A 49,978-nucleotide genomic window follows, 5' to 3' on the forward strand; every position below is an offset into this window, starting at 1 on the left:
GGGTTGCAGAAGATCTCGAAGCCGTCCTCGCCGGTGTAGCCGGTGCGGGCGAGCAGCACGTCGCGGCCGGCGACCTGGGCCGGGAGGATCGCGTAGTACTTCAGGCCGGGCAGGTCGGCCTCGGTGGTCTTCGCCAGGATCGCGGTGGACTCCGGGCCCTGGACGGCGATCAGCGCGTAGGTGTCGCGGTCGTCGGTGACGACGGCGTCGAAGCCCTTGGCGCGGGCGATCAGCTCGTCCAGCACCAGCTGGGCGTTGGAGGCGTTGGCGACGACCAGGAAGGCGTCCTCGCGCAGGCGGTAGACGATCAGGTCGTCCAGGATGCCGCCGTCCTCGGCGCAGATCATGGTGTAGCGGGCGCGCAGCACGCCCAGCGCGGAGACGAAGCCGACCAGCGCGTGGTCCAGCATCTCGCCGGCCTGCGGGCCGGTGACGGTGATCTCGCCCATGTGGGAGAGGTCGAACAGACCGGCGCGGTTGCGGACGGCGAGGTGCTCCTCGCGCTCGCTGCCGTAGCGCAGCGGCATGTCCCAGCCGGCGAAGTCGGTCATGGTCGCGCCGAGGGCGCGGTGCAGCGCGTCGAGCGCGGTCAGGCGGAGGGACGACATGGCCAGGAACTCCTCGGTCGGGGCACTCAGGGGTGCACGCGCCGGAACCGTGCCCGCTCGGGGACCGACCCCTGCGCGCGGGCATGCGGCGGCGTGGGTCTCCCCATCTGTCGTCGAACCTGAGAGCTTCACCGCCCACCTGCCCGCAGCTGTTTCCAGCATCCAGGACAGCATGGCGGCTTGCACCGTGGGTGGGCGCGCGACAGGGCCGTGCGCCGCTTTCCAGATGTGCCTAACCCGTGCGGTAGGGGGGCCTGAGAGATTCCGGGGAGGACTTGCTCCTTCGGCGCCGGCTGTACCACCTGAGGGGGTACTCCGGGCTCTCCCGCGCGGGTTCGAGCGGCCGGTATGGAGTTGTGGGGCCCGGCGGCCCACTGCGCCGTCGAACGCGCACATCATGGCACGTCCGGGCCGCGGGCGGGAGAGGGGCCCCGGTCACGCCGCGTGATACCGAACACGGGCCCTAAACTGCTCCGCGTCGGCGTAGCACAGGGCGGCCGAGCGGCAGAGGGCGGATCAGGCGCGCATGGGGTACCCGGTGGAGCAGCAGCAGGGGTGGGGCGGGCCGGAGTCGGCGCCGCCGGGCGGCGGGTGGCCGGCCAACGAGCTGGAGCAGGTGCTGACCGCCGCGCTGGGCGACCCGGGTGCGACGCCCCGGGTGATCGAGGTGCTGGCCCGCAGCCAGGTGTGGATCCCGCTGCCGGCCGGCGGCGACCCGCAGGGGCAGTCGCTGGACCTGCCGACCGTCGAGCTGGCCGGTGACCCGTACGTCCCGGTCTTCTCCTCGCAGGAGGTGTTCCTGCAGCAGGCGCCGGGGATGGCGTTCGCGGTGGCACCGGCCTGGGAGTTCGCCCGCGGCCTGCCGCTGGGCGTCGGCATCGCCGTCAACCCGGAGGCCGCGGTGGGCATCCCGGTGCCGCCGCAGGGCGTGGCGGAGCTGCGCCGCGGTCCGCGGGAGGACCGCTGGGACGCCGCCGGCGAGGCCCTGGCCCCCACCGGCGGCCGGGTGGCGCTGCGCGAGCCGGTGCCGGGCGAGGACCCGGAGCACTTCCTGGCCGCCTGCCGCGCGGAACTGTCGCTCCTCCCCGGAGTGTTGACCGCCCGCCGGGCGCTGGCCAGCATCGAGGGCGAACCGACCGTGATGTTCGTGGGCGTCCAGTTGGATCCGGCGGCCCCGGCCGACCCGGCCGCGGTCAACGAGGCGCTCGGCCGGGCCCTGGGAACCGCACCGCTGCCGGGGGGCGTCCACCTCGTACTGCTCGATCTCGCCGACGATCCGGTGGTCGAGTGGCTGCTCGCCCGGGTACTGCCTTTCTACGCGCGGGTGTGAGCGGCGTTCGTTCGTAGGCACGTCGCCGTGGCGGTGGCCGGTGCCGCGCCATAGGGTGCGTGCAGACGGCCGACGGGCCGGCTGGGTTGAGGAAAGAGGCGCGGCGAGGTGGGCGCATGAGTGCGGGAGCGGTAGCGGGCGGTGCACCGGGGCCCTGGGGCCAGGCGTCCGCCGGGCGCCCCGGGGCGGATCCGGGCGCGCTGGAGCGTGCCCTGCGCGAGGTCGTGCCGGAGCGCTACGACGCGTACGAGCAGCTGCTGCACGCGCTGGCCGACGGGCAGGTGTGGATGCTGCTCTGGCACGGCACGCCGGGCAGCCCGGACGCCCAGTACGGGAACATGGAGATCAGCGGCCACGGCTACGCGCCGGCCGTCACCTCGCCCGAGCAGCTGGCGGCCTCCGGCTGGGCCCGGGCCCACGAGGTCATCTCCGGGCGGGAGATCGCGGCCTCGCTGTACCGGACGCGCTGGGGTCTGTGGCTGAACCCGCACGCGCCCGGCGGCGGGGTGGGCGTGCCGTGGGCGGACCTGCGCCGGATCGCGGCGGGCCTGGACCGGCTGCCGGCCGGTCCGCTGAAGCTGAGCGAGCCGCAGGTGAACGCCCAGCCGTTCTTCGCGCTGCTGGAGCGCCAGGCGGGTGAGGTGCGCGCGGTGCGCGCGCTGCGCCGGGCCTGGGTGCAGCCGGCGGTGGGGGAGCCGTACCTGGCGATCGGTCTGGACCTGTACGAGAGTTCGCCGCCGGCGGTGGAGGCGGTGCGCGCGCTGATGCAGCGGGCGATCGCGGTGGCCCCGGAGGGGCTGGCGGTGTCCACCGTGGCGATGGCGGACGAGTACGACCCGGTGGCGCTCTGGATGCGGGCCAACGCCCGCCCGTTCTACGACCGCGAAGGCGGCCGGCCGCCGGCGGCGACCGGGCCGTACCCGCCGGTGCCGCCCCCGGCGTACCACTCGCAGCAGGCGCCGGGCTACGGCTACGGCACCCAGCCGCCCGGGCCGGGCTGGCACGGGCAGCCGCAGCAGCCGTGGCCGGGCTACCCCGGGCGCTGATTGCCGGAGCGACTGCGGTCCGCGACTCCGGTCGAAGTCATTTCCGCGAAGCCGACTTGATTGTCCGTCAAGTCGGCTTCGATGCTTTCCGGACGAATTTCCGATTCGGCCGTCCGGTCATCTTGACATGCCTGCTGCAGTCGTGTGAAGAGCGATATGCCGCAGATCGATGACGTGCATGCCAGCAGATCACAGTTGGGCATCTGTCGGTTGTCAGGTCTGGCGTAAGCCAAGTCGCATGGCAGAGAGTTCTGCGCAACGCACCGCGCATTGGAACCCCACAAAGGTGAGCGCGTACGCCGACCCGCTCGTCCACGCGAAGCCCATCCCGCGTGGTGGCAGTGCCTGTGCACGACGCACTGCCGCGAACACCCGCTCCTGCTAGCACCTTTCGCACGTCCGCAGCCGCACCGCCGAAGCCGGCGACCGGCACCCGTGGGCCGGCCACCGTCGGCGAGGGGACCAACTGACCATGACCGCATCCGTGACCACCGCCGGGAACGAACCGGAGGCAGCAGCCCCCGCCGGCCCGGCCAAGAAGATCGAGGGCCGCTCCCTCGGTCAGATCGCCTGGACCCGCTTCAAGCGGGACAAGGCCGCCGTCGTCGGCGGCGTCGTGGTGATCCTGCTCATCCTCCTCGCCGTACTGGCCAAGCCGATCGAGTCGCTGTTCGGGCTCGACCCGGACGCCCTCCACCAGGACCTCCTGGACGCCGACCTCGGCGGTCTGCCGTTCGGCGACTGGGGCGGCATGAGCTGGGACCACCCGCTCGGCGTCGACCCCCTGCAGGGCCGTGACCTGCTCACCCGCGTCATCGAGGGCTCCTGGGTCTCCCTGCTGGTCGCCTTCGGCGCGACCGTGCTGTCCAACACCATCGGCACCGTGCTCGGCATCATGGCCGGCTACTACGGCGGCTGGGTGGACACGCTGATCAGCCGCGTCATGGACGTCTTCCTCGCCTTCCCGCTGCTGCTGTTCGCCATCGCGATCTCGACCTCGCTCCAGGGCGGCGCGTTCGGCCTGCACGGCCTGCCGCTGCACATCCTGGTGCTGATCTTCGTGATCGGCTTCTTCAACTGGCCCTACATGGGCCGGATCGTGCGCGGACAGACGCTCTCGCTGCGCGAGCGGGAGTTCGTCCACGCGGCCCGCAGCCTCGGCGCCCGCGGCCCGTTCATCCTGTTCAAGGAGCTGCTGCCGAACCTGGTCGGTCCGATCCTGGTCTACTCGACCCTGCTGATCCCGACCAACATCCTCTTCGAGGCGGGGCTGAGCTTCCTCGGTGTCGGCATCCAGCCCCCGCAAGCCTCCTGGGGCGGGATGCTCCAGGACGCGATCCGGTACTACCAGGTGGACCCCCAGTACATGGTGGTCCCCGGTCTGGCGATCTTCATCACCGTGCTCGCCTTCAACCTGCTCGGCGACGGGCTGCGCGACGCCCTCGATCCCAAGAGCAACTGACGTTGCGTCAGGACCCTCCCTCCTCCACATCCTCAAGGGGTTGATCTCACCCATGCGTAGGTCCCGTACCGTCGCCCTGACCGCGGCGGCCGCCGCCGCGGTCCTGGTGGTCACCGGTTGCTCCAGCTCCTCCAAGAGCGGCGACTCCTCCTCCTCGTCCTCCTCCTCCGGTGGCGGCGGAGCCAACGCGGCCACCAAGAACATCGTCAACGCCTCGGACAAGAAGGGCGGGACGGTCACCTTCGAGATGAAGGGCACCCCGGACTCGCTCGACCCGGGCAACACGTACTACGCGTACATCTACAACTTCTCGCGCCTGTACGCCCGTCCGCTCACCACCTTCAACCCGGCCGCCGGCGAGGAGGGCAACAAGCTCGTCCCGGACCTCGCCGAGTCGCTCGGCGCGCCCAGCGCGGACGGCCTGAGCTGGACGTACAAGATCCGCAAGGGTCTGAAGTACGACGACGGCACCCCGATCACCTCGAAGGACGTCAAGTACGCCGTCGAGCGCTCCAACTTCGCGCCGGACGTGAACTCCAACGGCCCGACGTACTTCCACGACCTGCTGGTCGACAACGACACGCCGTACGCCGGCCCGTACAAGGACAAGACCGGCGACCTGAAGTCGATCGAGACGCCGGACGACACCACCATCGTCTTCCACCTGAAGCACCCGTTCGCGGACTTCGACTACCTGGTGAGCGCCCCGCAGACCGCTCCGGTCCCGCAGGCCAAGGACACCGGTGCCGACTACGTCAAGCACATCGTGTCCTCGGGCTCCTTCAAGTTCGAGTCCTACGAGGACGGCAAGCAGGCCGTCCTGGTCCCGAACACCAACTGGGACAAGAGCACGGACCCGATCCGGAAGCAGCTGCCGGACAAGATCCAGCTCAAGATGAACATCGACCAGGCCACCATCGACAAGGACCTGCTGGCCGGCAACGCCCAGGTCGACCTGGTGGGCGGCGGCGTCGACCCGCAGACCCAGGCGCAGATCCTGCAGAACCCGAAGCTGAAGGCCAGCACCGACAACGCCTACGGCGGCCGTCTGGTCTACCTGGCGATCAACTCCAAGGTCGCGCCGTTCGACAACGTCGACTGCCGCAAGGCCGTCCAGTTCGCGATCGACAAGGTCTCGGTCCAGACCGCCGAGGGCGGCCCGATCCGCGGCCAGATCGCCAACACGGTGCTCCCGCCGGACATCCCGGGCCACCAGGACTTCAACCTGTACGAGACCAAGGACAACAAGGGTGACGAGGCCAAGGCCAAGGACGCCCTGAAGGCCTGCGGCAAGGACGGCATCAACACCGTCATCTCGGCCCGCACCGAGCGCGCCACCGAGGTCGCCGCCGCCACCTCGATCCAGGCCGCGCTGAAGAAGGTCGGCATCAACGCCGAGATCCAGCAGTACCCGCAGGGCAAGTACCTCACCGACAGCGCCGGTGCCCCGCAGTTCACCCAGGACCACAACATCGGTCTGATGATGATGCAGTGGGGTGCGGACTGGCCGACCGGCTACGGCTTCCTGCAGCAGGTCGTCGACGGCCGCGCGATCAAGCCGTCCGGCAACAGCAACCTGTCCCAGCTGGACGACCCGGCCGTCAACAAGATGATCGACGACGCCGCGATCAACCCGGACAAGAACGCCCGCGAGAAGATCTACGGCGACATCGACAAGAAGGTCATGGAGCAGGCGGTCATCGTCCCGCTGACCTACTTCAAGGTCTTCCTGTACCGCCCGGACAACGCCACCAACATCGCCTCCACCCCGGCGTTCTCGGGTGAGTACGACTACCTGAACATCGGCACCACCAAGTAAGAGCCTGGCTCCGCATCCCTGAAGGCAGGTGAAGGCAGCGGCGCCCGCCGCCGTCCGGAGGATCCCGGACGGCGGCGGGCCGCCGGAGCCGCCCAACTGTGTTTGCCTACATCATCCGCAGGATCCTCGCGGCGGTGATTCTGCTGCTGGTCGTCAGCGCCGTCACCTTCGCGATCTTCTTCCTGCTCCCGCGCATCGCCGGCGAGACGGCCGACCAACTGGCCGCCCAGTACATCGGGAAGAACCCCTCCCCGGAGGCGATCGCGGCGGTCAAGCAGAACCTCGGCCTCGACCAGCCGCTGTACACCCAGTACTGGAACTTCCTCAAGGGCCTCGTCAGCGGCGCCGAGTACAAGTTCGGGCCGGAACCGGCCACCTGCCACGTCCCCTGCTTCGGCTACTCCTTCAAGAACCACCTGGAGGTCTGGCCCGAGCTGTCCAAGCGGATCCCGGTCACCATCTCGCTCGCCACCGGCGCGGCCGTGCTGTGGCTGGTCTCCGGCGTCGCCACCGGCGTCGTCTCCGCCCTCAAGCCGCGGTCGATCTTCGACCGGCTCTCCATGGGCGTCGCCCTCGCGGGCGTCTCGCTGCCGGTCTTCTTCACCGGCGCGCTGCTGCTCACGCTGTTCAGCTACGAGTGGCCGATCCTGGACAACCTGCAGTACGTCGACTTCACCGACAACCCGCTGATGTGGGCCCGCAATCTGATCCTCCCCTGGATCTCGCTGGCCTTCCTCTACTCCGCGCTCTACGCCCGGCTCACCCGCGCCGGAATGCTGGAGACCATGAGCGAGGACTACATCCGCACCGCCCGGGCCAAGGGTCTGGCCGAGCGCAAGGTCGTCACCCGGCACGGGCTGCGCGCCGCGCTCACCCCGATCGTCACCATCTTCGGCATGGACCTCGGGCTGCTGCTCGGCGGCGCGCTGATCACCGAGCAGGTCTTCTCGCTCCAGGGCGTCGGCCAGTTCGCCGTCCAGGCGATCTCCGACAACGACCTGCCCAAGATCCTCGGCGTCACCCTGCTGGCCGCCTTCTTCATCGTCGCCTGCAACCTCGTGGTCGACCTCCTGTACGCCCTCGTCGACCCCCGGGTGAGGCTCTCGTGACCGAGCTCCAGAAGACCACGGCAGCCGCCGCCCCGCAGTCGGCACCGACCGGCGACCCGTTCCTGTCCGTGCGCGACCTGCGGATCCACTTCGACACCGACGACGGCCTGGTCCGCTCGGTCGACGGGGTCAGCTTCGACCTGCACAAGGGGCGCACCCTCGGCATCGTCGGCGAGTCCGGCTCCGGCAAGTCCGTCACCTCGCTCGGCATCATGGGCCTGCACCGCTCCAAGCGGGCCCGGATCAGCGGCGAGATCCTGCTCAACGGCGAGGACCTGATCGCCGCCGGCCCGGACCGGGTGCGCCAACTGCGCGGCCGCGAACTGGCGATGATCTTCCAGGACCCGCTGACCGCGATGCACCCCTACTACACGGTGGGGCAGCAGATCGTCGAGGCCTACCGGGTGCACCACCCCGAGGCCAGCAAGAGGCAGGCCCGGGCCCGCGCGATCGAGATGCTCGACCGGGTCGGCATCCCGCAGCCCGACCGCCGGGTCGACGACTACCCGCACCAGTTCTCCGGCGGCATGCGCCAGCGCGCGATGATCGCCATGGCCCTGGTCAACGACCCCTCGCTGCTGATCGCCGACGAGCCCACCACCGCCCTGGACGTCACCGTCCAGGCGCAGATCCTGGACCTCATCCGCGACCTCCAGGAGGAGTTCGGCTCCGCCGTCATCATCATCACCCACGACCTCGGGGTCGTCGCCGAACTGGCCGACGACATCCTGGTCATGTACGGCGGCAAGTGCGTCGAGCGCGGACCGGCGGAAACCCTCTTCGACGCGCCCGAACACCCCTACACCTGGGGCCTGCTGGGCTCGATGCCGCGCCTGGACCGGGAGCTGCAGGACCGGCTCGTCCCGGTCAAGGGCACCCCGCCCAGCCTGATCAACGTGCCGACGGGCTGCGCCTTCCACCCGCGCTGCCCGTACGCCGCCCTGACCGACGGGCGCTCCGGCAGCGAGCTCCCGGTGCTGGCCGAGGCCGCGCCCGGGCACTACGCGGCCTGCCACCTGCCGGCCGCCGAGCGGCACCGCATCTTCGCCGAAGAGATCGCGCCCCGGCTGTGAGCCCGGCCTCGTACCACCTTTCTGGAGAGAACCGATGACGGACACCCAGACGGCGCCGATCCCGTCGCCGGCCCCCGCCCCCGACCGCGAGCCGCTGCTCCGGGTGACCGGCCTGACCCGGCACTTCCCGATCCGCAGCGGGCTGATGCGGCGCCAGACCGGTGCGGTCCGGGCCGTCGACGGCATCGACTTCACCGTCAACGCCGGCGAGACGCTCGGCGTCGTCGGCGAGTCCGGCTGCGGCAAGTCGACCATGGGCCGACTGGTCACCCGGCTCGACGAACCGACCGGTGGGAAGATCGAGTTCGAGGGCACCGACATCACCCACCTGAGCGTCGGGGCGATGCGGCCGCTGCGCCGCGACATCCAGATGATCTTCCAGGACCCGTACTCCTCGCTGAACCCGCGGCACACGGTCGGCACCATCGTCGGCGCCCCGTTCAAGCTGCAGAACGCGGTGCCCGCGGGCGGGCTCAAGAAGGCCGTCCAGGAGCTGCTGGAGCTGTGCGGCCTCAGCCCCGAGCACTACAACCGCTACCCGCACGAGTTCTCCGGCGGCCAGCGCCAGCGCATCGGCATCGCCCGGGCGCTCGCCCTCAAGCCGAAGATGATCGTCGCGGACGAGCCGGTCTCCGCCCTCGACGTCTCCATCCAGGCCCAGGTGGTCAACCTGCTGGACGACCTCCAGCAGGAGCTCGGCCTGACCTACCTGATCATCGCGCACGACCTCTCGGTGGTCCGGCACGTCTCCGACCGGGTCGCCGTGATGTACCTCGGCAAGGTCGTGGAGATCGCCGACCGGGACTCGCTCTACCGCAGCCCGATGCACCCGTACACCAACGCGCTGATGTCCGCGGTGCCGGTCCCCGACCCGCGCCGCCGCCAGCGCGCCGGCCGCGAGCGGATCCTGCTCACGGGCGACGTCCCCTCCCCGATCAACCCGCCCAGCGGCTGCCGCTTCCGCACCCGCTGCTGGAAGGCGCAGGACGTCTGCGCCAGCCAGGAACCGCCGCTGACCGCGCTGAAGACCGGGCACCAGGTGGCGTGTCACTTCCCCGAGCAGGGCGAGGGGAACGACTAGCGGGGTCCCGAGCAGGGCGAGGGGAACGACTAGCGGGGGTCCCGAGCAGGGCGAGGGGAACGAGTAGCGGGGTCCCGAGCAGGGCGAGGGGAACGAGTAGCGGGGTCCCGAGCAGGGCGAGGGGAACGAGTAGCGGGGTCCCGAGCAGGGCGAGGGGAACGGCCGGCCGGGGCCCGCCCCCCCTGCCGGCCGTTCCCGCACCCGCCCGCGGAGGGGAGGGTTCCGCACAGGTCATAGTTGTTCCCGTGACCTCGCAGATCTTCCCCTCCGACGTGCAGCAGTCGCTCGACCTCGCCGGCATCTTCGTCTTCGCCCTCTCCGGAGGGCTGCTCGCCGTCCGCAAGAACATGGACATCTTCGGCATCTGTGTCCTGGCCGAGGTCACGGCCCTCGGCGGCGGCGTGATGCGCGACCTGGTGATCGGCGCGACGCCGGTCGCCGCCTTCAGCAACTTCGGCTACTTCGTCACGCCGCTGGTGGCCGCGTCCGTGGTGTTCTTCCTGCACCCCGAGGTCGAGCGGATCAACCGGGCCGTCCAGACCCTCGACGCCCTCGGCCTCGGCCTGTTCTGCGTCACCGGCACCGCCAAGGCCCACGACTACGGCCTCGGCGCCGTCGCGGCCGTCGCCCTCGGCATGGTCACCGCGGCCGGCGGCGGCGTCATCCGCGACGTGCTGGCCGGCGAGATCCCCTCGCTGCTGCGCTGGGACCGCGAGATCTACGCCGTCCCCGCCCTCGTCGGCGCCGCCCTCGTCGCGGTGCTGATCGGCGCCGACCGGCTCACCGGCCTCACCGGCACGGCCGCCGCGCTCACCGCCTTCGTGCTGCGGATGCTCGCCCTGAAGTACGGCTGGCGCGCCCCGCGGGCGTGGCACCGCAACGGTTCTCGCACCAGCGAGGAGTAGGCGAGCCGCCGTACGCGAGCGAGATCGCCTCCGCCGTGCAGAGCAGCTCCGGCACCATCCGGGCCAGCTCGGCCGGCGGCACCCGGCTGGCTGGGGCGCTCAGCGCGCAGGCCGCGACCGTCCGGCCGCCGCTGCCCGCCACCGGCGCGGCCACGCACGTCACCGGCTCCCGGTGCTCGGCCGACTCGGCCGCCCAGCCCCGCCGGCGGACCGCCGCCAGCTCGGCCGGCAGCTCCTCCTCGGGGGTGCCGTCCTCCGGCAGCCCGGCCAGCAGCACCCGGCCGATCGCCGTCCCGCCGGCCGGCGCCCGGCGCCCGATCCGGGACGTCCAGCCGGCGCCGGGGGCCGCCCAGTCACCGGCCACCTCGTCCAGGTACAGCACCTCGCCGTCCTGCAGCACGGCCAGCTGGACGGTGACCCCGCAGCGCGCGTTGAGCGCAGCCAGGTACGGCGCGGCGACCTGCCGGACGTCGATCTCCTCCAGCGCCCGGTGCGCCAGCGAGAGCACCCGGCCGCCGACCCGGTAGCGCAGGTCCGGCAGGCGCTGGGCGAAGCCGTGCTCCTCCAGGGTGCGCAGCAGCCGCAGCGCCGTGGACTTGTGCACCCCGATGCTGGTCGCCGCCTGCTCCAGGGTGACCGGGCCGTCGCCGAGCGACCCGAGCAGCGTCAGGGCGCGATCGACCGACTGCGACATGGCGCCCCCGCTCCTGTCCGCGCCGATGGTTCCGCGCCGATGGTGAAGTGCCCCGCGACGCGTCCGTCGGACCGTCCGCGGGAGGTGTCCGTCAGGCTAACCGCTCGGGCACACAACGGGTCAAACGGGGACCGGACGCCACCGTCCGCTGGCCGCGGCCGCCCGGGCCGGCGCGGAGGTGGCCGGATCGGTGCGCACGCGGGTGGCCGATAGGTGCGCACACCGGGACGGGCCCGCGGGCGGGCCCACTACAATCGGGGGGTTATGCCATACCTGGACCATGCGGCGACCACGCCGATGCTGCCCGAGGCGTTCGCCGCGATGACGGCGCACCTGGGGGTGGTCGGCAACGCCTCGGCCCTGCACGCGGCCGGCCGCCGCGCCCGCCGGGTGGTCGAGGAGGCCCGCGAGTCGCTGGCCGACTCGCTCGGCGCCCGCCCGAGCGAGATCGTCCTCACCGGCGGCGGCACCGAGTCCGACAACCTGGCCGTCAAGGGCCTGTACTGGGCCCGCCGCGACGCCGACCCGGGCCGAACCCGGGTGCTGTGCAGCCCGGTCGAGCACCACGCGGTGCTGGACGCGGTGCACTGGCTCTCCGAGCACGAGGGCGCCGACGTCGAGTACCTGCCGGTCGACGCGTACGGCCGGGTGCACCCCGAGGTGCTGCGCGCCTCGATCGAGCGCGACCCGGCGTCCGTCGCCCTGGTCACCGTGATGTGGGCGAACAACGAGGTCGGCACCGTCCAGCCGGTGCGCGAACTCGCCGCCGTCGCAAGCGAGTACGGCATCCCGATGCACGCCGACGCGGTGCAGGCGCTCGGTCAGGTCCCGGTCTCCTTCGCCGAGTCGGGGCTCACCGCGCTCACCGTCACCGGGCACAAGATCGGCGGCCCGTTCGGCATCGGCGCGCTGCTGCTCTCCCGCGGCGCCTCGCCCGTCCCGCTGCTGCACGGCGGCGGCCAGGAACGCGACGTCCGCTCCGGCACCCTGGACGCGCCCGGCGCGGCCGGCTTCGCCGCGGCCGCGGCCTCGGTCGTGAAGCACCGCGAGGAGCACGCGGCGACGCTCGGCGCGCTGCGCGACGAACTCGTCGCCGAGGTGCTCGCCGCCGTGCCGGACGCCGTGCTCAACGGCGACCCGTCGGCCGGCGGCAGGCTGCCCGCCAACGCCCACTTCTCCTTCCCCGGCTGCGAGGGCGACGCGCTGCTGATGCTCCTCGACGCCCAGGGCATCGAGTGCTCCACCGGCTCCGCCTGCTCGGCCGGGGTGCCCCAGCCCAGCCACGTGCTGCTCGCCATGGGCGTCGACCCGCTGCTCGCCCGCGCCTCGCTGCGCTTCTCGCTCGGGCACACCTCGGTGCGGGAGGACGTGACGGCGCTGGCGGAGGCCATCGGGCCGGTCGTCCAGCGGGCGCGCAACGCCGGGCTGGCGTCGGTGCGCAGGTAGGCGTTCCCGGGCGGGCGTTCCCGGCCGGGCATGTTCGGCGGCCCCGTACTCTTGTAGTCACCATGACTGACTTCCCGGGTGCCCCGACCACACCGTCCACCGGCCGCCTGCGCGTGCTCGCGGCGATGTCCGGCGGAGTCGACTCCGCCGTCGCCGCCGCCCGCGCCGTCGAAGCGGGTCACGAGGTGACCGGCGTCCACCTGGCGCTCTCCGCCAACCCGCAGTCCTTCCGGACGGGCGCCCGCGGCTGCTGCACCATCGAGGACTCCCGGGACGCCTGGCGGGCCGCCGACGTCATCGGCATCCCGTTCTACGTCTGGGACCTCGCGGAGCGCTTCCGCGAGGACGTCATCGACGACTTCGTCGCCGAGTACGCGGCCGGGCGGACCCCGAACCCGTGCCTGCGCTGCAACGAGAAGATCAAGTTCGCCGCGCTGCTGGACAAGGCCGTGGCCCTGGGCTTCGACGCCGTCTGCACCGGCCACTACGCCCGGATCGTCGACCTGCCGGACGGCTCCCGCGAGCTGCACCGGGCGGTCGACGGCGCCAAGGACCAGTCCTACGTCCTCGGCGTGCTGGACGCGGACCAGCTCGCCCACTCGCTCTTCCCGCTCGGTGACACCACCAAGGAGGAGATCCGGGCCGAGGCCGAGCGCCGGGGCCTCGCGGTGGCGAAGAAGCCCGACAGCCACGACATCTGCTTCATCGCCGACGGAGACACCCAGGGCTTCCTGGCCAAGCACCTCGGCACCGCCACCGGCGACATCCTGGACACCGACGGCACCAAGCTCGGCGAGCACGACGGCGCGTACGGCTTCACCATCGGCCAGCGCAAGGGCCTGCGGATCGGCCGCCCGGCCGCCGACGGCAAGCCGCGCTACGTCCTCGACATCTCCCCGGTGAACAACACCGTGACCGTCGGCCCGGTCGAGGGGCTCGACGTCACCGGCCTCACCGCCATCCGCCCCCGCTGGTGCGGCACCGAGCCGCTCGCGGACGGGCGTTACACCGCCCAGCTGCGCGCCCACGGCGAGGAGGTGCCGGTCTCGGCCTCGGTGGTCGACGGCGAACTCCGGGTCAGCCTCGACACCGCCGTGCGCGGCATCGCCCCCGGCCAGGCCGTGGTGCTCTACGACGGCACCCGCGTCGTCGGCTCCGCCACCATCGCCACCACCGAACGCCCGGCTGTCACCGCGTAGGCGGGCCTCCCGGGCGCGGGGGTTCCCCTCCGGGGCGGCACGGTCAGAGCGGCGGGTTGGCGTCGGCCGTGAACGGGGCGCCGTGGCCGGGGACGAACCGCATCGCCCGCGACATGGTGCTGCCCTCGCACCGGGACGGCGGGCAGGCCCAGTACCTGGCGGCCCCCGTCCCGGAGGACGGCGAGGACGAACGCCTGGCCGGGGTGCTGGCCTGGGCCCGGGAGCACCTCCACGAGCCGCTGCCGGTGGCGGAGTTGGCCCGGCGGGCGATGATGAGCAAGCGTTCCTTCGCCCGCCGATTCGCCGCGGCCACCGGGACCACCCCGCACGCCTGGCTGCGGGAGCTGCGGCTGGGCGCCGCCGAGGAACTCCTGGAGACGACGGGCCTGCCGGTCGAGGAGGTCGCCCGTCGGGTCGGCTACGGCAGCGCGGCCGTCCTGCGCGAGCAGTTCGTCCGCCGCCGCGGAGTCCCGCCCCGCACCTACCGCCGGGCGTTCACCCGCGTCGCGCACGAGGACTGACCTCCCGCCGCGGCCGCCAGCGCACCTCGCCGTACCAGCGGCGGTGCACCGGCGGTCGCGCCGACCGGCAGGGCGGGTGGTCCGCCGTCGGCGGGTAATGCCGGTGAGCCCCGGCCGCGGGCCGTGATAGACCAGGGAGCACTATGAACATCACCGTCTTCTGCTCCGCGTACTCGCTCGACGACCGCTACTCGGCCCCCGCCGCCGAGTTCGCCCGGCTCCTGGGGGAGGGCGGGCACACCCTCGTCTGGGGAGGGTCGAACGCCGGGCTGATGGGGCTGCTCGCCGACGAGGTGAAGGCGGCCGGCGGCCGGCTGGTCGGCGTGATGGTCGAGATGCTGAAGCACAAGGGCTACGTCGGTGCGGACGAGCTGGTGATGACCGCCGACCTCGCCGCGCGGAAGGCGGAGCTGGCCGCGCGGGCGGACGCGATCGTCGTCCTGGTGGGCGGGCTGGGCACGCTGGACGAGGTCACCGAGGTGCTGGAGCTCAAGAAGCACGGCATGTTCGAGAAGCCGGTGGTCGTCCTGGACACCGAGGGCTTCTACACGGGCCTGCGGACCCAGCTGGAGCGGATGGACGCCGAGGGCTTCCTGCCCCGCCCGCTCGCCGAGCTGATCGGCTTCGCCGACACCCCGGCGCAGGTCTTCGAGCAGCTCAAGGCCTGAGAGGATCGGGCCATGGCTGCACATCTGATCACCGGCGCCGGCTCCGGCATCGGCGCCGTCCTGGCCGGGAAGCTCGCCGAGCGCGGGGACGACCTCTGGCTGCTGGCCCGTGACGCACGGCGGGCCGCCGAACTGCGGGAGCGCTTCCCCGGGGCGCGGACCCTGGTCGGCGACCTCGGCGACCCGGCGAAGCTGTCCTGGGCCTTCGGCCACCAGGCGCTGCCCGGCGAGCTGGACTCGCTGCTGCACGTGGCGGGCGTCGTCGAGCTGGGCACGGTGGGGGACTTGCCGGTGAAGGCCTGGCAGGAGACGCTGAACGTCAACCTGGTCGCCCCCGCCGAGCTGACCAGGCTGCTGCTGCCCTCGCTCCGGCTGGCCAAGGGCCACGTCGTCTTCGTCAACTCCGGCGCCGGCCTGAACGCCCACGCGGAGTGGTCGGCGTACGCGGCGAGCAAGCACGGCCTGAAGGCGCTGGCCGACGCGCTGCGCCAGGAGGAGCACGCGGGCGGTGTCCGGGTCACCTCCGTCTACCCGGGCCGCACCGCGACCGCGATGCAGGTGAAGGTGCACCAGCAGGAGGGCCGGGAGTACGACGCCGGCCGCTGGATCGAGCCGGAGTCCGTCGCCAGGGCGGTGCTGGCCGCCCTGGACGCCTCCCGGGACGCGGAGATCACCGACATCACCGTCCGCCCCGGGCGCTGACCGCGGGGCCGGCGCCGCGCACTAGGCTCGGACGGGTGAGCACCCCACACCCCTTCCCCGACCTGCGCGGCGCCGCCACCGGCGTCGGTTCGCTGCCCGGCACCGACGCCCGGGAGGCCGCCAAGACCTCCACCGGGGCGCTGGAGCACCTGCCGTTCCTGCCCGAGCTGCCGGCGCGCGGCCCGGGCGCCGACATGATCGGCCGCGGCGCCGGCTTCCTGGTCGAGCTGTTCGCGCAGACCGAGCCCAGCGGCTGGCGGTTCACCGACCGCCCCGGCCGGGACACCCGGCGGGCCCACTCCTGGCTGGGCGAGGACCTGGACGCCCTGGAGGAGTTCACCCAGGGCTACCGGGGCGCGCTCAAGGTGCAGGCCGTCGGCCCGTGGACGCTGGCGGCGAGCATCGAGCTGAAGCACGGCGAGAAGGCGCTCTCCGACCACGGCGCCTGCCGGGACGTCGCCGGATCGCTGACCGAGGGCCTGCGCCGCCACCTGGCCGACGTCCGCAAGCGGATCCCGGGCGCTGAGGTCGTCCTCCAGCTCGACGAGCCGTCGCTGCCGGCCGTGCTGGCCGGTTCGGTGAGGACGGCCAGCGGGTTCCAGCGGCTGCGCTCGGTGGACCGGCAGGTCGCCGAGGAGGTGCTGCGCGAGGTGGTCCGCGCCCTGGACGCACCGGTCGTCGTGCACAGCTGCGCGCCCGACGTCCCGATCCCGCTGCTGCGCCGCGCCGGAGTGGCCGGGATCTCGCTGGACTTCTCCCTCCTCACCGAGCGCTCGGACGACGACCTGGGCGAGGCCGTGGAGGCGGGCACGACCTTCCTCGCCGGTGTCGTCCCCTCCACTGACCAGGGAGTGTCCGACCCGGCCGGTAGTGTCCAGGGTGTCAGGACCTTGTGGCGCAGGCTCGGGTTCGCCCCGGAGCTCCTGGGCCGCCGCGTGCTGGTGACGCCGACCTGCGGGCTGGCCGGGGCCTCCCCGGCGTACGCGCGCAGGGCGCTGTCGCAGAGCGTGCGGGCGGCGCAGAGCCTGGTGGACAACCCGGAATGAGATCGTAGGAGGGCTTGCGGTGGAGGCTGTCGAGGGCTGGGAGGACGTCGCGGCGGAGGTGCGCCGCCGGCACGCCGAGCTGGCGCAGGAGATCACCGACCACCGGGTCCGCTACTACGAGCAGGACGCCCCGGTCGTCAGCGACTCCGAGTTCGACGTCCTGATGCGCGAGCTGGAGGCGCTGGAGGCGGAGCACCCGGCCCTGGTCACCCCGGAGTCCCCGACGCAGCGGGTCGGCGGCGCGCCCACCGGGCTGTTCGCCGCGGTCGAGCACCGCGAGCGCCTCCTCAGCCTCGACAACGCGATGGACGACGAGGAGCTCGCGGCCTGGGCCGAGCGCGTCGCCACCGAGCTGCACGGCATCGACTACCACTACCTGTGCGAGCTCAAGGTGGACGGCCTGGCCGTCAACCTCACCTACGAGAACGGCCAGTTGGTGCAGGCGGCGACCCGCGGCGACGGCCGGGTGGGCGAGGACATCACCGCGAACGTCCGGACCATCAAGGAGATCCCGCAGCAGCTGAAGGGCGAGAACGTCCCCGAGCTGGTGGAGATCCGCGGCGAGGTCTACTTCCCGACCGAGGCCTTCGAGGCGCTGAACGCCTCCTTCGTGGCGGAGAACGAGCGCCGGCGCCTGGAGAACGAGGAGCGCGCCCGGGAGGGCAAGCGGCCCCGGGCCCTGATCCGGCTGTTCATGAACCCGCGCAACGCCGCCGCCGGCTCGCTGCGCCAGAAGGACCCGCTGGTCACCGCCTCCCGCCCGCTGCACATGGTGGTGCACGGCATCGGCGCCCGGGTCGGCTTCGACATCGACAACCAGTCGCACGCCTACCGGCTGCTGCACGACTGGGGCCTGCCCACCGCCCGGCACAACGAGGTGGTGGGGACGCTCGACGAGGTGCGGGCGTTCATCAAGCACTTCGGCGAGCAGCGGCACTCGGTCGAGCACGAGATCGACGGCGTGGTCGTCAAGGTGGACGAGATCGCCCTGCAGGGCCGGCTCGGCGCCACCTCCAAGTCCCCGCGCTGGGCGATCGCCTGGAAGTACCCGCCGGAGGAGGTCACCGGCAAGCTCGCCGAGATCAAGGTCGGCATCGGCCGGACGGGCCGGGCCACCCCGTACGCGGTGCTGGCCGAGCCGGTGAAGGTGGCCGGCTCGATGGTGCAGTACGCGACGCTGCACAACCAGGAGGTGGTGAAGGCCAAGGGCGTGCTGCTGGGCGACACGATCGTGCTGCGCAAGGCCGGTGACGTCATCCCGGAGATCCTCGGCCCGGTGGAGAGCCTGCGGGACGGCACCGAGCGGGAGTTCGTGATGCCCTCGCACTGCCACGAGTGCGGGGCCGAGCTGCGCCCGATGGCCGAGGGGGACATCGACCTGCGCTGCCCCAACGCCCAGTTCTGCCCGGCCCAGATCCGCGAGCGGATCGCCTTCCTGGGCGGGCGCTCCTCGCTGGACGTCGAGGGCCTCGGCTACGTCGCGGCCACCGCGCTGACCCAGCCGCTGGAGCCGGCCGAGGCGCCGGTGAAGGACGAGGGCGACATCTTCGGGCTGTCGATGGAGCAGCTGCTGCCGATCCAGGTGCTGGTGCGGGACCAGAAGACGGGCATGCCCAAGCTGGACGACCGCACCGGCGAGGAGAAGCGGGCCACCTTCTTCGCCAACCAGAAGGGCGAGCCCAAGAAGACGGCCGGGATCCTGCTGGAGAACCTGGAGCGGGTGAAGGACCGTCCGCTCTGGCGGTTCCTCAACGGCCTCTCGATCCGGCACGTGGGCCCGGTCGCGGCCCAGGAGCTGGCCCGCGAGTTCCGCGACCTGGACCGGATCTTCTCGGCCACCGAGGAGGAGCTGGCCGCGGTCGAGGGCGTCGGGCCGATCATCGCCCGTTCGGTGGTCGAGTGGTTCCAGGAGGACTGGCACCGGGAGATCCTGGAGAAGTGGCGTGCCGCCGGCGTCCGCTTCACCGAGGAGTTCGCGGACGAGGAGGAGGCGGAGCGCCCGCTGGAGGGGCTGACGGTGGTGGTCACCGGCACCCTGGCCGGGCACACCCGGGACGGCGCCAAGGAGGCGCTGACCTCGCGTGGTGCGAAGGTGACCGGCTCGGTGTCGAAGAAGACCGATTTTGTCGTCGCCGGTGACAACCCCGGGTCCAAGTTCGACAAGGCCGTTCAGCTCGGCCTGCCCGTCCTGGACGACGCGGGCTTCGCGGTGCTGCTCGCCGACGGCCCGGCCGCGGCCCGCGCCCACCTGGGCCTGCCCGAGGCCGGGGAGGCCCCCGCCGGGGCCGCGGAGGAGGCCGCCCCGAGCGCCGGGTGACCGAATCCGTCTTGTTATCGTCCTGATGCAACGTCACCGGGTGTCGCGCCGTGAAAGCGGGCATTGTGTCACTGTGCGACATCCAGGCGCGGTGGCGCGTTTCCGGTTGTCCGAAAGTCTGCCCACCGGGTGGGCCCCGGCATACCCTGGAGCGCAACAGAGTGTCAGCAGGGGTGGGGGCACCGGCTGAGCCGGTACTCCGCGGGGTCGCTCCATGCCCGGCAGCTGTCGGTACCGGCACGGTGCCTCACCGTAAGGCGGCCTGACGGGGCGGGCCCGACGGAGGACAGGGCTTATGGATCGTACGACCGGCGGTGCGCCCACACGCCCGCCGCAGGGGGTGGCGGGTGCGGTCCTGCTGCTCGGCGTGCTGCTGGCCGGTGCTGCGCCGCTCATCCCGCTGGCCGTCCTGGTCTACCGGTACGAACCCGAACTGCTGCCGCTGTTCGCGGTGCCGCTGGCGGTGCTGGTCGCCGCCTGGCGGATCGCCCGCGACCGCGCCCGCGACCAGCTGACCGACCCGCTGACGGACCTGCCCAACCGTCAGGCCCTGCTGATGGCGGCACAGGAGGCGATCGCGGAGCGCGAGGACGGCTACAGCGTCGGTCTCATCCTGCTCGACCTCGATCGGTTCCGGTCGCTCAACGACACCCTCGGCCACACCGCCGGGGACCGGCTGCTGGTGCACATCGCCCGCCGGCTGCACCGCGCGCTGCGCTCCGGCGGCCCGGCCGGCAGCGCCACCCGGGAGTCCATCGACGACGTCTTCGCCGGCCTGCCCCGGCACTACCGGCGCGGCCGCCCGATGGTGGCCCGGATGGGCGGCGACGAGTTCGCCGTGCTGCTGCCCGGCATCAACTGCCCGGACAGCCTGGAGCGGGTCGCCAAGGCGCTGATCGCCGAACTCGCCGCACCGATCCGACTGGACGGGCTGCTGCTGGTGCTGGAGGCCAGCGCCGGGGTCTGCGTCTACCCGCAGCACGCCCAGGACGCCGAGTCGCTGCTGCGCCGGGCCGACGTGGCGATGGGCCACGCCCAGCGCGGCTGCAGCGGCGTCGCCCAGTACGACGAGACCCAGGACGCCGACACGCCCTACCGGATAGGGCTGCTGGGGGACCTGCGCCGGGCCCTGGAGACCGGCGAGGTGCAGCTGCACTACCAGCCGAAGGTGGCCTTCGACGGCCGGGTGGTCGGCCTGGAGGCGCTGCTGCGCTGGGAGCGCCCCGGCCAGGGGCGGGTCTCGCCGGACGAGTTCGTCGGGCTCGCCGAGTCCAGCGGCCTGATGCCGCGGCTCACCGACTACGTGCTGGAGGCGGCGGTCGGCCAGCTCGCCTACTGGCGGGACCAGGGCCTGCAGGTGCAGGTCGCGGTCAACGTCTCGCCGCGTGACGTGCTCAACCCGGGCTTCGCCCAGCGGGTGGCCGGCCACCTCGTCCGCCACCAGGTGCCGGCCCACGCGCTCCAGTTGGAGATCACCGAGCGGCTGCTGCTGGACGACTCCCGGCGGGCCGCCGACACCCTCGCCGAACTGCGCGGCTACGGCGTCGGGATGTCCCTGGACGACTTCGGCACCGGCCACTCCTCGTTGGTGCGGCTGCGCAGCCTGCCGGTCGGCGAGCTGAAGATCGACCGCTCGTTCGTCTCCCGGATGGTCGCCGACGACCACGACGCGGCGGTGGTCCGCTGCTCGGTGGAGCTGGCGCACTCGCTGGGCCTGACGGTGGTCGCCGAGGGCGTCGAGGACGACGAGACCTGGGAGCGGCTGCACTGCATGGGCGTGGACGCCGTCCAGGGCTGGCTGGTGTCGGCCGCGCTGCCGGCCGAGCAGGCCACCGCCTGGCTGCGGGTGCACCGCACCGGGGCCCCGCCGGTGGAGCGGCTGGCCACCCCGTCGGGTCAGCTGCCGTCCGGACTGAAGGCGGTCCAGGGCGGGTCCGCGCTGCCCGGCCAGTCGGTGCTGCCGCCGGCCCGCAAGGCCGTCCACCCGGTGCCGGTCGTGCAGGGCGTCCCCGCGGTCCAGGGCGTCCCGGTCGCGCAGGCCGTCCCGGTCGTGCCGCCGGCCGTCCAGCCCGCCGTGCCGCCGGTGCTGCCGCCGGCCCTCCCCCCGGTGCTGCCGCCGGCCGCGCAGGCGGTCCAGGGCGCGGCCGCCGTCCATCCGGTGCCCGTCGTCCATCCGGTGCCCGCCGCGCAGGCCGTCCAGACCGCGCCCGTGCCGCACCAGATGCCCGGCGCACCGCGGGAGATCAAGGCGCCGGGGGCGCAGAGTTGGGCCCGCAGCGGGCCGCAGTGACGGCCGCGCGGCTCACTCGTTGGCCGGTGGCCGGGCCGGGCCCCATAGGATGGGGTCCCAAGACCATGAGGAAGGAGCGCCGGGACCGGCTGCTCCTGCCCGGGCCCGGTGCCGCCTGAGGGTGGCGGCGGGCCTCACCAGAACTCACCCTGAGGATCGCTGCATGCCTGGCATCACGCGCGAGGAGGTCGCCCACCTCGCCCGGCTGTCGCGTCTTGAGCTGAAGCCCGAAGAGCTGGACCACTTCGCCGAGCAGCTCGACGTGATCATCGGCGCGGTCGCCCGCGTTTCCGAGGTCGCCGGACAGGACGTCCCGCCGACCTCCCACCCGCTCCCGCTGACCAACGTCATGCGCGCGGACGAGGTGCGCCCGTCGCTCACCCCGGACGAGGCGCTGTCCGGCGCCCCGGCCGCCGAGGAGCAGCGTTTCCGTGTGCCGCAGATCCTCGGGGAGGACTGACCGAGATGACCGAGATGACCCCCACTCCGATCATCAGGTGGACGGCCGCCGAGACGGCCGCCGCCATCGCCACCGGCGAGGTGTCCGCGGTCGAGGTCGCGCAGGCGCACCTGGACCGCATCGACGCCGTCGACAAGAAGGTCAACGCCTTCCTGCACGTCGACACCGAGGGTGCGCTGAGCGCGGCCCGGGCCGTCGACGAGAAGCGCGCCAGGGGCGAGGAGCTGGGCCCGCTGGCCGGTGTCCCGCTCGCCCTGAAGGACGTCTTCACCACCAAGGGCGTGCCGACCACCTGCGGCTCCAAGATGCTCGAGGGCTGGATCCCGCCCTACGACGCCACGCTGACCAGCCGTCTCAAGGACGCCGGCGTCGTCATCCTCGGCAAGACCAACATGGACGAGTTCGCGATGGGCTCCTCCACCGAGAACTCGGCCTACGGCCCGACCGGCAACCCGTGGGACCTCTCCCGGATCCCCGGCGGCTCCGGCGGCGGTTCGGCCGCCGCGCTGGCCGCCTTCGAGGCCCCGCTGGCGATCGGCACCGACACCGGCGGCTCGATCCGCCAGCCGGGCGCCGTCACCGGCACCGTCGGCGTCAAGCCGACCTACGGCGCGGTGTCCCGCTACGGCCTGGTCGCCTTCTCCTCCTCGCTGGACCAGGGCGGCCCGTGCGCCCGCACCGTGCTGGACGCGGCGCTGCTGCACGAGGCCATCGCCGGGCACGACCCGCTGGACTCCACCTCGATCGACGCGCCCGTCCCGGCCGTGGTCGAGGCCGCGAGGATGCGCGACGTCCGCGGCATGCGGATCGGCGTCGTCAAGGAGTTCTCCGGCGAGGGCTACCAGTCCGGCGTGATGCAGCGCTTCGACGAGTCGGTGGAGCTGCTGCGCGAGCTGGGTGCCGAGGTCGTCGAGGTCTCCTGCCCGTCCTTCACCCTGGCGCTGCCGGCGTACTACCTGATCGCGCCCAGCGAGTGCTCCTCCAACCTGGCCCGCTTCGACGCGATGCGCTACGGCCTGCGGGTCGGCGACGACGGCTCCCGCTCGGCCGAGGAGGTCACCGCGCTGACCCGCGAGGCCGGCTTCGGCGACGAGGTCAAGCGCCGCATCATCCTGGGCACCTACGCGCTGTCCTCGGGCTACTACGACGCCTACTACGGCTCGGCGCAGAAGGTCCGCACGCTCATCTCGCGCGACTTCGACGCGGCCTTCGCCGGCGTGGACGTGCTGGTCTCGCCGACCACGCCGACCACCGCCTTCCCGATCGGCGAGCGCGCCGACGACCCGATGGCGATGTACCTGGCCGACCTGTGCACGATCCCGTCGAACCTGGCGGGCAACGCGGCCATGTCGCTGCCGGTCGGCCTGGCGCCGGAGGACAATCTCCCGGTCGGCCTGCAGATCATCGCACCCGCGATGGCGGACGACCGCCTGTACCGCGTGGGCGGCGCCGTCGAGGCCGCACTCAACGACAAGTGGGGGCACCCCCTGCTGGAGGAGGCACCGGCACTGTGAGCAAGATCGAGAAGGCCAAGGGCTTCAAGCACTCGAAGCCCGGTCTGTGGCTGTCCATCGGCACCAGCGCCTTCGGCGCGATCTCCGTGGCCAAGGACGTCCGGAAGGCCCGCGAGGAGAGCGACACCCTCAAGCTGGTCAACGCCCTGGTCGGCGCCGCCGCGCTGATCACCGGCACCGCCCTGCTGGTGCGCGAGCTGCGCCGGCTGGGCTCCGACGACGTGCTGCTGGGCTGAGCTGAGCGCCCCGGCCCGGCCCCGCGCGAGCGGCGGCCGGGCCCGTACCTCCCAAGACTTTTAGTGAAGGGGACGCTGTGAGCGTCATGAACCTGGTCTCCTATGAGGACGCTCTCGCGTCGTACGACCCGGTGATGGGCCTTGAGGTCCACGTCGAGCTGGGCACCAAGACCAAGATGTTCTGCGGTTGCTCGACCGAGCTGGGCGCCGAGCCGAACAGCCAGACCTGCCCGACCTGCCTGGGCCTGCCCGGCTCGCTGCCGGTGGTCAACGCGATCGGCGTGGAGTCGGCCGTCAAGATCGGCCTGGCGCTGAACTGCGAGATCGCCGAGTGGTGCCGGTTCGCGCGGAAGAACTACTTCTACCCGGACATGCCCAAGAACTTCCAGACCTCGCAGTACGACGAGCCGATCGCCTTCAACGGCTACCTCGACGTGCAGCTGGAGGACGGTTCGACCTTCCGCGTGGAGATCGAGCGCGCCCACATGGAGGAGGACACCGGCAAGTCCAGCCACGTCGGCGGCGCCACCGGCCGCATCCACGGCGCGACCCACTCGCTGCTGGACTACAACCGGGCCGGCATCCCGCTGATCGAGATCGTCACCAAGCCGATCGTCGGCGCCGGCGAGCGCGCCCCCGAGGTCGCCCGGGCGTACGTCGCCGAGCTGCGCGAGCTGATCAAGGCGCTCGGCGTCTCCGAGGCCCGGATGGACAAGGGCCAGATGCGCTGCGACGTCAACCTGTCGCTGCGCCCGAACGGCACCGAGACCTTCGGCACCCGCTCGGAGACCAAGAACGTCAACTCGCTGCGCAGCGTGGAGCGGGCGGCCCGCTTCGAGATCCAGCGGCACGCCACGGTGCTGACCGACGGCGGCACCATCGTCCAGGAGACCCGTCACTTCCACGAGGAGGACGGCAGCACCACCTCCGGCCGGATCAAGGACAACGCCGAGGACTACCGCTACTTCCCCGAGCCGGACCTGGTGCCGGTCGCGCCCGCCCGGGCGTGGGTCGAGGAGCTGCGGGCGGGCCTGCCCGAGCTGCCGCGGGTGCGCCGCGCCCGGCTGCAGGCCGAGTGGGACCTGTCCGACAAGGACATGCAGGCGGTGCTGAACGCCGGCGCCGTCGAGCCGATCCAGGAGACCATCGCCGCCGGCGCCCCGGCCGACCAGGCCCGCAAGTGGTGGATGGGCGAGCTGGCCCGCCGCGCCAACGAGACCGGGACGGAGCTCAGCGAGCAGCCGATCACCCCGGCGCAGGTCGCCCGGGTCACCGCGCTCGTCGCCGAGGGCAAGCTGAACGACAAGCTGGCCCGTCAGGTCATCGAGGCCGTGCTGGCCGGCGAGGGCGAGCCGGACGAGGTCGTCGAGAAGCGCGGCCTGGCCGTCGTCTCGGACGACTCGGCGCTCGGCGCCGCGGTCGACCAGGCCATCGCCGAGAACGAGGCGATCGCCGCCAAGATCCGCGACGGCAAGGTCGCGGCCGTCGGCGCGCTGGTCGGCGCGGTCATGAAGGCCACCCGCGGCCAGGCCGACGCCGCCCGCGTGAAGGACCTGATCCTGGAGCGCCTCGGCGTGGAAGGTCAGTAGGCACTGTCTGGAGCGCCTCGGCGTGGAAGGTCAGTAGGCACCGTCTGGAGCGCCTCGGCGTGGAAGGTCAGTAGGCACCGTCTGGAGCGCCTCGGCGTCTCCGCCTAGAGGACCCTAGGGACTTCCTAAGGCATCTAAGGCGTCTAAGGCCCCCTAAGTAGGGTCTAAGGCCCGGTTTCACCTCCGAATCGGAGTGAGGCCGGGCCTTTGCCGTGTTCCAGGGGCCCGTCTAAGGCATCCGGGGCCCGGAAGATCGGTCAGGCTTCCGATGTGGCGACCCCCGCTGGGGGAGGAAGCTCTTACTCGACAGCGAAACGCAGTGCGAAACCCGAAGTGGGGAACCGAAGTGATCGAGTACGAGCTCATCCAGCAGCAGGGCCTCGAGCTTGCCGCCCGCGCCGAGCACCAGCGCCTGGTACGCGAGGCCAAGGAGGCGCGCCGTCTGCGGCAGCGTCCGGTGGCCGCCCGCTTCCAGCGGCGCGCCGTGCGCCAGCGCGAATGCTGACGGACCGGCACCACGTCGGTGCCGAAGGGATTCCGGAGGGGGAGGCGCCGCAGACGAGCGCCTCCCCCTCCGGGCTTCCAGCGGGCGGGATATCCCCTCGGCCCGCCGGGTCCGGCTATGGCATGCTCGCCTCCATGCAGCAGATATCGGTGAGTCCCGTCTTCGTCGGTCGCGGCAGCGAGATCACCGAACTGACCGTCGCCCTGCGCAGGGCCGGCACCGGCAGCCCGCAGGCCGTCCTGATCGGCGGCGAGGCAGGCGTCGGCAAGACCAGGCTGCTGGAGGAGTTCCTGCAGCGGGCCGCGGACGGCGGGGCGCTCACCACACTCGGCAGCTGTCTGGAGGTCGGGGCCGAAGGCCTGCCCTACGCCCCGCTGGCCACCGCGCTGCGCCGGCTGCACCGTGCGCTGGGCGCCGAGTTGGAGGCCGCGGCGGCCGGCAGCGAGGGCCACCTGGCGCGGCTGCTGCCCGAGTTCGGCGATGCCGACGGCGAACCCAACGACGAGTACGGCCGGGCCCGGCTGTTCGAGCACACCGCGAGGCTGTTCGAGCGGCTCGGCGCGGAGCGTACCCTCGTGCTCGCCGTCGAGGACCTGCACTGGTCCGACCGTTCCACCCGCGAGCTGCTCGCCTTCCTGGTCCGCACCCTGCACCGGTCCCGGGTCCTGCTGATCGCCACCTACCGCACCGACGACCTGCACCGCCGGCACCCGCTGCGGCCCTTCCTCGCCGAGCTGGAACGGCTGCGCACCGTCCAGCGCCTGGAGCTGGCCCGGTTCGGCCGCCGCGAGGTCGCCGCCCAGCTGGCCGGCATCCTCGGCACCGCCGTCCCCGACCGGCAGCTGGTGGACCGCATCCACCGCCGCTCCGAGGGGAACCCGTTCTTCGTCGAGGAGTTGGCCACCGCCTTCGAGGACGGCTGCGGCGCCGGGCTCACCGACTCGCTGCGGGACATCCTGCTGGTCCGGGTGGAGACCCTGGACGAGGAGGCCCAGCGGGTGGTGCGGATCGCCGCCGAGGGCGGCTCGCACGTCGAACACGCCCTGCTGGCCGCCGTCCTGGACGACGACGAGGAGGCGCTGATCGAGGCGCTGCGGGCGGCCGTCGGGGCCAACATCCTGCGCCCGGACGGCGACGGCGAGGGCTACCGCTTCCGGCACGCGCTGGTCCGCGAGGCGGTCTCGGACGACCTGCTGCCGGGCGAGCGGCACCGGATCAACCGCAAGTTCGCGCTCGCCGTCGAGGCGCAGCGGCACCTGGTCTCCTGCGACGCGCTGCCGGCCCGGCTGGCCAACTACTGGTACCACGCGCACGACCCGGCGAAGGCGCTGCCCACCGCGCTGGACGCGGCCCGGGCCGCCCGCCGCCGCAACGCCTTCGCCGAGCAGCTGGGCATGCTGGAGCGGGCGCTGGAGCTGTGGGACATGGTCTCCGAGGACGTGCTGGCGCACACCCTGCGCCCGTACGACTGGGCCGAGACGTACCCGCCCGGCTCCTGCGACCACGGGGCCGCCGACCCGGAGTGCGACCGGATCCAGCTGATCGACGTGCTGGCCGAGGCGGTGGTCGCGGCCCGGCGCTGCGGTGACCGCGAGCGCGGCCTGAGCCTGGCCAAGCGCGGGCTGCGGCTGGTCGACGAGTCGGTGCACCCGGTGCGCGCGGCCTGGTTCCGGATCAACCGGGCCCGGATGCTGGGCAACCTGCGCCGCTCCGGCGACGACGAGGAGATCCTGCACGCGCACCGGCTGGTCGAGCACCTGCCGCCGTCCGCCGTCCAGGCCGAGGTGTTCGCGCTCGGCGCCGGGGTGGCGATGCTCAAGAAGCCCGGCCCCGAGCACATCGAGCTCGCCCGGCGGGCGATCCGGATCGCCGAGGAGGTCGGCGCGCACTCGGTCGAGGTGCACGCCCGGATGACGCTCGGCGGCCTGCGCTACGACGTCGAGGGCGACGCCGAGGGCGGGCTGGCCGAGCTGGCCGGCGCGGTCGAGCGGGCCCGCCTGCTGGGCGTGCCCGACCTGCTGCTGCGAGGCATCAACAACCTGGCCAGTCTGCAGCGCGGGCTGGGCCGGTCCGAGGAGGCGGTGGCGCTGGCCCGCGAGGGCCTGGACTACGCGGACGGCAGCGGGCTGCTGCGCAACATCGGCACCATCCTCACCGGCAACCTGGCCGAGGCGCTCACCGACCTGGGCCGGGTGAAGGAGGCCGACGAGGTGCTGTCGGCCTGCGAGCTGACCAGCCTGAGCGGCACCCACGCCGAGTTCCTGGACCGGATGCGCGGCGAGCTCGCCCTGCTGCGCGGGGACCTCGCCGGGGCGGCGACCATGCTGGCGCAGGCCCGGGCGGCCAACCGGGTCGGCCAGCTGCAGCACAGCGTGCCGATCAGCCGGCTGGCGGTGCGGGTCGCCGCGCTCGGCGGGCGGCCGCTGGAGGCCCGGGCCGAACTGCTCGCGGCGCTGGCCGAGGACGCCCGGCCAGGGTACGAGTCCGACGTCTACCCGCTGCTGGTGGAGGCCGCCGCCGTGGAGGCGGACAGCCGGGGCCTGCCGGAGGCCGGGCCCGGCCGGGCCGGGGTGCTGGCCGCGATCGCCGCCGCGGCGGCCCGGCTGCGCCCGCGGGCACCGCTGCACGACGGCTGGGCGCTGCTGCTGGCGGGTGAGCTGGCCCGTGCGGAGGGCGCCGACACCCCGGAGCACTGGGCGGCCGCGGTCGCCGTGCTGCGGCCGACCGGTCTGCCGTACCCGCTCGCGGCGGCCCTGCTGCGGGCCGGCGAGGCGGAGGTGCAGGCCGGGCGGCGCGAGGCCGGGGCCGAACTGCTGCGCGAGGCGCGGGAGCTGGCGGCGGCCCGGGGGGACCGCCCGCTGCTGGCGGAGATCACCGGGCTGGCCGACCGGGCCGGGCTGGCGCTGGCGCCGGCCGCGGCCGGGGGAGCGGCCCCGGCGGCATCGGTGGCGGTGCCCGTGCCCGGGGAGTCCTTCGGGCTCACCCCCCGTGAGCGGGACGTGCTCCGGTTGCTCGCGCGCGGCTGGACGAACCGGCAGATCGCCGAGGAGCTGTACATATCTCCGAAGACCGCGAGCGTGCACGTGTCCAACATCCTGGGCAAGCTCGCGGTCGGCGGCCGGGGCGAGGCGGCCGCGCTGGCGCACCGGTTGCGGTTGTTCCCGGACGACCTGACCCCGGCCGGCCGCTGATCCACGCCCGGCCGCCGGGCCCCCGACCGCCGCGGTCCGGGCGGTCCGGCGGCCGGGCGCCGTCACGTGCTCCCGTGCGCGCCGCGTGAGCCCCTCCCCGCGCGCCGCCGCCAACCGGGCCGATCCGCCGGATTAAGGTGCTTTACCCCTCCTCCTCGCCATTACTCTAAGTTGAGTGTGCGTGTCATTGAGTGACGGATTTGGTGTAGGGTCCCGACTGGGAACATCGGTGCGGTGCGGCGGCCGGAAGGCCGCCCGCCCCCTGGGCCACCGTCCTGACGGGGCGCCAGGCCGCCGCGTACGGCCGAGAGGTGCGCGGCCGGTGGCCCGTGGCCGGGGCGCCAGGCCCCGCGCCGGAGGGGGAGAGGCCGAGTGAGCTCCACCGATACGGTGCTGCCCGGAGCCGGACGGTCGGGTGCGCCGCCCGCCGACGCGTCCGGCACCGACCCGGCCGGACCGGCCCGCAGCCGCCCGCTGCGCCGGCTCCGGGAGAGCCGGGCGCTGCCCGGGCTCGCCCTCGGCGCGCTCTGCCTGGCCTACGCCCTGGGCGCGGCGGCCGGCTGGGGATCCCGCCAAGTCTCCAACTTCATGGGGGACTTCGGACTGGCCGCGGCAGCCCTCGCGGCCGCGCTGTCCTGTCTCGTGTACGGCTGCACCGTCGGCGGGCACGCCCGCCCGGCCTGGCTGCTGTTCGGCCTCTCCTCGCTGATGGTCGCCTTCGGCAACGGCACCTGGGGCTGGTACGAACTGGTCGCCGGGACGGACCTGCCGAAGGACTCGCTCGCCGAGTACGCCTTCCTGATGTTCGCCCCGCTCGCCATCACCGGCCTCCTGGTGCTCGCCCAGCGCCCGCGCTCCGCCGCCGGCTGGCTCTGCCTGCTGCTCGACGGCTGGTTGATCGCCGGCTCGCTGTTCACCCTCAGCTGGAGCCTGGCGCTCGGCCGGATCGCCGCCGGCGAGGACGGCTCGCCGCTTCGCCTGGCGCTCAACCTCGCCTACCCGGTGCTGGACATCCTGCTGGTCAGCCTCGTGGTCGGGCTGCGCTTCGGCGGCCGGGACGGAAACCGGGCCGCGGTGCACACCGCGATGGTGGCGCTCGCCGTCACCGTGCTGTGCGACGCCCTGTTCACCTCCCCGGAGCTGCGCAGCACCTACCACTCGGGCGGACTGCTGGACGCCGGCTGGTTCTCCGGCAGCCTGCTGCTGGCCTGGGCGCCGTGGTCGCAGCGCTGGCGCCGTCCGCTGCGCGAGCACCCCTCGGCCGGCGGCCCGCCGCGCCGCCGGGTGGCCACCACCTTCAGCGCGCTGACCCCGTACGCGGCCGCCGCGGTCTGCACCGCCGGGATCCTCTACAACGCCCTCGGCGGGCGGCAGTTGGACCGGGTGGTGGCCGCGGCCGCCTGCACCGTGGGGCTGGCGCTCATCCTGCGCCAGGGGGTGATGCTGCTGGACAACCTGTCGCTCGCCCAGGAGCTCGGCCACAAGGAGGCGCACTTCCGCTCCCTGGTGCAGGGCTCCAGCGACGTCATCATGATCGCCGGCGCCAACGGGGTGCTCTCCTACGTCTCCCCGGCCGCGCTCGGCGTCTACGGCCGGGACCCGGAGGAGCTGGTCGGCGGCAACCTGCTGGACCTGGTCCACCCCGAGGACGTCGACCGGGTGCTCGCCGAGGTCCGCCGCTACCTGGCGCGGGTCCGGCTCACCGCCCACCGCTGCCCGGGCACCGCCGAGCCGTCCGCCCGGGTGGAGTGCCGGATCAGCTCCGGCGGCGGCGAGTGGCTGCACGTCGAGTCGACGGTCAGCCGGCACCGCGACGGCCTGATCCTCAACAGCCGGGACGTCACCGAACGGGTCATGCTCCAGGCGCAGTTGCAGCACAACGCCTTCCACGACCCGCTGACCGACCTGCCCAACCGGGCGCTGTTCGCGCAGCGGCTGCGGGCCGCCCTGGCCGCCCGCGGGCAGCAGGGCGAGGCCGGCGCCGGGGTCGCGGTGCTCTTCCTCGACCTGGACGGCTTCAAGGCCGTCAACGACACGGCCGGCCACCAGGTCGGCGACGAGCTGCTGGTGCAGGCCGCCCGCCGCCTCCAGGGGGCCGTCCGCTGCGGGGACACCGTGGCCAGGTTCGGCGGCGACGAGTTCGCCGCCCTGGTCTGCGGCCCGCTCGGCCGCCTCCAGGTCCAGGAGCTCGCCGAGCGGCTGCGGGTCGCGCTCTCGGCGCCGTACTGGATCGGCGGCGCCGAACTCGGGGTCGCCGCCAGCATCGGCATCGCCTTCGGCACCCCCGAGCGGGGCCCGGCCGCCGACCCGAAGGCCGCCACCGACGAGCTGATGCGCAACGCCGACCTCGCGATGTACCGCGCCAAGTCCGAGGGCAAGGGGCGCGTGGTGCTCTACGCCCCCGCCATGCGGGCCGACCTGGAGCGCCGCACCGAGCTGGAGGAGCGGCTGCGGGTCGCCGTCCGGGAGGGCGGCTTCACCCTGCTCCACCAGCCCGTGGTGGACCTCGCCAGCGGTGCGGTGACCGGGGTCGAGGCGCAGGCCCGCTGGCGCTCGGCGGGCGGACTGCTGCTCACCCCGGCCGAGTTCCTGCGCTCGGCGGAGTACGGCGACGCGGCCACCCGGTTCTCCCGCTGGCTGGTCCAGGAGGCCGTGACGGCCGCCGCGGCCCGGCGCGGGGGGCCGGGCCGCAGCCGCACCGGGCCGGCCTGCGTCCCGGTGGCCGTCCGGCTCTCCACCGAGCGGCTCTGCTCACCCGGCCTGTACGAGACGGTGGCCGCGGCCCTGCGCGACAGCCGGCTGCCGGCCGGCGAGCTGGTGATCGAGGTGGCCCGGATGGGCCCGGACCCGCTCGCCGACGAGCTGGGCCGCCGGCTGGCCGCGCTCCGCCGCCTCGGGGTCACCACCGTGCTGGCCGGCTACGGCGCCGGCAGCGGCTCGCTCGGGGCGCTGGCCCGGCTGCCCCTGGACGGTCTCAAGCTGGACCGCTCGCTGGTCCGGGACCTCGGCGAGTCCGCGCTCAGCCGCACCCTCGCCGGGCACGCCCTGCGGCTCGGCCGCGACCTCGGGCTGGTCACCGCCGCGGAGGGGGTGGACCTGCCCCGGCAGGTCGCCGCGCTGCAGGAGCTGGGCTGTCGGCAGGGCCAGGGCTCGGCCTTCGCGCCCCCGCTGGACGAGACCCGGCTGCGCCGGGCGCTGGTGCGCCGCGGCTACCCGCTGCCGAGACCGCTGGGCTCGGTCTCGGCCCGGCGGGCGTACCTGGCCGCGGACACCCGTCCGGGTGTCCGCGGGGAGGGCGGTGCCGGGCGGGTCGCGCACCGCCACGGGGCCCCCGACCTGCCCGAACACCGCGCGGTGACCGGCCCGGGCTCCGGCTCGCATGGTGAGACGGCGATCCCACCTGCTTGACATGCGCCCCCGTGCAGGAGGAGGGTCGTTGCCATGCGCACCCGAATTCTCGTACTTGGCGGGCGCGTCGGCTGAGCGGGCTCGTAGGCCCTGCTCGTGACAGACCGACGCGCCACCCCTCGCATGCCCTGGGCACGAGGGGTTTTTTGTTGCACTGACGCTGTTCCACCACCGCAAAACCCTGGCCCCAAACGCTCCGGACTACCCCGATCCACCGGGGAGCGCGGGACGATTGAGGCAGAGCCGGCGATCGGCCCGGAACCGGGACCCCACCCTCGTACCACCGGGGCCCGCAGCCACCGGGCCGGCAAAAACCCGAGAAGAGACAGGCAGATGACCGAGCACGCCGCATCCCCCCGCCGCGGGGACAACCCGGCCGCCCACGCTCCCGCTCCCCAGCACGTCGTCGAGACCATGACCGGCGCCCAGTCGCTCATCCGCTCGCTGGAGGCCGTGGGCGCGGACACCGTCTTCGGCATCCCGGGCGGGGCCATCCTTCCCGCGTACGACCCGCTGATGGACTCCGCCAAGGTGCGCCACATCCTGGTCCGGCACGAGCAGGGTGCCGGGCACGCCGCCACCGGATACGCCCAGGCCACCGGCCGGGTCGGGGTCTGCATGGCGACCTCCGGCCCCGGGGCGACCAACCTGGTGACCCCGATCGCCGACGCCTACATGGACTCGGTGCCCGTCGTCGCGATCACCGGCCAGGTCGCCTCCAAGGCGATCGGCACCGACGCCTTCCAGGAGGCGGACATCTGCGGCATCACGATGCCGATCACCAAGCACAACTACCTGGTCACCGACCCGGCCGAGATCCCCCGGGTGATCGCCGAGGCGTTCCACATCGCCGCCACCGGCCGCCCCGGGCCGGTCCTGGTCGACATCGCCAAGGACGCGCTGCAGGCCACCACCACCTTCCGCTGGCCGGTGGAGACCTCGCTGCCCGGCTACCGCCCGGTCACCAAGCCGCACGCCAAGCAGATCCGCGAGGCCGCGAAGATGCTGGTGAGCGCCAAGCGCCCGGTGCTGTACGTCGGCGGCGGCGTCATCAAGGCGCAGGCCACCGCCGAGCTGCGGATCCTCGCCGAGCTGACCGGCGCCCCCGTGGTCACCACCCTGATGGCCCTCGGCGCCTTCCCCGACAGCCACCCGCAGCACCTCGGCATGCCCGGCATGCACGGCACCGTCCCGGCGGTCACCGCGCTGCAGAAGGCCGACCTGCTGTTCACCCTCGGCGCCCGCTTCGACGACCGCGTCACCGGCAAGCTGGACAGCTTCGCCCCGTACGCCAAGGTCGTCCACGCGGACATCGACCCGGCCGAGATCGGCAAGAACCGCCCGGCCGACGTGCCGATCGTCGGCGACGCCCGCGAGGTGCTGGCCGACCTGATCGTGGCCGTCCAGGCCGAGTTCGACGCCGGCCACAAGGGCGACTACGCCGAGTGGTGGGAGAAGCTCGACGAGTGGAAGAAGACCTACCCGCTGGGCTACGAGGAGGCCCCCGGCGGCCAGCTCTCCCCGCAGCAGGTCATCGAGCGGATCGGCCGGCTGGTCGGCCCGGACGCGATCTACGCGGCGGGCGTCGGCCAGCACCAGATGTGGAGCTCGCAGTTCATCCGGTTCGAGAAGCCGGGCACCTGGCTGAACTCGGGCGGCGCGGGGACCATGGGCTACGCCGTCCCGGCGGCGATGGGCGCCAAGGCCGGCCGGCCGGAGGCCACGGTCTGGGCCATCGACGGCGACGGCTGCTTCCAGATGACCAACCAGGAGCTGGTCACCTGCGCCCTGAACGGCATCCCGATCAAGGTCGCGGTCATCAACAACGGCTCGCTCGGCATGGTCCGCCAGTGGCAGACGCTGTTCTACAACCAGCGCTACTCCAACACCGTGCTGCACTCCGGCCCCGACCACGACGGCATCGAGCCGCCGGCCCAGGGCACCCGGATCCCCGATTTCGTCCTGCTGTCCGAGGCGATGGGGTGCGTCGGTCTGCGCTGCGAGCGCCCCGAGGACCTGGACGCGGTGATCAAGCAGGCGATGGAGATCAACGACCGCCCGGTCGTCATCGACTTCATCGTCCACCAGGACGCCATGGTCTGGCCGATGGTCGCGGCGGGCACCAGCAACGACGAGATCCAGTTCGCCAAGGGCGTGAGGCCCGACTTCGGCGACGACCTCGACTGAGCCCGCCCCGCCACCCGACCCCACCCTTCGTTCGTCCGGCTACGCCGGGCCCCTCTGGGAACGACTGAGGAACCCCATGTCCAAGCACACCCTCTCCGTCCTGGTCGAGAACAAGCCAGGCGTGCTCGCCCGCATCGCCGCGCTGTTCTCCCGTCGGGGCTTCAACATCGACTCCCTCGCCGTCGGCCCGACCGAGCACCCGGACGTGTCCCGGATGACCATCGTGGTCAACGTCGAGGACCTCCCGCTGGAACAGGTCACCAAGCAGCTCAACAAGCTCGTGAACGTGATAAAGATCGTCGAGCTCGACCAGTCCGCTGCGATCCAGCGGGAACTGGTCCTGGTGAAGGTCCGCGCCGACAACGAGACCCGGTCGCAGATCGTCGAGATCGTCCAGCTGTTCCGTGCCAAGACCGTCGACGTGTCCCCCGACGCGGTGACCATCGAGGCCACCGGCAGCTCGGACAAGCTGGAGGCCATGCTCCGGATGCTGGAGCCTTACGGCATCAAGGAGTTGGTCCAGTCCGGCCTGGTCGCCATCGGGCGCGGCGCCCGTTCGATCACGGACCGCTCGCTGCGCGCCCTCGACCGCAGCGCCTGAAACCCCCGAGACGCGGGCCGTCTCACCAGCTGAAGCGCAACCCCACACCCCCGCCGGTGCGCCTACCGTAGGTAGTGCGCACCCGGCAACCACCACGCAAGGAGATGTGCCCCCGTGGCCGAGCTGTTCTACGAAGACGACGCCGACCTGTCCATCATCCAGGGCCGCAAGGTCGCGGTCATCGGCTACGGGAGCCAGGGCCACGCCCACGCGCTGTCCCTGCGCGACTCCGGCGCCGACGTCCGCGTCGGCCTGAAGCCCGAGTCCAAGTCCCGCGCCAAGGCGGAGGAGGCCGGCCTGCGCGTCGTCACCCCGGCCGAGGCCGCCGCCGAGGCCGACGTCATCATGATCCTGGTGCCGGACCCGATCCAGGCCGACGTCTACGAGGCGGACATCGCCCCGCACCTGAAGTCCGGCGACGCCCTGTTCTTCGGCCACGGCCTGAACATCCGCTTCGGCTTCATCAAGCCCCCGGCGGACGTCGACGTCTGCATGGTCGCCCCGAAGGGCCCGGGCCACCTGGTCCGCCGCCAGTACGAGGAGGGCCGCGGCGTCCCCGCGATCGTCGCCGTCGAGCAGGACGCCTCGGGCAACGCCTTCGCCCTCGCGCTGTCCTACGCCAAGGGCCTGGGCGCCACCAAGGCCGGCGTCATCAAGACCACCTTCACCGAGGAGACCGAGACCGACCTGTTCGGTGAGCAGGCCGTCCTCTGCGGTGGCACCGCCGCCCTGGTGAAGGCCGGGTTCGAGACCCTGGTCGAGGCCGGCTACCAGCCGGAGATCGCCTACTTCGAGTGCCTGCACGAGCTGAAGCTCATCGTCGACCTGATGTACGAGGGCGGCCTGGAGAAGATGCGCTGGTCGGTCTCCGAGACCGCCGAGTGGGGCGACTACGTCACCGGCCCGCGGATCATCACCGCCGACACCAAGGCCGAGATGAAGAAGGTCCTCGCCGAGATCCAGGACGGCACCTTCGCCAACACCTGGATCGCCGAGTACAAGGCCGGTCTGCCCAAGTACAACGAGTACAAGAAGGCCGACGAGGACCACCTGCTGGAGACCACCGGCAAGAAGCTGCGCTCGCTGATGAGCTGGGTCAACGAGAAGGCCTGACCCCGCGCGGGAGTCCGCTCCCGTTCCGCAACTCCCTTGTACAAGTAGGCTGCTCCCGTCCGGGTGATTTCGCCGGACGGGAGCAGCCTGGTACCCAGCCCGTCGATACACTTCCGAGTGCGCGTCAGGCCCACAGCGTCGTGCGTCTACCTACGCGGCATGCCACCTTCCCCCCGCCTCCACGCCACCTCCGTGCCGGGGAGAACCGGACAGTTAAGGACACACTGTCGTGAGCAAATCCGTCGTTCTGATCGCCGAAGAGCTGTCGCCCGCCACCGTCGACGCCCTCGGTCCCGACTTCGAGATCCGCCACTGCAACGGTGCCGACCGCACCGAGCTGCTCACCGCGATCGCCGACGTCGACGCGATCCTGATCCGCTCCGCGACGAAGGTCGACGCCGAGGCGCTGGCCGCCGCCCGCAAGCTCAAGGTGGTCGCCCGGGCCGGCGTCGGCCTGGACAACGTGGACGTCTCCGCCGCCACCAAGGCCGGCGTGATGGTCGTCAACGCGCCGACCTCCAACATCGTCACCGCCGCCGAGCTCGCCTGCGGCCTGCTGATCTCCGTCGCCCGCAACATCGCCCCGGCCAACGCCGCGCTGAAGCAGGGCGAGTGGAAGCGCAACAAGTACACCGGCGTCGAGCTGAGCGAGAAGACCCTCGGCGTGGTCGGCCTCGGCCGGATCGGCGTCCTGGTCGCGCAGCGGATGTCGGCCTTCGGCATGAAGATCGTCGCGTACGACCCCTACATCCAGGCCGCCCGCGCCGCCCAGATGGGCGTCAAGCTGGTCACCCTCGAGGAGCTGCTCGAGGTCTCGGACTTCATCACCGTCCACCTCCCCAAGACCCCCGAGACGATCGGCCTGATCGGCGACGAGGCGCTGCACAAGGTCAAGCCGACCGTGCGCATCGTCAACGCCGCCCGCGGCGGCATCGTCGACGAGGAGGCGCTCGCCAGCGCCCTGCGCGACGGCCGGGTGGCCGGCGCCGGCCTGGACGTGTACGCCAAGGAGCCGTGCACCGACTCCCCGCTGTTCGCCTTCGACAACGTGGTCGCCACCCCGCACCTGGGCGCCTCCACCGACGAGGCCCAGGAGAAGGCCGGCATCGCCGTCGCCAAGTCGGTGCGCCTCGCGCTCGCCGGCGAGCTGGTACCGGACGCCGTCAACGTCCAGGGCGGCGTGATCGCCGAGGACGTGCGCCCGGGCCTGCCGCTCGCCGAGAAGCTCGGCCGGATCTTCACCGCGCTGGCCGGCGAGGTGGCCGTCCGGCTCGACGTCGAGGTCCGCGGCGAGATCACCCAGCACGACGTCAAGGTGCTCGAACTGTCGGCGCTGAAGGGCGTGTTCGAGGACGTGGTGGCGGAGACGGTGTCCTACGTCAACGCCCCGCTGTTCGCCCAGGAGCGCGGCGTCGAGGTCCGCCTGACCACCTCCAGCGAGAGCCCCGAGCACCGCAACGTGATCACCGTCCGCGGCACGCTCGCGAACGGCGAGGAGATCGCCATCTCCGGCACGCTGGCGGGCCCGAAGCAGACCCAGAAGATCGTCGGCGTGGACGCCTTCGACGTGGACGTCGCGCTCACCGACCACATGGCGTTCTTCAAGTACGAGGACCGCCCGGGCGTGGTCGGCGTGCTCGGCCGCCACCTCGGCGACGCCGGCGTGAACATCGCCGGCATGCAGGTGGCGCGGGACGGCGGCGGCGCGCTCGCCTCCATCACCGTGGACAGCCAGATCCCGCAGGACGTGCTGTCGGCGATCGCCGCCGAGATCGGCGCCCGCTTCGCCCGCTCGGTCGACCTGGGCGCCTGAGCCCGAAGGCCCACGGGGCCCGGACCGCCGTTCGCCGGCGGTCCGGGCCCCGCTGCGTTCCTCGGGGTGAGCCGCGTCTCAGATACTAGGAAATCCAAGTATTCGTGCAGACACGGCCCCGACCTGGTCGTACCGTGGAAGAGCCACACGATGTGCCGCCCCTGTAGCCAGGGCGCGCGGCCCGTGTGCGCGTGCGCCCCCACGGCAGGAGACCCCTGCTCCGCGCGTACCCCTCCCCAACCCTCTGCGTGCCCCTGCACGCATGCCCCCAAGGAGCCCGGTATGCCTACCACCGCAGACCGCCACGCCGCCCCCGCCCCCGCCGCCACCCCCGTCCGCGCCCCGCGCCGCCGCCGGACCGCCGAGCGGAACTCCTTCGCCGCCGCCGCGCTGCAGCGCTCGCTGGACCGCCGCGACAACGGCGGCGTGACCGGCCACCTCTGACGGGTCGGGCCGGCCCTCCGGCGGGATCGCCCCGCCGGGCCGGGCGGCCGTCGGCGTTCATCCGCCTAATGGGCCGCCCGGGCTGACGCCGGTTCACCCGGTCGAGTGCAACCGGCCTCCGTCCGGGGGAAGTTGCTCGCCCCGCCCGGCGCGATCATCCTAATTTGGGGCCCCCGGAAGGGTGATCGACGGCCGCGCGGGCGGGCGTCAGCGACACGGTGTGCGGATCAGTCCCCCTCCCGGGGGAGAGGGCCCAGTGCGCCTGCCACCCGTCCGCCGAACCGTCGCCAGGATCGGCCTCACCCTCGCCCTGCTGGCCGGGACCGCGGCGCTCGCCGCCGCCCCGGCCTCCGGCGGCCCGCCGCACCCCCCGACGGCGCCCGCCGGAGCCGGGCGAACCGCCTCCGTCCTGCTCGAACTCACCACCGAGGCGGCCGGCCCCGCCTGGCGGCGCGCCGCCGACGGAGCCCGCCGGGCCCGGCGCTCCCCGGAGGCCGTCCGCCGCGAGGCCGCCGACGCCGGAGCCGCCCAGCAGGCCAGGGCCGCCGAGGCCCTCGACCGCGCCGCCGCCGCCGTGCACCGCGCGGCACCCGCCACCCGGGAGCTCTACCGCACCCGCACCCTGCTCACCGGCCTCGCCGTCGACGTGCCCGCCGGCCGGCTGCCCGCCCTGCGCGCGCTGCCCGGCGTGCTGGCCGTCCACCCGATCGTCCGCAAGCAGCGGGACAACGCGCACTCCGTGCCGCTCACCGGCGCCCCGCAGGTCTGGGCCGGAGCCGGCGGTGACCAGGCCGGCGCCGCCGGGACCACCGGCCGGGGGGTGCGGATCGGGATCGTCGACAGCGGCATCGACTACACCCACGCCGACTTCGGCGGCCCCGGCACCGAGGCCGCCTTCCGCTCCGTCGAACGCGGGAAGCCCGCGCCGCCCGAGCTCTTCCCCAACGCCAAGGTGGTCGGCGGCAAGGACCTCGTCGGCGACGACTACGACCCCGACCCGTCCTCCCCGAACCACCAGCCCGTCCCGCACCCCAGCGACAACCCGATCGACTGCGACCGCAACGGGCACGGCACCCACGTCGCCGGCACCGCCGCCGGGTACGGCGTCACCGCCGACGGCCGCCCGTACACCGGCCCCTACCGGCCGGGGCTCGACCCGGCCGGCTTCAGGATCGGCCCGGGCGCCGCCCCCGGCGCCCAGCTCTACGCGATCCGGGTCTTCGGCTGCGCGGGCTCCACCGACCGCCTCGCCCAGGCCCTCGACCTCGCCGCCGACCCGAACGGCGACGGCGACCTCACCGACCGCCTCGACGTCGTCAACCTCTCCCTGGGCAGCCACTTCGGCAACCCCGACGACACCGACGCCCTCGCCGTCGACCGGCTCGCCGCCCTCGGCACCGTCGTGGTGGCCGCGGCCGGCAACGACGGCGACGTCTACGGCGTCGGCGGCAGCCCCGGCACCGCCGCCCGGGCCGTCGCCGTCGCCGCCTCCGTCGACCCGCACAGCGACGCCGACGGCCTCACCGTGCTCGCCCCCGCCGACCTCGCCGGCGTCGTCCCCGCCCACTGGAGCGAGCGCTACCAGGGCTGGGCCACCGCCGACGTCAGCGGCCTGCTCGGGCTGCCCGCCGACCAGTCCGACGGCTGCGCCGCCTTCAGCGAGGCCGACCGGCAGCGCCTGGAGGGCCGCGTCGCCGTCCTCACCTGGCGCACCCGCGAGCCCGACCGGGCCTGCAACTCCGGCCCGCGCGCCGACCACGCCGCCGACGCCGGCGCCATCGGCGTCCTCTACGCCGCCGACACCGACCACCTCGCCGAGATCGCCGGGAACGAGCGGATCCCGGCCGCCCTGCTGGCCCGCGCCGACGGCGAACGGCTCCGGCAGGCCGCCGCCGCGGGCCCCGTCCGGATCCGGCTCGCCGCTCCCGGCAACCCGCTGCACGGCTCCGTCTCCCAGGACCAGCCGGGCCGCACCGACACCCTGACCGACTTCACCTCCCGCGGCATCGGCGTGCCCGGCCTGGTCAAGCCGGACCTCGCCGCCCCCGGCGAGACCATCTGGTCCGCCCTCGTCGGCAGCGGCAGCGGCGGTCAGCGCGAGGACGGCACCTCGATGGCCACCCCCCACGTCGCCGGCCTCGCCGCGCTGGTCCGCGCGGTGCACCCCGACTGGCCGGTCGAGCAGCTCAAGGCCGCGCTGATGAACACCAGCGTCGACACCTGGCTCGGCGACGACCACGGCGGGCCGGTGTACGGCCCCGAGCGCACCGGCGCCGGGCGCGCCCAGGCCGACCGCGCCGTGCGGACCCCCGTCGTCGCCTACGCGACCGGCGAGGGGGCGCCCGAGGGCGCCGTCGGCGTCTCCTTCGGACCGGTCGAGATCGGCGGGCCGACCGCCCTCGACCGCGAGATCGAGGTCAGCAACCACGCCGACCGGCCGCTGAGCTACCGCACCGGCTACGCGGCCGCCACCGAACTGCCCGGCGCCGCCTTCGAGGTGACGCCCGCCCGGGTGGACGTCCCGGCCGGCGGGACGGCGCGGATCCGGGTGACGCTGTCCGTCCCGGGCGAGCTGGGCCGGACCCCCGACCCCACCCTGGACACCGTGCAGGGCGGCCTGGCCCGCAGCTACCGCGGCGAGCTCTCCGGCCGCGTCCTGCTCACCCCCGTCACCGACCCGGCCCTGCCGGAACTGCGGGTCCCGGTGCTCGCCGCGCCGCGCGCCGCCACCGACCACGCGGCCACCACCGCCGCCCGCACCACCCGGGACGGCACCCTGCTCGCGGTCGCCGGCAGCGACGCCCCCGGGAACCGGCCCGGACTCGTCACCGCGCTCGCCCTCGGCGGCGAGGGAGCCCGCTGGGCCGACTGCCCGTCCGGCAGCGGCGCGGCCGCCGGACCGGGCGCCGGCATCGGGCCCGAGGAGGCCACCGAGGCGGCCTACCCGGCGCAGGACGTCTGCGTCGAACACCCCGGCGAACGGGTCGCCAACCTGCGGGCCGTCGGGGCCGGCGCCACCCCCGACCTGTTCTACGTCGGCGCCAGGCTCTGGGCCCCCGCCGCCACCCCGGTCGGGCTCTTCGGCGTCCGGGCCTCCCTCGACACCGACGGGGACGGCACCACCGACGTCATCCTCAAGGCCGACCGGCAGCGCGGCAGCGACGTCCTGGTCTCCCGCGCCCTGGACGCCCGCACCGGTGCCGAACTCGACGTCCAGCCGCTCGACGCCCACTGGGGCGACACCGACACCGACCTGCTGGACAGCGACGTCCTGGTGCTCCCCGTCCGGCTGAGCGTGCTCCCCGGCGTCCGGGAGGGCCACAGCACCGTCCACTACGGCGTCTGGACGGGCGCCGCCGGCCCCGGGAAGCCCGACCCGGCGGAGGCCTACTCGGCCGTCGGGCTGCGCGGCACCCGCCCCACCGTGGCCATCGACGTCCTGCACCCCGCGCTGGACGTCCACGTCGGCACCACCGGACCGGTCGCCCTCGCCGCCCCCGTCCACTCCGGAACCGTGCTCGCCGTCCACCGCGCCGTGGGCGACCGGTCCCGGCTGCTCCTGCTGCACCACCTCAACCCGGCGGACCGCCGCGGGCAGGTGATCGCCCTCCCCTGACGACCGGACACCGTGGAGGGGCGGTCCCGCCGGGTGGCGGGACCGCCCCTCCGTGTGGTCCCCCGCCGCCGCGGCCCGTCGGACGTTCGCCCAGGCCGTCCGGTCAGCCCGCGGCGGCCCGCCGCCGGGCGCCGCGGGACGGGCGCGCGGGCCGGTGCGTCAGACGGGCGAAGACGAGCACCAGCGCCAGCAGGCCGGCGGTGCCGGAGGCCACGGTGAGGCCCTCGGTGAGACCGGGCGGGCGGAAGGAGCAGTCCACCCGGTCGGCGCCGCCGCCCAGCGGGACGCCGATCATGCCGAGGACCGGCGTCGGTGCCACCCGCGGACCGCCGCCGGCCGCGCAGCCCCACCCGTCGGTGGCCGCGACGGAGACCAGCGCGGTGCCCGTCGACCCGGCCGGGAGGGCCGCGGACAGCGTGTGCCCGCCCGCCGTCACCCGGGTGGCACCGGTGGCGGTCAGCCGGGCGACGGCCGCCTCCAGGGCGCCGGCCCGCAGGCATCCGACCGGCCGGGCGGGGAGCTGGCTCACCGTGTCGGAGCGCAGCGTCACCCGGACCGTCCCGTCGGCCGGGACCGGCCCCAGCCGGTGGACGGCGACGGCGGTGGTGGGCTGCTCGCCGTCGCTCTCGAAGGTCGTCCCGAGGCCGCTGACCGTGCCCCGGTACCAGACGCCGTGGAAGTAGGCCGTCCCGCCCGGGGTGCAGGCCACGGTGAGGACCGTGCCCTCGGCGCCGCCGGGCAGCGACCAGCCGCTGCTGCCGTGCAGGGTGGGTGCCGGGCCGCCCGCCGGGACGGGCAGCGGGGCCTCGTACACCCGCTCCCCGAGCAGCGACTCCTGCCGGGACCAGACCGAGCCGGTGTCCGTCCGGGCGCCCGGCGGTAGCACCGTGACCAGCGGCGGCGCGGCGGCCCGGCCCTGGACGAAGCCGTCCGGGGGCGGCCCGTCGTCGAGGTGCGCGCGGACGGCGAACAGCGCCTGCCCGACCGGGTCGGTGACGCTGGCCGTCTGCCGGCCGCCGGCCGTCCAGCCCGCGCCCAGGTCGTGCAGCAGCAGGGCGACGACCGTCGGCAGGTAGCCGCTGAAGTAGCCGCCGCCCTGCCCGTCGAGCAGCAGCGGGTCGTTGGTGGTGAAGGCGTGCGGCCCCGGGTCGCTGCGGCCCAGCGGCCAGTCGGCGGCGCCCCGCACCGCCGCGTACCCGGCCCGGACGGCGGACTCCGGGGCGCCCCCGGGCGGGACGGCGCCCAGCGCCGCGTACCCGGACCAGACCGCGTTGCCGAGCACCGCGCCCCCCAGCACCCAGGTGGCCACGGCGCCCGCCCGGCGGTCGGCGTGCCGGCGGTCGAGGACCCGGAGCGCGGCCAGCACCACGGCACCGCCGACGGCCAGCAGCAGCCAGGTCGAGGCGCGCACCGAGTGCCGGCCCGCCGCCAGCCCGGCGATCAGCGCGACCACCGCGGCGCCGCCCAGCAGGGTCACCCCGTCCGGCCGGTGCGCCAGCGACACCCAGCCCGCCAGCACCAGCAGGCCGCTCAGCACGAACGCCACCCGGTACGGCCCGCCGGCCGGGATCGCCAGGCCGTGCCAGACCAGCACCGTCGGGGTCCACACGAAGCCGAGCCCCACCAGCACCAGCGCCCCGCACCACACCGCCCGCTCCCGCACCCGGACCCGCCGGTTGAACGGCAGCCCGCACACCAGCAGCAGCCCCAGCACGCCGATCGCGACGTCCGGCAGCGGCAGACCGCCGTGGGCGGCCGGCAGCAGCTGCGCCAGGTGCCCGCCGAGCCCCGACGGGCCGAGCGGCTGCACCGGGGACTCCGGCTGGGCGGTGTGCGCGGCGCGGACGGCGACGAACAGCACGGGCGCGGCGAGCAGGATCCCGACGGTGGCCATGGTGACCGCGCGCCCGGTGACCCGGACCCGCTGCCGCAGCGGCCGCGGGGCGGTGAACAGCCGGACGGCCAGCAACAGGCCGGCCGCCAGGGTGGCCAGCGCGGCGGTGTACAGGTTGCCGGCCCAGGCGAGGGTGACGCACAGCGAGCCGGCCACCCAGCGCCGCTCGTGCAGGCACCAGTCGGCGGCCAGGCCCAGCAGCGGCAGCGAGACCAGCCCCCAGAGCCACATCGGCGCCGCCCCGCCCACGTCCAGCACCCAGGCGCAGAGCCCGTAGCCGACGGCGGCGAGCGCCCGCAGCCAGTGCGGGCCGGTGTGCAGCCGGCCCAGCAGGTGGGCCATCAGGGCGGTGCCCAGACCGATGCTGGCCAGCACGACCAGGAACACGGCGAGCCGCCCCTGGTCGCGGGGGAGGAGCGCCGTGGGCCAGGAGAACGGGTTCATCAGGTAGGCGAAGAAGTCGGCCAGGAACGGCACGCCGTAGCCGCTGTTCCAGTTGAACAGCAGGTCCCCGGCGGCCCGGCCGTGCAGCAGGTCCCACAGGTGCGCGTGGTACGGCACGGCGACCTCGCCGGCTCCGGTCGGCCACGCCCCGTGCAGTCCTGCGGCGAGCGCGTACCCGCCCGCCGCCAGCCCCGCCGCACCCCCGCAGACCAGCACCTCCCGCCGCCGCTCGGCCCTCACGCACGCGCCCCGTTCTGCCAGTGACCCCGGATCCGCCACCATCATTGCGCCCCCGGCGCGGAAAACGACGTACGCGCTCCTTCGAAGGGGTGGCGTTCCGGACGGCCTTGCCAAGTAGCCTGGGAGCGCCGCCAGGATGCCCGTATGGGAGGAACCATGAGCATCTCGCCGTACCCCGACTGGATCCGGCCTCCTGTCGGCGGCTACACCGCAGAGGATCTCGACCGGCTGCCTGATCTCCCGCCGCACACCGAACTGCTCGACGGGAGCCTGATCTTCGTGAGTCCGCAGACGAAGTTCCATGTTCGGGCGAAGCGCATGCTGGAGCGTGGGCTGGAGAAGGCGGTTCCGGCGGGTTGGGAGGTGTGGCCGGAAATGACGGTCACCCTGGACCGGAGGAACCGGCCGGAGCCGGACATCCTCGTGGTCCACGAGGACTCGGACACCGGTTACCGCCAGACGGGCTTTTCCGCCGAGCACGTCCTGCTGGCGGTCGAGGTCGTTTCGGAGGAGTCCCGCGAGCGTGACCGTGAGACCAAGCCGCGCAAGTACGCGGCAGCCGGCATCCGCCACTTCTGGCGCGTCGAGTGCGACGAGGGCCGCCCGGTCGTCCACACGTACGAGCTGGACCCGGCGACCAGGGGCTATGGGCTGACCGGCATCCACCACAAGCAGCTGAAGGTCGAGCGCCCGTTCCCGGTCGAGGTCGACCTGACCTGAGCCGGCCCGTCCCGGCCCGGCGCGTCCGGATGGTGGACGCCAGGTGTCAGCCCCTGGGACGGCGGAGTAGGGTCCGAGCATGTCTCGCACGATTCGTCTCGCAGTAGTCCCGGGTGACGGCATCGGCCAGGAAGTGGTGGCCGAAGGTCTGAAGGTCCTGGGCGCGGTGCTTCCCGCCGACGTCAAGCTGGAGACCACCGAGTACGACCTCGGGGCCCGGCGCTACCACCGGACCGGGGAGACGCTGCCGGACTCCGTGCTGGCGGAGCTGAAGTCCCACGACGCGATCCTGCTGGGCGCCATCGGCGACCCGAGCGTGCCGTCGGGCGTGCTGGAGCGGGGGCTGCTGCTGAAGCTGCGCTTCGCCTTCGACCACCACATCAACCTGCGCCCCGGCCGGCTGTTCCCCGGGGTGAAGTCCCCGCTGGCGGGCGAGCCGGACATCGACTTCGTGGTGGTCCGCGAGGGCACCGAGGGCCCGTACGTGGGCAACGGCGGTTCGCTGCGCACCGGGACGGAGCAGGAGGTGGCCACCGAGGTCAGCCTCAACACCGCCTTCGGCATCGAGCGCGTGGTGCGCGACGCCTACCGCCGGGCCCAGGCGCGGCCGCGCAAGAAGCTCACCCTGGTGCACAAGAACAACGTGCTGGTGCACGCCGGGCACCTGTGGTCGCGGATCTTCGCCGCGGTCGGCGAGGAGTTCCCCGAGGTCACCACCGACTACCTGCACGTCGACGCGGCGACGATCTTCTTCGTCACCCAGCCGGAACGCTTCGACGTCATCGTCACCGACAACCTGTTCGGCGACATCCTGACCGACCTGGCCGCCGCCGTGACCGGCGGGATCGGCCTGGCCGCGAGCGGCAACATCAACCCGAGCGGCGAGTTCCCGTCGATGTTCGAGCCGGTGCACGGTTCGGCGCCGGACATCGCCGGCCAGGGCAAGGCCGACCCGACGGCCACCGTGCTGTCGGTCGCCATGCTGCTGGAGCACCTGGGCTTCGCCGCGGAGGCGGCCCGCGTGGAGGCCGCCGTCGCCGCGGACCTGGCCGAGCGCACCGGCACCCGCAGCACCTCCGAGGTCGGCGACGCGCTCGCCGACCGAGTAGCCGGCTGACGGGCCGGATCCGAAGGACGGAGTCCGGCCGACGAGCCGGGTCCGACAAGGTCCGGCCCGGTGGGCCCGACCGCATAACCGCAGCTTGCAGCTCCCCAAGGAGCGGGCGACTGTTCGGCACGGCCCTCTGGATGCGAGTATCGACAGTGGGTCGTGCCGCCGTGCGTTCGTTCCGGTGATCGTTCGCCGTGACGTCCACCGGCGGTGGCGACCCGAACCAACCCCACGGTGAAGGAAACAGCCATGAGCACGCCCACCCAGGCGCCCATCTCGTTCGACCTCAAGCCTTCCGCCCACCCGCTGCCCGCCGCGGAGCGCGAGGCCCGGCTGGCCAACCCCGGTTTCGGCCGGGTCTTCACCGATCACATGGTCACCATCCGCTGGACCGAGGGCGTGGGCTGGCACGACGCCCAGCTGGCGCCGTACGCGCCGCTGGAGATCGACCCGGCGAACATGACGCTGCACTACGGCCAGGCGATCTTCGAGGGCCTCAAGGCCTACCGCCAGGCCGACGGCTCCATCGCGACCTTCCGCCCGGAGGCCAACGCCGCCCGCTTCCAGGCCTCGGCCCGCCGCCTGGCGATGCCGGAGCTGCCGGTGGAGACCTTCGTCGAGGCCGTCGAGCTGCTCGTCCAGCAGGAGCAGGCCTGGGTGCCGAACGAGCCCGAGCAGAGCCTGTACCTGCGCCCGTTCATGTTCGCCACCGAGGTCGGTCTGGGTGTCCGGCCGGCCAACTCCTACCTGTTCATGATCATCGCCTCGCCGGCCGGCGCCTACTTCCCGGGCGGCGTCAAGCCGGTCTCGGTGTGGCTGTCCAAGGAGTACGTCCGGGCCGCGCCCGGCGGCACCGGCGCCGCCAAGTGCGCCGGCAACTACGCCGCCTCGCTGATCGCCCAGGCGGAGGCCGCCGCCAAGGGCTGCGACCAGGTGGTCTGGCTCGACGCCGCCGAGCACCGGTGGGTCGAGGAGATGGGCGGCATGAACCTGTACTTCGTCTTCGGCGAGGGCGCGGACGCGAAGATCGTCACCCCGGAGCTGTCCGGCGCCCTGCTGCCCGGCATCACCCGCGACTCGCTGCTGCAGCTCGCCGCCGACCTCGGCTACGCCGTCGAGGAGCGCAAGATCTCCACCGACGAGTGGCAGCGGGCCAACGCCGACGGCACCCTCACCGAGGTGTTCGCCTGCGGCACCGCCGCCGTGATCACCCCGGTCGGCTCGGTGAAGTCGGCCGCCGCCGACTGGACGGTCGGCGCCGGCGAGCCCGGCCCGGTCACCATGGAGCTGCGCCGGGCGCTGCTGGCGATCCAGGGCGGCCAGGCCCCCGACACCCACGGCTGGCTGCACAAGATCGTCTGATTCCGCACCCGCGCCGGCCTGCCGCGTTTCGCATCGCGAGACGGGCGGGCCGGACCGCGGGGGCTGTGCCAGACTGCCAGCGTGTCCTCGCTGTCGCTGATTATTAGCAGCAGGCGCGCCGGTCCGCAGTGACCGCTCCCGCAGGACCCGATGCGGAGCGACCACCAGCGTCCAGACCCGCGCGCAGACCTCTCGCACCCGCGAGGGGTCTTTTTGTTTACCCCGGACCGGCCGGGAGCCCCCACAAGGGGCTCGGGGACACCGGGGCGCGCGCGGGATGCTGGACAGTGGAGCCGGGACTCGAGATCCGGCAGAGCAGTACAACCTCCCCGAAACGGAGAACCAGGGGTCATGACCGAGGTCAGCCGTACCGACGACAGTTTCCACGTGTTCGACACCACCCTGCGCGACGGCGCGCAGCGGGAGGGCATCAACCTGACGGTGGCGGACAAGCTGGCCATCGCCCGGTACCTGGACGAGTTCGGGGTGGGCTTCATCGAGGGCGGGTGGCCCGGGGCGAACCCGCGCGACACCGAGTTCTTCGCCCGTGCCGCCGCGGAGCTGGACCTGCGGCACGCCCGGCTGGTCGCCTTCGGGGCCACCCGCCGGGCCGGCGGCAGGGCCGCGGAGGACCCGCAGCTGGCCGCACTGGTCGCCTCCGGCGCCCCCGTGATCACGCTGGTCGCCAAGTCGCACGACCGGCACGTGGAGCTGGCGCTGCGCACCACCCTGGACGAGAACCTGGAGATGGTCCGGGACAGCGTGGAGTTCCTGCGGGCCCAGGGGCGGCGGGTGTTCATCGACTGCGAGCACTTCTTCGACGGCTACCGGGCGAACCGCGACTACGCGCTGGACGTGGTCCGCACCGCGCACCGGGCCGGGGCGGACGTGGTGGTGCTCTGCGACACCAACGGCGGGATGCTGCCCTCGGACGTCCGGGAGATCGTCGCCGACGTGCTGGCCGTCACCGGGGCCCGGCTGGGCATCCACGCCCAGGACGACACCGGCTGCGCGGTGGCCAACACCCTGGCCGCGGTGGACGCCGGCGCGACCCACGTGCAGTGCACCGCCAACGGCTACGGCGAGCGGGTCGGCAACGCCAACCTGTTCCCGGTGGTCGGGGCGCTGGAGATCAAGCACGACCGGCGGGTGCTGCCGGAGGGCCGGCTGGCCGAGATGACCCGGATCTCGCACGCGATCGCCGAGGTGGTCAACCTGACCCCCTCCACCCACCAGCCGTACGTGGGCTACTCGGCCTTCGCGCACAAGGCGGGCCTGCACGCCTCCGCGATCAAGGTCGACCCGGACCTCTACCAGCACATCGACCCCGAGCGGGTCGGCAACACCATGCGGATGCTGGTCTCCGACATGGCCGGCCGGGCCTCGGTCGAGCTCAAGGGCAAGGAGCTCGGCTACGACCTCTCCTCCGACCGGGATCTCGCCGGCCGGGTGGTCGCCCGGGTGAAGGAGCAGGAGAACCTCGGCTACACCTACGAGTCCGCGGACGCCTCCTTCGAACTGCTGCTGCGCGACGAGGTGCGCGGCAGCCGCGACCGCTTCTACACCCTGGAGTCCTGGCGGACCATCAGCGAGCAGGGCCCGAACGGCTTCACCGGGAACGAGGCCACGGTGAAGCTGTGGGCGAAGGGCGAGCGCCGGATCGCCACCGGTGAGGGCAACGGCCCGGTGAACGCCCTCGACCAGGCGTTGCGGGCCGCGCTGGAGCGGACCTTCCCGCAGCTCGCCAGGTTCGAGCTGGTGGACTACAAGGTCCGCATCCTGGAGGGCCAGCACGGCACCGGCTCCAAGACCCGGGTGCTGATCGAGTCCACCGACGGCACCACCACCTGGTCCACCGTCGGGGTGGCCGACAACGTGGTGGCGGCCTCCTGGCTGGCCCTGGAGGACGCCTACACCTACGGCCTGATCAGGGCCGGCCTGGACCCGGCCGAGTAGCGCGCCCCCGCGCCACGCGCCCGCGGCCCGTGGACCCTCCGCCGGAGGGTCCACGGGCACCGTTCACCGGCCTCAGCGGAGGCGGGCGAGGAGGGCGTGTTCGACGAGGGTGATGAGGGCGCTCTTGGCGCTGTCGCGCCGGCGGGCGTCGAGGGTGATGACGGGGGTGTCGGCGCTGAGCTGGAGGGCCTCGCGGACCTCGTCGGGGGTGTGGGGCTGGTGTCCGTCGAAGCCGTTGAGGGCGACGACGAAGGGGAG

The 49,978-nt window shown here is 73.4% G+C and carries 35 protein-coding genes, 2 pseudogenes and 1 riboswitch (1 of these 38 running past the window's edge); of the genes and pseudogenes, 33 read left to right on the forward strand and 4 right to left on the reverse strand.

Translation table 11 applies throughout. The annotated features are described in order from the left end of the window. On the reverse strand, positions 1-608 hold the 5' portion of the coding sequence (gene gcvT, locus AB0N04_RS07300; RefSeq protein ID WP_360204757.1) for a glycine cleavage system aminomethyltransferase GcvT. The gene continues 514 nt to the left of window position 1, outside the view; 608 of the gene's 1,122 nt are visible here — the first part of the coding sequence; its start codon is at positions 606-608; its stop codon lies beyond the left edge, outside the window. Between the two features lie 232 nt (positions 609-840). Continuing rightward, a riboswitch (glycine riboswitch) is annotated at positions 841-946 on the reverse strand. Between the two features lie 188 nt (positions 947-1,134). Here gcvT and AB0N04_RS07305 point away from each other — a divergent pair. From AB0N04_RS07305 to AB0N04_RS07340, 8 genes are all read left to right on the forward strand, one after another. After that, positions 1,135-1,938, forward strand: a complete 804-nt coding sequence (locus AB0N04_RS07305) for an enhanced serine sensitivity protein SseB C-terminal domain-containing protein (RefSeq protein WP_360204760.1) — start codon at positions 1,135-1,137, stop codon at positions 1,936-1,938. A 116-nt stretch (positions 1,939-2,054) separates the two neighbouring features. Then, positions 2,055-2,984, forward strand: a complete 930-nt coding sequence (locus tag AB0N04_RS07310; RefSeq protein ID WP_360204763.1) for an enhanced serine sensitivity protein SseB C-terminal domain-containing protein — start codon at positions 2,055-2,057, stop codon at positions 2,982-2,984. Positions 2,985-3,456: 472 nt separating this feature from the next. Continuing rightward, positions 3,457-4,446: an ABC transporter permease gene (locus tag AB0N04_RS07315; RefSeq protein WP_360204765.1), complete on the forward strand. Its 990-nt coding sequence runs from the start codon at positions 3,457-3,459 to the stop codon at positions 4,444-4,446. Between the two features lie 52 nt (positions 4,447-4,498). Beyond that, positions 4,499-6,265 (forward strand): ABC transporter substrate-binding protein, encoded by a 1,767-nt coding sequence (locus AB0N04_RS07320; RefSeq protein ID WP_360204767.1) that lies wholly within the window; start codon positions 4,499-4,501, stop codon positions 6,263-6,265. A gap of 98 nt (positions 6,266-6,363) precedes the next feature. Then, positions 6,364-7,374 carry an ABC transporter permease gene (locus tag AB0N04_RS07325; RefSeq protein ID WP_360204770.1) on the forward strand — a complete coding sequence of 337 codons (1,011 nt, stop codon included), beginning with the start codon at positions 6,364-6,366 and terminating at the stop codon, positions 7,372-7,374. Positions 7,375-7,436: 62 nt separating this feature from the next. Next, positions 7,437-8,447, forward strand: coding sequence for an ABC transporter ATP-binding protein (locus tag AB0N04_RS07330; protein WP_360204870.1), 1,011 nt, complete (start codon positions 7,437-7,439; stop codon positions 8,445-8,447). Between the two features lie 34 nt (positions 8,448-8,481). Then, a complete protein-coding gene (locus AB0N04_RS07335; protein WP_360204772.1) occupies positions 8,482-9,528 on the forward strand; it encodes a dipeptide ABC transporter ATP-binding protein in 1,047 nt (348 codons plus the stop codon). Positions 9,529-9,773: 245 nt separating this feature from the next. Beyond that, positions 9,774-10,433, forward strand: coding sequence for a trimeric intracellular cation channel family protein (locus tag AB0N04_RS07340; RefSeq protein WP_360204775.1), 660 nt, complete (start codon positions 9,774-9,776; stop codon positions 10,431-10,433). On the opposite strand, the gene AB0N04_RS07345 is transcribed toward AB0N04_RS07340, so the two are convergent. Beyond that, on the reverse strand, positions 10,339-11,127 hold the full coding sequence (locus AB0N04_RS07345; RefSeq protein ID WP_360204777.1) for an IclR family transcriptional regulator: 789 nt from the start codon (positions 11,125-11,127) through the stop codon (positions 10,339-10,341). The two genes, AB0N04_RS07340 and AB0N04_RS07345, sit on opposite strands and share 95 nt — an antisense overlap. A gap of 264 nt (positions 11,128-11,391) precedes the next feature. On the opposite strand from AB0N04_RS07345, the gene AB0N04_RS07350 reads away from it, so the two are divergent. The 21 genes and pseudogenes from AB0N04_RS07350 (at position 11,392) to AB0N04_RS07450 (ending at position 41,993) form a co-directional block, all read left to right on the forward strand. Beyond that, positions 11,392-12,573, forward strand: coding sequence for a cysteine desulfurase family protein (locus AB0N04_RS07350; protein ID WP_360204780.1), 1,182 nt, complete (start codon positions 11,392-11,394; stop codon positions 12,571-12,573). Positions 12,574-12,635: 62 nt separating this feature from the next. Next, positions 12,636-13,772, forward strand: coding sequence for a tRNA 2-thiouridine(34) synthase MnmA (mnmA, locus tag AB0N04_RS07355; RefSeq protein ID WP_360204783.1), 1,137 nt, complete (start codon positions 12,636-12,638; stop codon positions 13,770-13,772). 101 nt (positions 13,773-13,873) lie between these two features. Next, positions 13,874-14,293, forward strand: a pseudogene (locus AB0N04_RS07360) (helix-turn-helix domain-containing protein); the annotation flags it as partial. A gap of 143 nt (positions 14,294-14,436) precedes the next feature. Then, complete coding sequence (locus AB0N04_RS07365) at positions 14,437-14,961, forward strand: TIGR00730 family Rossman fold protein (RefSeq protein ID WP_360204786.1); 525 nt, start codon at positions 14,437-14,439, stop codon at positions 14,959-14,961. 12 nt (positions 14,962-14,973) lie between these two features. Further along, positions 14,974-15,663 (forward strand): SDR family oxidoreductase, encoded by a 690-nt coding sequence (locus AB0N04_RS07370; protein WP_360204788.1) that lies wholly within the window; start codon positions 14,974-14,976, stop codon positions 15,661-15,663. Positions 15,664-15,698: 35 nt separating this feature from the next. Then, a complete protein-coding gene (locus tag AB0N04_RS07375) occupies positions 15,699-16,709 on the forward strand; it encodes a methionine synthase (RefSeq protein ID WP_360204791.1) in 1,011 nt (336 codons plus the stop codon). A 19-nt stretch (positions 16,710-16,728) separates the two neighbouring features. Further along, the gene (ligA, locus tag AB0N04_RS07380) at positions 16,729-19,026 is read left to right on the forward strand and encodes an NAD-dependent DNA ligase LigA (RefSeq protein WP_360204793.1); all 2,298 of its coding nucleotides are present in this window, start codon (positions 16,729-16,731) and stop codon (positions 19,024-19,026) included. A 295-nt stretch (positions 19,027-19,321) separates the two neighbouring features. Then, positions 19,322-21,316, forward strand: a complete 1,995-nt coding sequence (locus AB0N04_RS07385) for a bifunctional diguanylate cyclase/phosphodiesterase (protein ID WP_360204795.1) — start codon at positions 19,322-19,324, stop codon at positions 21,314-21,316. Positions 21,317-21,479: 163 nt separating this feature from the next. Then, entirely contained in the window at positions 21,480-21,776 is a 297-nt protein-coding gene (gene gatC / locus AB0N04_RS07390) for an Asp-tRNA(Asn)/Glu-tRNA(Gln) amidotransferase subunit GatC (RefSeq protein WP_360204798.1), read from the forward strand. 5 nt (positions 21,777-21,781) lie between these two features. Next, complete coding sequence (gene gatA / locus AB0N04_RS07395; RefSeq protein ID WP_360204801.1) at positions 21,782-23,290, forward strand: Asp-tRNA(Asn)/Glu-tRNA(Gln) amidotransferase subunit GatA; 1,509 nt, start codon at positions 21,782-21,784, stop codon at positions 23,288-23,290. Continuing rightward, positions 23,287-23,526 carry a hypothetical protein gene (locus tag AB0N04_RS07400; protein ID WP_360204803.1) on the forward strand — a complete coding sequence of 80 codons (240 nt, stop codon included), beginning with the start codon at positions 23,287-23,289 and terminating at the stop codon, positions 23,524-23,526. The genes gatA and AB0N04_RS07400 overlap by 4 nt, the downstream gene beginning before the upstream one ends. Before the next feature lie 77 nt (positions 23,527-23,603). Beyond that, on the forward strand, positions 23,604-25,115 hold the full coding sequence (gene gatB / locus AB0N04_RS07405; protein ID WP_360204806.1) for an Asp-tRNA(Asn)/Glu-tRNA(Gln) amidotransferase subunit GatB: 1,512 nt from the start codon (positions 23,604-23,606) through the stop codon (positions 25,113-25,115). 346 nt (positions 25,116-25,461) lie between these two features. After that, positions 25,462-25,620: a hypothetical protein gene (locus AB0N04_RS07410; protein WP_360204809.1), complete on the forward strand. Its 159-nt coding sequence runs from the start codon at positions 25,462-25,464 to the stop codon at positions 25,618-25,620. 134 nt (positions 25,621-25,754) lie between these two features. Beyond that, positions 25,755-28,811 (forward strand): AAA family ATPase, encoded by a 3,057-nt coding sequence (locus AB0N04_RS07415; RefSeq protein WP_360204811.1) that lies wholly within the window; start codon positions 25,755-25,757, stop codon positions 28,809-28,811. 474 nt (positions 28,812-29,285) lie between these two features. Continuing rightward, the gene (locus tag AB0N04_RS07420; RefSeq protein ID WP_360204873.1) at positions 29,286-32,219 is read left to right on the forward strand and encodes an EAL domain-containing protein; all 2,934 of its coding nucleotides are present in this window, start codon (positions 29,286-29,288) and stop codon (positions 32,217-32,219) included. Between the two features lie 333 nt (positions 32,220-32,552). Then, positions 32,553-34,406 (forward strand): acetolactate synthase large subunit, encoded by a 1,854-nt coding sequence (locus AB0N04_RS07425; RefSeq protein WP_360204813.1) that lies wholly within the window; start codon positions 32,553-32,555, stop codon positions 34,404-34,406. Between the two features lie 76 nt (positions 34,407-34,482). After that, positions 34,483-35,007, forward strand: coding sequence for an acetolactate synthase small subunit (gene ilvN, locus AB0N04_RS07430; RefSeq protein ID WP_030302941.1), 525 nt, complete (start codon positions 34,483-34,485; stop codon positions 35,005-35,007). A gap of 114 nt (positions 35,008-35,121) precedes the next feature. Then, entirely contained in the window at positions 35,122-36,120 is a 999-nt protein-coding gene (gene ilvC / locus AB0N04_RS07435) for a ketol-acid reductoisomerase (RefSeq protein ID WP_360204818.1), read from the forward strand. 229 nt (positions 36,121-36,349) lie between these two features. Then, positions 36,350-37,933: a phosphoglycerate dehydrogenase gene (gene serA, locus AB0N04_RS07440; protein WP_360204821.1), complete on the forward strand. Its 1,584-nt coding sequence runs from the start codon at positions 36,350-36,352 to the stop codon at positions 37,931-37,933. Between the two features lie 282 nt (positions 37,934-38,215). After that, positions 38,216-38,377, forward strand: coding sequence for a hypothetical protein (locus AB0N04_RS07445; protein WP_360204824.1), 162 nt, complete (start codon positions 38,216-38,218; stop codon positions 38,375-38,377). A 256-nt stretch (positions 38,378-38,633) separates the two neighbouring features. Next, a complete protein-coding gene (locus tag AB0N04_RS07450) occupies positions 38,634-41,993 on the forward strand; it encodes a S8 family serine peptidase (RefSeq protein ID WP_360204827.1) in 3,360 nt (1,119 codons plus the stop codon). Between the two features lie 103 nt (positions 41,994-42,096). On the opposite strand, the gene AB0N04_RS07455 is transcribed toward AB0N04_RS07450, so the two are convergent. Beyond that, complete coding sequence (locus AB0N04_RS07455) at positions 42,097-44,571, reverse strand: YfhO family protein (protein ID WP_360204829.1); 2,475 nt, start codon at positions 44,569-44,571, stop codon at positions 42,097-42,099. 156 nt (positions 44,572-44,727) lie between these two features. On the opposite strand from AB0N04_RS07455, the gene AB0N04_RS07460 reads away from it, so the two are divergent. From AB0N04_RS07460 to cimA, 4 genes are all read left to right on the forward strand, one after another. Further along, on the forward strand, positions 44,728-45,291 hold the full coding sequence (locus tag AB0N04_RS07460; protein WP_360204832.1) for a Uma2 family endonuclease: 564 nt from the start codon (positions 44,728-44,730) through the stop codon (positions 45,289-45,291). A gap of 79 nt (positions 45,292-45,370) precedes the next feature. Further along, on the forward strand, positions 45,371-46,408 hold the full coding sequence (locus tag AB0N04_RS07465) for a 3-isopropylmalate dehydrogenase (RefSeq protein WP_360204835.1): 1,038 nt from the start codon (positions 45,371-45,373) through the stop codon (positions 46,406-46,408). 243 nt (positions 46,409-46,651) lie between these two features. Next, positions 46,652-47,764 carry a branched-chain amino acid aminotransferase gene (locus AB0N04_RS07470; protein ID WP_360204837.1) on the forward strand — a complete coding sequence of 371 codons (1,113 nt, stop codon included), beginning with the start codon at positions 46,652-46,654 and terminating at the stop codon, positions 47,762-47,764. A 351-nt stretch (positions 47,765-48,115) separates the two neighbouring features. Then, positions 48,116-49,720: a citramalate synthase gene (gene cimA, locus AB0N04_RS07475; RefSeq protein WP_360204840.1), complete on the forward strand. Its 1,605-nt coding sequence runs from the start codon at positions 48,116-48,118 to the stop codon at positions 49,718-49,720. A 72-nt stretch (positions 49,721-49,792) separates the two neighbouring features. Here cimA and AB0N04_RS07480 read toward each other — a convergent pair. After that, positions 49,793-49,978 (reverse strand): annotated as a pseudogene (locus AB0N04_RS07480) (ATP-binding protein); the annotation flags it as partial.

Source organism: Kitasatospora sp. NPDC051702, from assembly GCF_040681575.1.
In the GTDB taxonomy this organism is placed as follows: Bacteria; Actinomycetota; Actinomycetes; order Streptomycetales; family Streptomycetaceae; genus Kitasatospora.

Coding starts and splice junctions, on each gene's coding strand:
- AB0N04_RS07305 (WP_360204760.1), top strand. CDS start 1,135: ATGGGGTACCCGGTGGAGCAGCAGCAGGGGTGGGGCGGGCCGGAGTCG.
- AB0N04_RS07310 (WP_360204763.1), top strand. CDS start 2,055: ATGAGTGCGGGAGCGGTAGCGGGCGGTGCACCGGGGCCCTGGGGCCAG.
- AB0N04_RS07315 (WP_360204765.1), top strand. CDS start 3,457: ATGACCGCATCCGTGACCACCGCCGGGAACGAACCGGAGGCAGCAGCC.
- AB0N04_RS07320 (WP_360204767.1), top strand. CDS start 4,499: ATGCGTAGGTCCCGTACCGTCGCCCTGACCGCGGCGGCCGCCGCCGCG.
- AB0N04_RS07335 (WP_360204772.1), top strand. CDS start 8,482: ATGACGGACACCCAGACGGCGCCGATCCCGTCGCCGGCCCCCGCCCCC.
- AB0N04_RS07345 (WP_360204777.1), bottom strand. CDS start 11,127: ATGTCGCAGTCGGTCGATCGCGCCCTGACGCTGCTCGGGTCGCTCGGC.
- AB0N04_RS07350 (WP_360204780.1), top strand. CDS start 11,392: ATGCCATACCTGGACCATGCGGCGACCACGCCGATGCTGCCCGAGGCG.
- mnmA (WP_360204783.1), top strand. CDS start 12,636: ATGACTGACTTCCCGGGTGCCCCGACCACACCGTCCACCGGCCGCCTG.
- AB0N04_RS07365 (WP_360204786.1), top strand. CDS start 14,437: ATGAACATCACCGTCTTCTGCTCCGCGTACTCGCTCGACGACCGCTAC.
- AB0N04_RS07370 (WP_360204788.1), top strand. CDS start 14,974: ATGGCTGCACATCTGATCACCGGCGCCGGCTCCGGCATCGGCGCCGTC.
- AB0N04_RS07385 (WP_360204795.1), top strand. CDS start 19,322: ATGGATCGTACGACCGGCGGTGCGCCCACACGCCCGCCGCAGGGGGTG.
- gatC (WP_360204798.1), top strand. CDS start 21,480: ATGCCTGGCATCACGCGCGAGGAGGTCGCCCACCTCGCCCGGCTGTCG.
- gatA (WP_360204801.1), top strand. CDS start 21,782: ATGACCGAGATGACCCCCACTCCGATCATCAGGTGGACGGCCGCCGAG.
- AB0N04_RS07415 (WP_360204811.1), top strand. CDS start 25,755: ATGCAGCAGATATCGGTGAGTCCCGTCTTCGTCGGTCGCGGCAGCGAG.
- AB0N04_RS07425 (WP_360204813.1), top strand. CDS start 32,553: ATGACCGAGCACGCCGCATCCCCCCGCCGCGGGGACAACCCGGCCGCC.
- ilvN (WP_030302941.1), top strand. CDS start 34,483: ATGTCCAAGCACACCCTCTCCGTCCTGGTCGAGAACAAGCCAGGCGTG.
- AB0N04_RS07445 (WP_360204824.1), top strand. CDS start 38,216: ATGCCTACCACCGCAGACCGCCACGCCGCCCCCGCCCCCGCCGCCACC.
- AB0N04_RS07460 (WP_360204832.1), top strand. CDS start 44,728: ATGAGCATCTCGCCGTACCCCGACTGGATCCGGCCTCCTGTCGGCGGC.
- AB0N04_RS07465 (WP_360204835.1), top strand. CDS start 45,371: ATGTCTCGCACGATTCGTCTCGCAGTAGTCCCGGGTGACGGCATCGGC.
- AB0N04_RS07470 (WP_360204837.1), top strand. CDS start 46,652: ATGAGCACGCCCACCCAGGCGCCCATCTCGTTCGACCTCAAGCCTTCC.
- cimA (WP_360204840.1), top strand. CDS start 48,116: ATGACCGAGGTCAGCCGTACCGACGACAGTTTCCACGTGTTCGACACC.